Genomic DNA, 56,931 nt, shown 5'->3' with positions numbered 1-56,931 from the left:
GAGTTAGTTTACGAGGTAACCAGATAGCAAGAAATGCTGCCGGTAAAAGAAGGGCGAAGAATATAGAAATTCTAATTATTCCGTCAATTGATAAGCCATACATTTGGATGAAATCATCGAAGGCTAGTGAATGAAGCAAAGTCTCATCAAAGGGTTTTGATTCGTGAGGCCCATAAAACGAGGGTTATTTGATATTTAAAATAATCGGTTGAGACTTTTGTAGCTTTTTCTATAGAAATATTTGACAATCAACCCAAATGCACAATGGATTTTTGAATCGCGATATTGTTGGGGACGTAGATGTCATTTCCGTCATCCTTCTTTAGCCTTATTGAAAAAAGCGACAAGTCAATCACCTCTCCTTCAGCAGAATTATCGCCATCTAGAATTCTAACTTTTGACCCAATTTTAAAAGGAAAGAAAAAGAACAAAATTACCGAGGCGGTGATATTGCTCACGATCGACCAGTTTGCAAACAGTCCTACTCCAACAATGGTTAGGAAAGAAGCGATATATACAGACAAGCCTTTAAGAGAAATTTCCCAAACCATTCCAATAAAAATGATGAATAAAAAGGCAACTCCAAGGCTCACCGCTTTCCGAATGTAGACCGCTCTCGCTTCCTCAAAATTGTGCTTCATCGCGCGTCTCAGGACTACTCCAAAAATAATCTTTCTAACAATGAGATATGCAAGCAGGACACCAAAGGTGACACTAATTTGGAAAAGTGGAAGTGTTTCTAATAGGCTCTCCAGAGTTTTCATAGTTGGAATTATATTGATAGCAAGTTACTTTTCGAATGTGACTTATTCTCTAATTGGGAGTCTATTAAATAATAATTGAACTACGATCTACAAGGAGTTATCTTAGTTGGATTGAATTCAAATAGTTATAAATGAGATCATTTTTTAAGTGTTTTCTGCCTTTGGCCATTTTTTTTATGTCTATGGGCTGTAGTCCGCTGAGAAAATCTCAGGTAAGACTAATTGGAAACTACTACAACACCCTAACGATCTATCCCGGAAGTGTGAGAAAATTGAATGAGCGTGCTGCTAAACTCTCGCTCGAATCAGATAATCTTAGAAGTGCACTCTATCCGTCAGACTCACTTAGAGTACAAGCCTTACTTGAAGCAATTAATCAGTACGAAACTAATTTGATACTTCCAGATACAATCCTGTCCCAGGTTGATTTTTTGGACAACTATATCAGAGGATACTATGTATTGGTTCCAAATGGATTTAATATCTACAAAGCCTTCAAGGGAACCACAGAATCAATTGTGGGAATTTTTGGCTTTGGATCTGTAGCATCATCAGTTTTGCCAGATAAAACTGTGGAGATAACTAATGCCAAGGAGCGCAAAATACTGACTCATTTCCAGAGTCAAAGTGAAGAGTTTCGCAAGTGTCTATCCTCAATAAAGTCGTACATTGATCATTATGCAGTTCCTAAAATAGATAGTACAAATCGGGAAATCCAGGATGGTGTTCAAAAACTATTTGCCGATAAGAAGGAAGCTGTTTCATCTCGAGAACATTACTTCACCTACAATCGACATTTCATCGATTTTTTTCAAAAGACGATACAAACAAGAAAGCTTTATCTTAATATTTCAAAATCGCTCGCTAACATTTTAGCAACAGAAAGAGAAATACAAAGGATGACTGCAGAAAGGATGAAAATCGATCGAGATTCTTACCAACTCCATGTTTTGGCTAACGATGTTTTGAAAATGAAATCCCTGTTCAAAGAATCTGAATTCTAATCTAAAAATGAAGACAGACGGAAAAGTTTTTTTTGCTATCAAAAGTTCGTATGCTGCTCACTATTTAAAGCCAATTGTCGAACAAATAGTGCATGAAGCAGACCAAATGCAAACGTTGGTTAGAATAATTGAAGAGTTTTCTGAATTTGCACAGAGCAAAAAGAAGGATAATTCAACCATTGCTAAGCATAAATCTAAGATCCATCAGTTAATTGATCAGATTTGGATTCTCCCTGAGAAAAAAGAGTTCTTTCTACTCTACGAGAAACTCTCAGATAGTCTACAGGAAATTTTTGATCAGCTCGACGATACGCATATCCTTGAGCAAACACGAGATCGTTTTTATGCTAATCCAGAGGACCCAATTACAACGAAGGTATTGAAGTCACTTAAATGGCTAGTCTTTAGAGTCAGATATATACCTGCATCTTTTTTGAATCTCTTCAAAGGAGAGAAAAAGAAAATTGCTTATTGGAAGCATTCAATACCGTTTAAAAACCTAGTAATAAGACATTTTCAGGCAGAGACTATTCTTAAGTTACGTTTGATCACGGATCGATTTTTCAAGGAACTTTGTGCGCAATATGTAAAGATTAAAAACTGGGAAAAAGCGATATCGAACTCAGAAACTAGCGACATAGACATCCACCTCGAGATTGAAGTTTTTCTGGCCCAATTGCCAAAAGAAATCGAGACATCTCTAGAGAATATATTATCTACTTGCTTTGAGGAGTTCACAGATAGTTATAAAAAAGCAGGGACCATTGAGCTTCCAGGGCGTATGCTATCAGGTTCTCATATTTCAAAGTTCTTGTCCCTGTCTGAAACCAGATGGGTGGAAAACAACATTAATTGGAAGAATACTCTTTTTTCGCTGTTTGAAGAATGGCGTTCAGAACTTGATATTTATACATTAAGAAGTTTGACACTTGCAGAATTAGAAAAATTCACTTCTGAACAAACCAGCAAGTTTAGTGATCAAATTGATCCTGAAATTGATGAAATAGAAGTCTTTATTCAAGATGCAATTTCTTATATAAAAAAAAGCAAAAAAGGAGTCGGTAAAGAATTGAGTCGACTGCATGCCTTGGCTGGAGTAAAACTTGATAAGGAGCTGGTGCCAAGGCTTTGCAACAAGCTTTCAAGCCAAAAAATCACCAGTTTAATTGCTAAGTTGGAAAACAGCATCAGGCAAAACATTGAAGGCCTGTCTGATGAACACGTAATCGTTAAAAACAACACGTACGATTCTCCAATTGAAACTAGTGAGTTAAAGAGAGTATCGCCGTACGAACTGATCACATTCGAAACCCTCGGTGTGTTCGAGACTCAACTTGAGGCGATTAAGAAAGAACTATTTACTACCCTTCGAGAAACTACTGAGTTCGCAAGCAATCTTGATCAAATTGTTATTTTCAGTCTTTCCTCTGCACTGACAGCTTTGGGAAGTGAAGGTAAAACTGAGGTAGAAGCAACTGCAGTAGCCCTCGAAGGTTTGACTCGTGCGGCTAACAGGCTTAAAGACACAAGAAACGCATTAAAATCATCACTTGTCAAAAACAGTGATGATCTGGAAAAAGCAATTCAAGAGTTCTGTGCACAAATAGTTGAATTGGCAGTCAATGAAAATGTGGGAGAACTCAGAATACGAATCACCAAAGCCAAAGCAGCTAAACAGGCGGAAGAGCTGAAAAAGGAGCTTAGGGAGAAGCTAAGAGTACGAAAGCGTATGATTTTCTCGCTATTCAGGAGGAGTTATAATCAGTTAAAAGCGCGAATAGAAAAATTTGAGAACAGGTATATTAATACCACCGAAACTCAATCAATTGATCGAGAAATCTCTGATTTCTTACTGGAATCACAATCTGCAATTCAGAATCTGCCTTTGATTTATAGGCGACTTTATGAATTAGAACCTATAGAGGATCCTGAGTTGTTTGTTGGACGTGCATCTGAATATAACATGTTGACCACAGCATTTACTAACTGGGAGCAAGGGAAATACGCATCTACTGTCGTAGTTGGGGAGAAATGGGGAGGGATCACTTCGTTCATCAATTTTACAGTAAACAAAGGCAACTATAAATATCCGTTGGTTCGATTTTCGCCGCTCCATTCAATATCGTCAAAAAAAGATTTGATTGGTCTTATGCGAATCATCTTCAAAAATGACTCGTTCACCGGAGTTGATCATATTGTCGATCATCTCAAGAACGGAATTAGACAAATTGTTATTCTCGAAAACCTTCAAAATATCTACCTGAGAAAAATCCATGGATTCGATGCTCTGAATGCCTTTTTCGAAATAATTAGCAGGACACACAAAGACATTTTCTGGGTTTCCACCTCCACCATATATGCGTGGGACTATTTATGTAAATCGATCAATATTGCTGAGTTTTTCAGTTATACCATCAAGATGGAGAATCTGACGGAAGATCAAATAGTCAACATCATCTGGAAACGAAATAGGATTAGTGGATTCAATATTCTTTTTGAACAAGACCAAACTATTTCTGACGGAAAGTTTGACAAGATGAGCCTTGATGAACAGCAAGTTTTTTTGAAGAAAAATTTCTTTTCTGAACTCAATGATTTTGCGAAGAGTAATATTAGTCTTGCTCTTATCTTCTGGTTACTGTCAACTAAAAAAGTTGACAAAAGTGCGATTACAATTGGCACATTCCAGCATCCAAATCCAGATTTTCTTTCATTCCTTTCTATGGAGAAATTGCACGTGCTTCACGCATTGATTATCCATGACGGGCTTACAGGAGAGCACCTTGCAATGGTTTTGAATAGCTCTAATGTTACAGTGAGACTGACCTTGTTTGCACTTCTGGAAGATGGTATCATCGTCGAGCGAAATCAAATCCATATGGTTAATCCTATTGTATTTAGAAATATCGTTACTCTTCTCAAAGCCAAAAATTTGATTCATTGACATGAAGAAGTTTACAATCATATTGCTCTCACTTCTAATCACTGCAAGTCTCTCAGCGCAAACAGATTCTGTACAGAATAAAGGAAATAAGAACAATGTAACGGTTACAGCTGCCAAGCAGGCTATTGACTCTACAGCCAAGGATCAAAATAAGATTATTGATAAGATCTCGTCTACAAGCGGACCACCAGATATCTCAGAGCTAATTTCGTTTTCAAAGATATTCTGGTCAATTATTTTCCTCATTGTAGGTTACTTATTTATCAGATTCTTTGCCAGAGTTCTTGGGATTTTTGCGGAGAGAAGCACTAATTATAGAATTAGAATCAAGAGTTTCATTCCGGTAGTGAAAATTCTTGGTTGGGCCTCACTGACCTTTTTAATTGTGGCAGGCATCTTTCAACCCCCAGCCTCAACTATTTTGGCCTTTTCTGCATCCATTGGAGTAGCAGTTGGATTTGCAGCTCAAGATATAATAAAGAATATTTTTGGAGGTGTTATGATACTATTTGATCGACCTTTCAAGGTTGGTGACAAAATCGAGATTGGCGATCATTATGGTGAAGTCGTTGAAATTGGGTTAAGGTCCACACGTATAGTTACTCCAGATGATAGCCTTGTTACTATTCCAAATGGAGAGGTTGTGAGCCATTCTGTCTCAAACGCCAATGCTGGAGAACCAAATTGTCAGGTGACAACAGAGATTTATCTACCAATAAATGCTGACATCGCTTTGTCCAGATCGATTGCATTACAAGCGGCTAAAGTTTCTCGTTATGCTTATTTGAATAAGCCTATCATTGTGATTTTTAATAATGAGTACCAAATGCAAAACTCTTTGCTCAAAATGAAGATCAAAGCGTACGTACTTGATATTCGAGATGAATTCAAATTCAAAAGTGAGGTGACAGAACTTGTAGTTAAAAAACTACTTGAAGCAAAGATTATATTACCGGATAACAGATAAGATATGGTATTACTCAATGCGCTCGGTACTCAGTTAAACGTACTACTCGCCGTATGCGGAGTGATTCTACTACTGGGATTGTTGTTGAAAAAAGTAAATCAACCTTATATCATCGCATACATTCTTACTGGCGTTATTCTAGGTCCATCAGGATTCGGGCTGGTAACCGAATATGAAACAGCTGAGGTCATCGGCGAGCTTGGGCTCATTATTCTGATGTTCTTCATTGGTATGGAAATTTCCCTGAAAGATTTCATTGCCAAGTGGAGAATTGCCTTATTTGGTACAGGCCTGCAAGTTTTGATAAGCATACTTCTTATCCTGGTTGTCGGATATTATCTCGGCTGGTCGTTGAATAGAATATTACTTCTAGGATTCATCATCTCTCTAAGTAGTTCGGCAGTTGTTATTAAGCTTATTGAGGATAATTCGATTGGCAAAACCCGAATTGGGCAAAATGTCATTAGTATCCTGCTTACGCAGGATATCTTGATCGTTCCAATGATCATAATCATGTCGTTTCTTACAGGTGGATCAGTTGAACTAAGTCAGGTGGGATTACAATTAACTGGAGGAGTTTTAATCGTCGGTTTTTTGATTTACCTACTAAAGAAGCAGACCATCACCTTGCCTTTCAGCAAACAGTTAAAGAACGATCACGAGCTTCAAGTATTTGCTAGTCTGATCGTATGCTTTGGGTTAGCACTCCTTACCTCCATATTTGAACTGTCTGCTGGATTGGGCGCATTTGTAGCAGGGTTATTCATCCATTCTTCCAAGGCAACCAAATGGCTTAATAAGAGTCTGCATGCTTTTCGAGTGGTTTTGATTTCCGTGTTCTTTCTGTCAATAGGAATGTTGATTGATATTGAATTTCTAATAAAGAACTGGATGATCATTTCATTATTGGTTCTGGGAGTTTATTTGAGTAATCATGGTATCAATGCGATATCTCTAAGAATGCTTGGAAATTCATGGAGGCATAGCATCTATGGTGGATCTTTTCTTGCTCAAATTGGGGAGTTCAGTTTTGTGTTGGCCTCTCTTGGATACCATTCAGACATCATGTCTACCTTCAGCTACCAACTGACGATTATTATCATCTCCATTACTATTCTTATCAGCCCATTCTGGACCTTATTCACTAAAAAAATTCTGAAAATCAAAGAGGATACTCTTCTTTAACATCATCCCCAGAAAAAATCCTTTGAGAAATATCTTAACCACTAAGGATAAAAAAAGCATTTTGGAAGGTTGAGAATTATTTGATTGTACAGGTGGGATAGTAGTTGGTAAGTTCCAATTAATCTGTTTTACGGTCTAAAGAAATGTACTTTCTTGTTGAGAGTGATTGTTGATCAAACGTACTCAGGGATATTTATTGCAGTACTTTTATCAATGTTGGGTAACACCCATAGGAATCAAACAACCCCTTCGTACCATGAGTTTTAAATCATTTATTAGAAAATTAGGATCAAGTGACCAGAATTCAAAGCCTCATAAATTAGGAATTGCCCTAGGGGGGGGTGGGGCTCGAGGGTTCGCTCATCTTGGAGCCATACAGGGGTTAAGCGAGCAAGGGATCAGACCAGACATGATAGCAGGAACGAGTGCCGGTGCGATGGTTGCCGCATTTATTGCATCAGGGAAAGAACCAAAAGAAATTCACGATTTATTGAAGGAAAAAGATCTTTTTGGATACTCCAAAATTCAGTGGCCCAAAGAAGGGCTGTTTAGTTTGGACGGACTTGGGAAAGTTCTTGCAAAAGAGATTTCAATAGATCGAATTGAAAACATGAGAACGCCACTAATAATAACGGTTTCAAATCTTAATAAGGGAATCGTTCAGTATCTAACTAAGGGCAATCTTGTCGATGCAGTTCTTGCATCAGGTAGCATTCCTTTTATTTTTAAGCCAGTAGAGATAGATGGATGTAAGTGTGCCGATGGTGGGATCATGGATAATCTTCCACTGAAGCCGTTGTTGGAAAAGTGCACCAAAGTAATTGCGATCAGCATTAGCCCTATTGAAGAGACGGATGATCTGGACAATTTGGTAAAAATATCTGCACGTACATTTCAATTGAGTGTGAATGCTCAAAACAATGAGCTTCAAAAAGACTGTACCCTTTTTATCGAGCCGAATGGAATTAGAGAATACGATCTTTTTGATATAAAGAAGGCAGACGAACTGTTTGAAATCGGGTATGAATCTATTCAAAATGCTGATCTTAGCAGGGTTCTAGATTGACAGACATTAGAAGAGCTCAAGTTTTTTTTCTTTGTAACGAAAAAAGTGACCAATACCAACCTTTCTGGTCTCAACAATACAACTTTCTTATCTTCTAACAAAAAAACCAATACCATGAATAAGATCACAGATCTAACACAAGTGGGCTTTCAATCCCTGGTGGCGCTGGGAGAGTCCTTTATGACCGCATTGCCAAATATTTTGGGTGCCCTTTTTCTGATTCTACTAGGATGGGTGATAGCGAAAATCACCTCATATATAGTTCGCAGAACCTTAAAAGCTATAGGCTTCAACAAGCTTTCAAAAAAATTAAATCTTGATGAGATGATGCGCGAAAGCAAGATCGAAATTTCCCCATCTCAAGTTGTAGGAAAATTTGTTTACTGGGTAATTATCTTGTTGTTTTTTGTCACCGCATCAGATACGTTAGGATGGGCAGTAGTATCGAAATCGATAAGTGACTTGTTGGGCTACCTTCCTCAATTATTTAGTGCTATTGTTGTCTTCGTCATTGGCTATTATATTGCTACTTTCGTCAAAAAGGGTCTTCGAGGTATTCTGGATACATTGGCTGTCGCATCCTCCAGAATCATCAGTAGTTTTGCCTTCTACCTCATTATTGTAATTATCTCATTAGCATCTCTCAATCAGGCTGGTATCGATACAGGTGTTTTGACCTCTAATGTGACAGTAATCGTTGGAGGTGTTGTACTTGCTTTTGCGGTTTCTTTCGGAATTGGATCCAGGGATATTTTAACAAATATCCTGTCTTCTTTTTACTCAAAAAGCAACTTTCATGCTGGTCAGGAGATTGAGATTGGTGATTTGAAAGGAGTCATTCAAAAAATTGATATTACCAGTTGTGTTCTGACAACTAAGAATGGAACGGTAGTGATTCCTGTAAAAACTTTGCTTACAGATAGGGTGAATTTGTCAAAATTATAGTAAGCGAGGCAAAGAATTATTGATGTTAGTATTAAGCTAATTAGATATGTCAACACAAGAGATTCTGAATTATGAACTGTTAGGGTTTGGAGAATATTCCGTTAAAGTTTCTAGTATTCTCTTTGTACTCCTGGCGTATCTACTGACCCGATTGGCGCTAGTGCTCATCAGGAAATCGTTATATAAAGGGAGGTTGTTTAGGAGAGTTCAGGAAGGCCAGGCTATTGCTTATTATCAAATTTGCAAGTACGTCCTGATTGTTATAGCCATCTCTTTAGTTCTTGAAAGTTTTGGGATAAAAATCACCTTTCTGCTTGCAGGATCTGCTGCGCTATTGGTTGGGGTTGGGTTAGGTCTGCAACAACTGTTTAATGATCTTGTTAGTGGCTTTATCATACTTACTGAGCATACTATAAAAGTTGGTGATATAATAGAGATAGAAGGCCTTGTAGCAAAAGTTAGGGAAATTGGACTGAGGACCTCAAAAATTGAGACACGGGGTGATATCATCATGATCATACCCAACTCCAAGATTGTTAATGAAAGTGTCACCAACTGGTCTCATAATAAAAAAGAAGCCAGGTTTTCTTTGAATGTCGGCGTGGCTTATGGATCTAACGTAGACCTTGTAGCAGAGCTCTTAAGGGAAGCTGCAAACGAGCACAAGGACGTTGATTCAACTAGAAACACCACGGCCAGATTTAGTGATTTTGGAGAGTCAGCGTTACTCTTTGAGGTACTCTTTTGGAGTGAAAATCTGTTTAGAATAGAAGATGTCAAAAGTGACATACGAATGCAGATAAACAGGAAATTCTTAGACAATAAAATACAGATTCCATTTCCGCAAAGAGATCTGCACTTGCGAACTACAGTTGAGGTTCCTGTTTCAGATCGAAGGACATGAACTTCTAACACGCAAAAGCGAGACTTTTATGCGATTGTCAATTTTAAAACTGAACTAGGGTACAGTCAATGGTTTTGATAAGATCACGAACATTTCTAAGAGGCATCTTTAGCATTTTTTGGACTAATTTGTGGATACTTACCAAGCAGACTTCTCTTATCGAATCCTCACAGATTTACACAAAAAAGCAAACTAAAAGTCTTACAGACTGGGAGATTATAGATTTGATCCTTGAATCTGAAAGGCCTGAGTTTTTTGAGGAAATCTATGATCGATATGCACTCAAGATTTTTAGAAAGTGTCTAAGTTTTACTAAAGATGAATCTGAAGCGAAGGATCTTGCACATGATGTAATCGTTAAGATTTATTTGAATCTTTCCAAGTACAACAAAAAATCGAAATTTTCGACTTGGATATATGCGATCACTTTTAATTATTGCGTTGATCATCAGGCAAAAAGGAAAAAGCAGCAAAATTTATCAGAAGCACTCAAGTATGAGGAACAACAGCCTGAGTCTGAAGACGACCTTTCAGATCAGGAGATTATGGAGATCAACATTGAAACATTGAAATTGTTGCTTGATGAGTTGAGTGTTGCAGAGAAAAGCATCTTGTTAATGAAGTATCAGGATGACCTTTCTATCAAGGAAATAGCCGGTTTGTTGAATGCCGGAGAAAGTGCTGTAAAGATGAAATTGAAAAGGACGAAAGCAAAACTGATTAAGCTTTATGAAGAACGAAAATAAAGACATCAACCCTTTCAAGCTCATCAATAAGGTAGATGAGCTGCCTCCTGAATTGAAGAGGGAGGTAATGGCGACAATTAGTTATGCGCACCTGATGACAGATGTCGGAAAGCTGTTCTCTATAGATATGGCAAAGACAGCAAATAAGCTGATTGATCCATCTTCAGATTCCGAAGATGGATAGTATTATTTTGTGACCTTTCAAGAAAATCCTGTCTAAAATCAAATACTAATAAATGAAAATTATAGTTCCTACTGATTTTTCGACTGTCTCATATAACGCACTTTTCATTGCTAAAAATTTTGCAAAGGCATCAGGAGGGGAAATTATTTTACTGCATGTCATCGAACCTCCTTCAGCATCGTTTTCCTCAATAGGGGAAAATCTAGAAAACGGAATGGAAGATGTGTTTGTCGCTCAACTTGTTAGAAAAATAGACAATGAACTACATTCTTTAAAAAGTGCTCATGATGATGTAAAAATTAAAATAGTAAGAAAAATAGGTGATCCCTACAAAGAGATACGCGACACAGCAATTTGGGAAAAAGCAGAACTAATTGTAATGGGCGAAAAAGGACAGGGGGATGATAATGATTTGTTTATAGGGTCTCTGACTGATAAAATTGTAAGAACATCTAAATCTCCTGTAATTACAGTAAATCAGGCCATAGAGGAGAATCCAATTCAACATATTGTTTATGCTACGGATCTGAAAGAAGAACATCCCAGATTGATCCATTTATTGAAGCAAATTCAAAGATTGTTCAATGCCAAGCTGCATATAGTGAAAATTAACACCAGAGATAAGTATGCTAATGATTTGGATACTATGGTAGATCTAAGAACGCTGATTGACAAATACGAAATTGAAAATTATACAATTGAAACGTACAATCACGAGGATGAAGAGTATGGTATCATTTACTATGCCGACCAGGTGAAAGCGGATCTTATTGCAATAGGAGTTCACAAGAAGACAGGCATACGACGACTCATCAATGGTGGTGATCTGGCAGAGATTGTAGCTGAACATGTTGATCGCCCTGTTCTGACATACCACTTTGGGTGAGCATTTTTGCTTACGGATCTTAAGAAAATCAAGTCTTTGGAATAAAACTGTGACTTATTCCCTTTTCACAGTCTTAACATCAAACAAAAAAAAATTAAATCATCAACTGCAGGATCATCACTTTGGTAGGACGCCGTTGGAACGAAAACAACAAAAATTATGGGAAATATTCTTTCTTCATTAGTAAATGGCGTTAAGGGGGGTGTAAAAGGTGCACTTTCAGGAACTGCCGACTTAGGTGGTAGCATTGTAGGTTCTGTGAAGGATCTCGCGGTTAATACCATCAAAGGAACCTCTGATCTGGTTGTGAAAGGCATTCAGATCCCTGCTTCAATTGTTCAAGGTGCATTCGAAGGAGTTGGGTCAATTGGAACCAGTGTTGTGAAATTGGTCAAGGGAATTGTTGATGGAGCTGTTCAAGGAGCAATGGACGCGGGAGTTGAGCAAAAGGATGCAGTTCAAGGCTCTGTGAGCCAGGCACTGCATGCTGGTAAGGAACTGGGAATTGACATTGGGGAAGTAGCTGTAGAAGCGGTGAAAGGATCAATTAGTGCCGTAAAACAGGTTGGCGGTGATACTGTATCAGCTACTAAAAACTCCATTATTGCGGCTCTTGAAGCGGCAAAAGATATCGGGGATGAAGCTGCTAACTCAGTAAAACGAGCGCTGAAAGAAGGAGTAGAAGGAGCAACAGAAATATTGGACGAGATCAAGAAATAATCCCTCTTAAGATTTCTGGAAGATTTAAATCTTCCCACTAGAAATGCCTGTGATATTCATCACAGGCATATTTTTTTGGTTTCCTAATTCACAACTTGCAGGAATATGAGTTAATTACTCTTCACCTATATGCATCAGTGCGTCTCCTCGATTTACAACCGGATTATTGTTTACAGCTATGACATGGCCTTTAACTGTGCTTTTAATTGGTCTTTCAAATTCGCCAAATGGACCTGCAATTAGCCCCAGCTTTTGTCCTATTTCAACTTGTTCACCTGACCTTACATAGGAATAATAAAGACCAGCTGCTCGGGCGCGAATCCATTTCGATTTTGAGATCATTATTGGCTCACCTATGGTGTTCGGGGCCTCAGACCTCATTCCTAAATGCTTCATGACTCTCAAAGCTCCATTTACTCCTTCATCAATGGCATGCTTTCTTAGTCGAAGAGACTCTCCTGCTTCGTACACTAAAATGCTTTTATTGAGCTTACCAGCTTCTTTTCGCAGTGATTTTTCCCTTAAGGGCGAGTTAATGATGTATTTAGCTCCAAATGCCTTTGCCATTGCTAGGTTTTTAGGATTATCCATGAGTCCGCGAATTTGGGGGTAGTTGTTTATTCTCGCCCCACCAGTATGAAAATCCAATCCGAGATCAATAACAGGAAGTATTTCTTTTCGGAAATGAAAAGCTAGTTGACTCGCAAGAGAGCCGCTCCTGGTACCCGGAAAGGATCGGTTCACATCTTTACCATCGGGAACCTGTCTGGAGAAATTGAGAAACCCGTAGACATTGAAAATCGGAATGCAAATAACCGTTCCAATCTCCGGTCTGTTATACCTATTGGCAATCAATCGTCTTACTATCTCCACTCCATTTATTTCATCTCCGTGCATCCCGCCCATGAGTAGCAGTGTCGGGCCCGGCTTCTTTGAGCGACTAACGATAATGGGAATTTCAATCTCTGTTCTTGTCGGAAGTTTTGATATAACAGCTAGAATCTGCTTTTCCTTGCCCGGATCGATCGTTTCACCGGCAATAGTTATTGGTTCCATATTCAAATTATCCGTCTGTTTTTCTTTTTTTGGTCGCTGATTTTTCAATGTATTCAATAATTTTTCCAGCAATATCAACGCCGGTTGCCTTTTCGATTCCTTCAAGGCCTGGAGAAGAATTTACCTCTAAAACCAAGGGTCCCCTTTTTGATTGCAGCATGTCAACACCTGCAATTGCAAGTCGCATGCTTTTTGCCGCTTTCAGAGCTGTAGACTTTTCCTCGCGGCTCAATTTGATAATATTGGCATTACCACCGCGGTGAAGGTTTGATCTGAATTCACCTTCCTTCCCCTGCCTTTTCATAGCGCCAACTACCTCGCCATCTACGATGAACGCTCGTATATCAGCACCTCCAGCTTCTTTAATGAATTCTTGTAAAATCACTCGTGTTTTAAGACTTTCAAATGCTTCAACTACTGAAGTAGCCGCCTTATCTGTCTCAGCCAAAACGACTCCAAGACCCTGAGTTCCTTCGAGAAGTTTGATTACCACGGGAGCCTGCCCAATGTGCTTCAATACTTTATTGTCTCCTTTACTGGAATTGGTGAATGCCGTTTTTGGAAGCCGAACGCCTGCTCTGGATAGTATTTGCAAGCTTCGCAGTTTATCTCTTGATCTGGTAATTGCTAAAGATTCCACTGCACTAAAAACATTCATCATTTCGAATTGTCTTACTACAGCAGTACCATAAAAGGTCACAGAGGCACCAATCCTGGGTATAATGGCATCTATGTCGGTGAGTTTCTCCCCATCGGTGTAAATGGAGGGGCCAGAGTCTTCCATTATAATGTCACATTTCAGGTGGTCGATGATGCGTCCTTCATGTCCCTTCTGCTCTATGGCCTCTAACAACCTTCGGGTGGAGTAGAGTTTTGGATTTCTTGATAATACTGCGATTTTCATTTTTTCTCATTTTTTTGTGTGAAGGACAAGTCTTTCAGTTGAACATTTACCAGATACTGCTCTGCAAGAAATTTTCGACCAAGCAAAACGGGATATCTCATCTCACTTCGATCTGTTAATGAAAATTCCAACGTTCTCCTCTTTCCGAAAGCAATAACGACGGTCTCGATTGTATAACGGTTCTCACTTTCTCCGGAAGAGTTTTTCACTGACTTAGAACTATAGTTGGCAGTATGGAAATCTTTCTCTGCAAATTCTGGATGCTCCGGATCCAATACTTTGAATGAAAGAACTCTTTTCCCATCACGGAGAACTTCCTCGGTTTCGTGGCAATGTAGGGCGCATCCGTATGCACCAGTATCTATTTTTGCTTCAATATTGAAGAGTTCCAGTTCCGGCAAATCTATTTTATCTTTTCTTCCAATAACATTCATTCTATTTGCTCTTTAGACCCAAAAGGAAAGATTGGTCACATTCTACCTGACATTCACTGAAAAGTGACCAAATCGAATTCAGGAGTCTCAATCCAAATACTTCCTTAGGAGGTAACTTAACACCAAAAATAATAATAATGGAAGCCGAAGCGAGCTACGCAATGGATGGCATTAATATCGGGCTAACGATAATGTTCATAATATTGAATGGATTTTTTGTAGCCGCAGAGTTTGCGCTTGTCAAGATAAGTAAGAGTAAAATCAAAATGTTGATAAGAGAAAAAAGACCCTTTGCGATAACTGCCATGTGGTTATTCAAAAGACAGAACCTAGCTTTATCAGCATGTCAACTAGGTATCACAATGGCATCATTGGCGCTGGGATGGATTGGTGAGCCAGCCATTGCTCATTTGATCACGCCCTTGATTCAGGATTTAGGCGTTACTTCGGACAAGCTCATTCATGGAATTGCATTTACCATTGCCTTTACAACCATTACTGCATTTCACATTGTGATCGGTGAGCAGGTGCCAAAAATCTATGCGATCAGAAAACCAGGGCCGGTCTTTCTTGGATCAGCGTTGGTACTCAAAGGATTTTATATGGTTCTCTATCCATTCATGTATGTGCTAAACAGTATCACCAATGTTTTCCTGAAATGGTTAGGGATTACGGATGCAGATGATCACGATTCGCCGCTGACAGAAGAAGAAATTCAGGCCTCCCTGGGGATTGCGTACGCCAAGGGAGAGTTAAGTAAGAATGAGCACAAATTGTTGAAGGCGGTATTTCGTTTTGATGATGAAGTTGCAAGACAAATCATGAAACCCAGAATTGAAGTTGAATTTTTGGATGCTGGAAAATCATTTACTGAAAACCTCGAGTATGCTCGGACTTCAAGGCATACCCGCTTTCCGCTTTGTGAGGGATCGCTTGATAAAGTTATCGGTGTGGTACACATCAAAGACATGATCGGCTATGACAAGGAAGATAAACTGGAATTGAAATCCATACTTCGACCGGCAATGCAGGTCCCAGAGAACATTCTGTTGGGTAAGCTGCTTCAGGAGTTCAGACAAGCAAAGCAACATCTCGCATTTGTGATGGATGAGCACGGAACAATCCTTGGGATTGTGACTTTGGAAGATGTTCTGGAAGAATTAGTAGGAAGCGTTCATGACGAATTTGATATTGAAGATGCGGACATTGTCGAGCAAAAAGATGGAACCTATTTGGTTAATGGGGATGTACAGATAGATGATTTAAATACTAGGTTTGATATTGACCTGGATTCCGATGATGCTGACACCCTTTCAGGATTAATCGTGGAAAAAGCTGGCCATAAATTGGAAAAGGGAAAGAAAATAAAACTTAGCAAGGACAAAAATATTGATGCCGAAATAATAGAAGTGGATGGAATACGAGCTACCAAAGTAGTTTTAACGATTCTTGTGGATGAATCCTCCATCTAACATTTGGAAATAATGTGCCTTTAGAATAAGCTGAAGAAATGAAACAATTCGATATCAGACCAGACAAAATAATCCTTTCAGGACTAAAATCATTGACCGATTTTTCATTGAATTTGCTGGAGATTAAAACAGAAGCTAAGGGTAAGGGAGAAATCGCGTTTATAGGAGAACAAAAGATTGATGAAGTTCAAACGCAATTGTACATCTACGATCTAGAGGAAGTTGAATCTAAAGACAACCTTCAAAGTTTTGATTTCTTTAACAAACTGAGCGATAAAAAAAACCATTGGCTCAATTTTCATGGCTTACATGAAGTTGAGATCATTGAGCAATTGGCCAAAAGCATTTCCCTTGACCGAATCACGGTTCGTCAGACGCTGGATACTACACTCAGACCAAAGGTAGAAGAGTACGATCATTATCTTTTCTTCAGCATTAAATCAATACTTAAGAGTGAAAACGGCCAGCTTGATGTTGAGCATTTGTCGTTTGTTTTAGGGAAAAATTATGTGATTTCCTTTCAGGAAAAGGTTGGAGATCATTTTAACCACATTCGAAATAAGATCGTCGAGAAACTTGGGCTTCTTAGAAAGAAGGGGTCGGACTTCCTGCTTTATCAATTGCTGGATGCTATTCTCGATAATTATTTTGAAACCATTGATTCCATTAATGATGAAATACATGAAATTGAAAAAATTGTACTCACAAATCCAACACAAGATTCATTAGTAAAATTGGAGCAGCTCAAGCAAATGGCTGAACTGGTCAAAAAATCACTCAACCCATTTAAGGAAGCGTTAAGAGCACTTCAAAATAGAAAGACCGTATTTATTGATGAGAATAATATCAAATACTTTCTGGATCTTACAAATAGTTGCTTGAGCGCAATCGAGGAGATTGAGTCAACTACAAAATCCCTCGAGGGGCTGACTAATATTTATTTCTCATCTCTGAGTCAAAAGATGAATGAGACAATGAAAGTCTTGACAACCGTCGCCACTATTTTTATTCCTCTTACTTTCATTGCCGGAGTATACGGGATGAATTTTGAGAACATGCCAGAACTAGGCTACAAGTACGGCTACTTCGTAACGTGGGGGGTGATGGGAATGGTTTTCATCGGAATGGCGATCTATTTTAAAAGGAAAAAGTGGCTTTAGAGCCCGTTATTGTCTTTTATCTGAGTGTGACTTTGCCTGACATTTAAAACTAAACCAACTACTAATGCTGGAATTTGGACCCTATACCATGATAATCGCAGCTTCTGTGATTATTCTTGTCTCTTTCTTATTTGTAGCAATTGCGAAGAAAACAAATATTCCATCAGTACTCTTACTGATTGGACTTGGTGTTGGAATCCAGTATGGATTGGCTTACCTGGAAATAGAAAGCCCTGACTTCTTTCCGGTACTGGAGGTCCTTGGGATACTTGGTTTGATAATGATCGTACTAGAGGCCGCCCTTGATCTCAAACTTCACCGAAGTAAAATTGGTATCATTTTAAAATCCCTTTTGATTGCTATTCTAGGTTTGGGTGCATCTACTTATGCTGCGGCAATGATTCTTTCCTACATGGTTCCCGAGCTGACCCTGGCACAATCGTTCCTCTATGCGACACCTCTTTCTATTCTTTCAAGCGCCATCATAATCCCAAGTGTAGAAAACCTCTCGGAAGAGAAACGTGAGTTCCATATATATGAAAGCACCTTTTCAGATATCATCGGCATCATGCTTTTCTACTTTCTCATTTCATATTTTGAGAATGAAATCGCTGTTGCTGAGGGACTTCCTGCCGGGAATCCGGTTGGCGCATTTGCAATGAACCTAATAATTACTATTGCAATAGCAATTATAGTAAGCTATCTGCTTCTCATCATATTTCAGAAAATCAGGGAAGACGCCAAACTCTTTGTGCTGATCTCGGTACTCATGCTTCTTTATGCGATTGCCAAAACATTCCACCTTTCTCCGCTCATAATCATCCTCGTTTTCGGGCTGGTGGTGAGCAATTCAAAGCTTTTTTTCAGGGGTCCTTTTAAACGGATACTTCAACCGCAGAAATTCAAGGAAATGGAGCATGGCTTGCACATACTTACAGGAGAAACGGCCTTCATTGTACGGACTTTTTTCTTTGTGATTTTTGGTGTCAGTATACTGGTTTCTAGTTTGTACAATCTGGAAGTTCTAAAAGTGAGCCTTGCCCTTGTTGGATCCATTTTTGTCATTCGTTTTATCCTCCTGAGGATTTTCGTAGGTCGGGATCTTTCGCCACAGATTTGGATTGCTCCAAGAGGATTGATCACAGTCTTGCTGTTCTATGCTATTCCTGTCACCTTTCAAACCGAACTATTTGACCCTGGAATTTTATTGTTTATCATTTTAGCAACAGGGATATTGATGACCTTCGGATTGATCCTAAATAGTATCACAGAAGATGATGAAGAGGAGGAGTATGTACCAAAGTGGAGAGGAACGGAATTCACCCCATCCATCGATCCATCTACAAGCCGAATAAGAAGATGGATGATCAGACTTGATTATTTCTATAAAGTACGGATTTTGTATCCGCTTATTCGGATTACTGGCTATCGAAAGCTGGTCAAAGTTTTAAAAGCGCTCTTTATCAGGTGGACCCGAACGGTGGGAGTAAAGCCAATTTTGACTAAGGAGAGTCAATTTTTCCGGCAAAGATTGGGAACTGTTATCCGGCTGATAAAGAATCCCGAGAAAGTTCCGTTGCGAGATAATAGGGACTACCTAGCACTGAAGAAATATGTGTACAAAGTCATTTTCGAAACCAAAACACTCGAAGGAATTCTTTTTGATATTTTCATTTTAGTGCTTATTGTTTTGTCCGTAGGGATTGTGATGATTCAAAGCGTTGGTGGGCTGTCAGCCTTTTGGTCAGGGACATTGATCACTTTCGAATTGATCATCACCATCATTTTTACGACAGAGTACGCGTTACGAATCTGGACAACATCAAATTCTAAAAATTATGTTTTTAGTGGAATGGGTATTATTGACCTGCTTGCTATCCTTCCCTTTTTCCTGGAATTAATCTTTGTCAATATTTCTTCATTGGGTGTAATTCGCTTACTAAGGTTGCTTAGAGTTTTCAGGGTGCTGAAACTGGTGAGGTTTCTTGGTGAAGCAAATTCGCTTGCACAAGGCGTTAAGACCAATGCCAACAAGATTTTTGTCTTTCTATTCTTTGTTCTTATTGTTTGCACCATCATGGGATCTGTTATGTACATAATTGAGGGTCCTGAAAATGGTTTCACAAGCATTCCTAGGGGAGTATATTGGGCGGTGGTAACACTTACTACTGTGGGATATGGAGACATTTCACCTCAAACTCCCATTGGTCAATTCATATCGATGATTATTATGATTCTGGGATATGGGGTCATTGCTGTTCCCACCGGACTGGTGGCTGCAGGGGTTGTTCAGGCTGTAAAAGAGAAAAATACCGAAAAGCAAGGCTGCCCGAGATGTAAATCAAAAGACAATCCTGAGGGCTCCAATTATTGTCGAATTTGTGGGGAGGAGTTGACTGCAAGTGATAATTGAGCTTTGCTGAATGAGAGAGATTAGCCAATAAAACGGTGGTTTTCTAATCTAGAAAAAATCAATCTAGAGGTGGAGTAGGAGAGTCTCTCAAAACGCATGGGATTCATGAGTCTCACAAATCGAGGGTTTAGCTAAACCCTGCGTTCTACTCTATTACTATGTTCACCTTATTCGTTTTGCCCTTAGAAATGGGCCCAGTTTTCACACCTTCTCCATAGTTATTCTTATCTGCTTTTCTAGCATCAATAAAGTAAATGGTTGGTTTTAAGTCCTTGAATTTCACTCTTCCCTTTTCATCAGTTTTACCAGTCATTACTGCCTTTTCATTGGCTCGATAGTCATCGATGGATGAGTATAAGGTTACTGTTGCATTTTCTGTGAAATTGCCCAACCCATCTATTACAGTTACTTTGAGTTTGGTTGGAAATAATTGAGAGTAACCCTCTGTTGAGATTAGCAGAAGAGTTGCTGAGATTAATATTGATACAATGATCTTATTTTTCATACTATTGTAGTTTAATTTTTACTAATTTATTCTTTTCCATTACTATGGTGGGAGATTCCCATTTCTGAAAGTTTCTCACCTCCTTTTATTCCAAAATCGAGTGTGCGAATAGGAAATGGAATCGTGATGTCATTCTCATCAAAAAGTTTCTTTATTGCAATGATCGCTTCACTTCGGGCCTTTAGAAATCTTGGTTGATCAGGATATTCAATCCAAAACATCACCTTAAAATTTATAGAGCTGCTGCCAAATTCATCGTAGTACAAGTTGACTTCTCTACCTTTTAGAAGAAAAGGCAAACTGCAGATGGTCTTCTCAACTAGCTCTTTTACTTTTTCCAAGTCGTCTCCATACGAAACTCCAAGTTCAAGGTCTATCCGTCGATCATTGGTCTTGGTATAATTGGTAAGCGGTTTTTGGAAAACATCTCTATTGGGAATAGTCACGTTCAATCCTTGGAATGTTCTCAAACCCGTCACTCGTAGGTCAATTTTTTCAACCTTTCCCATGTAATCGTTCGTTTCGATAATATCACCGACCTTGATGGGTTGTCGAAAAGCCATCAGTATTCCTGATATAAAATTTGCGGCAATATCCTGAAAGGCGAACCCCATAGCTAGACCAAGAATACCCGCTCCTGCTAAGAGTGATGTGATTGTCCGCTCTAGCTGCAATACGTTTAGAGCTATGACTATTCCAATTCCGATCGTTAGGATATGTACAATCGTAGTAAAGAGATTGTTGACCGCAACTCTGTCGGAAAACCTGTTCAAGACATTGCCTGTTAGTTTTCGCGTCAATCGCGCGACGTAAAAGAATGCAATCACGATTAATATCGCTACGACCAGGTTGGGAGACATGCTGGCTAGTGACTCTAGCCAGCTTTCAATTTTCCCTAACGCGATATTAATACCTTCATTAATATCAAATTTCATTTTAAGATTTTTTGACTTCAATTAAATCACTGAGTTCCGTTAGTATCTCAGCTTTGGTTTTGTTAAGCTTCTTTTGAAGGTTTCCTATTAAAATATCTTCTTTTCCTTCAGCTAGAGTCAGATCATCATCTGTAAGATTTCCATACTTTGCCTTCAATTTCCCTTTCAGGATATTCCAATTTCCACTTAGTTCGAGGTTCATAATTTGTTGTTTTAAGTTTAAAAACTGAGATTTCATCTTTGAGATTTCATCTTTGCGATGAAATTCTCGTCTATTATCGTAGGATATTATTAATTACCACTTATCTCCTCAAGAGAGTTTTTGATGTCATTCTTGAGGCTATTAAAACCCTCTTCAACATCTTTCATTACTGCGTCAACGTCAGACCTAACTTCTTCCCACGTATCTTGTGTAGAGTTCTTAGCTTTTTCAAGTGACTTTTTAATGTCCTTTCTTTTGTCTTCCAATCCTGATTTAGCTTTTTCAAGATTCCGCTCTATTGGACCTTCATTGATATTGAGCTTATCTTCCACATCTTCAATAGCTTCATTGATCTCGGATTCCATTTGCTCAAGTTTCTGAACTGTTTCTTTCTTTTGCTGGTCAAATTCCAAAGCTAGCTTTTCATTTTTTGTGTTTGAGCAAGCCGCCAGGACCAACAAGATGACAACCAGGGTAAGACTTTTCACCAACATTAGAGAATGTTTAAATAATGTACTTTTCATATGCAGTTCTTTTTTGATTCATCACTAACAGTAGAAAAAGTGTGCCATTACAATAAAGGGGATTAAAGGGGTAAATTCTTCACATTAGGCGTAGCATAGCATCAACACCTGTAGAATTGTCTCTACACAATCACTGATCATAGTGCCCTGAAATTTCAGATTCCATATTGGAATGATTTTTCTACCTAAGGAAGTAAAACACTTGCTATGATCAACCCAAAAACAATTCGTGACCGCACAATTAAAATACAGCGTAAACTGAAGCTTTATCACGAGAAGCTTAAGGACGGGTATCCTCTTCAGGATTTCTACGAGGAAGGAAATGGTATAAAAACCATTTTACATAAAATAGGAAGGCTTACAGATATAAAGGGAGTTTTTGTGATTGTAAACAGAAAGAACCAGCCTGTTATTTTAGGCGAGTCTGAAACAATTCTTGCCGAAGTTCAGAAACTCGTGAGAGGAGTTCGTGTAAAAGATCAGGTTGTGCTTGAAAAGTTAGCAGATATCCATGGTTTTACCACCGCACTGGCAGGTCAGGAGTATATCCGGTCGATGAAGATCAATTGGCTGGAAATAACCAATAAGGTTGAGCGAATCGCACTGAAACGAGCATTAGAATCAACTTCACTTTTAACTATATAAATTATACAACTATGCTTTCTTACACTATTATCTTTATCATCGTTGCAGTTATCGCCGGCGTATTGGGCTTTACCAAGATCGCAAGAGGCGCTGCTAGTATCGCAAGGGTTTTCTTTTTCATTTTTGTGATACTTTTAATTGTCTCCCTTGTATCTGATGTATTTGGATAAATAAACAGACTTTTGAAATAACTCCGGTAGCTTTAAGCTATCGGCTTTTTTATGTCCATACACTAAGGACCATGCTTGTTACAATCTTAACTGTTCTTTCAATCATTGCTTTGCTTTCCATTCTGGTTCCATTATTGAGAATTGGTCACTGGGTTATAAGAGGTTTTGATTTCCCATATGTTCAGTTTACCGTATTTACACTGCTCACTTTAGTAGCATGGATACCTGTACTGACCTTTACAACCTCCCAGCTAATTCTTATTGGCCTCTTGGTTATTGCGGTCATTTTTCGCTTATGGGTCATTTTTCCATATCTAAATCTGGCCGCTAAAAAAGTTCTTGATGCAGTTGAAGGTGATCGCATAAAAATCATTTCAGCAAACGTGCTGATGTACAATGAAAACTACGAAGGATTTTTGAAGATTGTAGCTGAGAAGGATCCTGATATCTTGCTAATTGTAGAGGCAGATCAAAAGTGGCTTGATGGTATCAGCGAGTCTCTGGGGCAGTTTAGATATAATCTACTTCATCCTTTGGATAATACATATGGGATGCTGATGTTCTCAAAGCTAAAGTTGAAGAATTCGGAGGTACGTTTTTTGGTGGAGGAGCATGTGCCATCATTCAAGACCGTCTTTACACTAAACAGTGGTCAGGATATTCAGTTTTTTGGAATGCATCCCAAACCTCCCTCTCCGTCAGAAAATGAAACGTCTACTCCACGCGATGCTGAACTTATTTTAGTCGGTAGGGAGTCAAAGTTGGGAGACCTACCTGTGATCGTTGCAGGCGATATGAATGACGTAGCATGGTCTCATACATCTCGGCTCTTTATCCGAATAAGTGGACTACTCGATCCGCGGATGGGAAGAGGTTTTTTCAATACATATCACGCAAAGTATCCCCTTTTAAGATGGCCTTTGGATCATATATTTCTTAGCCACCATTTTAAGATTTTGAAAATGGAGCTTCTTGATAACTTCAATTCAGATCACTTCCCCATTTACGTCGAGCTTACCTATGCCCCCTCACTAGAAGCCAAATCCAACATCGAAAAGCCTGACGTGGATGATAGAAATGAAGCTGCAGATAAGCTGAATCAAGTCAGGTAGTACTTAGATGGCGACAATCCTATTTAGAGAAAGCCGTCAGCATCCAGTGATTCTTCTCTGTCTGCTTCGCAAAACCTTTAATGAGATCTTCAGTACCACTGTCTCTTTTGTCCAGAGCCTCTTCGATAGCGTGGAACATAAACTCAAGCAAAATCTCATAATCCTTAAGGATCTCCTTTACCATCTCCATTGCCGTTAGGTCTGTGCCGGATTCCTTGATTTCACTAGTTTCCAAGTAGTCTCTAATGGTACTCAGCGGAGTTTGTCCAAAGACTCGAATCCGTTCGGCAATGTCATCAATTGCTTTTTTAGCAAAGTTGTATTGATCTTCAAATTTTTCATGAATTTCAAAAAAGTCTCCGCCTCTCACGTTCCAATGGAAGTTTCTCAGCTTCTGATAGTGTACGCTATAGTTGGCCAAAAGCTTATTCAAGGCTTCTACAATTTCGGCAGTTTCTAATTTCGTATTCCCAAGTTTGGTATACGTTCTTCTAGATGATTTCTTAATTTCATGTATTTCATTGCTCATAATTATATTAAACTTTTTTAGTTCTCATTCTGATAGTATCTATAGAGAAAAAAGAATACCAAAAGCTATATAAGACGCAGTAGCTGATAATGAGCCATCGGATGGGGCTCTTACTCAACAGATGTAGAACAGTTTCTACAGCAAGAATGGATTTGGAGTCAATTATGATGTATCTAAGTGAGGAATGTGATGATAAAGGATGTTCCTTTTCTTACTTCACTTTCTGCCTTAATTTTCCCATTGTGACTATGGATGATATTCTGAACGGTGGTCAAACCCAATCCTGTTCCTTCCTTTTTCCCAGTGAAGAAGGGTTCGAATAGGTTATTCATGTTTTCTTTGGAAATTCCCTTTCCATTGTCTTGAATCTTGATGGTGAGCAACTCATTTTCAAGGGAACTACTAACTGATAGTTTGCCAACTTCTGGTTTCATTGCTTCAATTGCATTAATGAAAAGATTCAGCAGAGCAATTTTCACTTGGTCACCATCCAGCATGATAGATGGTAGCTCCTCACTTAGGGACTTTCCAAGTTTCATGCTTTGCAAGTTGAGTCTGTCTTTCACCAAATCCAGCGCTTCCTCTATTAGCTGATTCAACGAGTGTCTTTTGAGTTGCAGTTCTTTTGGCTTTGAGGAATTCAGCAGATCGGTAATCAGTTTTCCGATTCTGTCTGCATTGCGGCTTATAATGTTGAAGTAAAGTTCTGCATCCTCAAGCTCTTCGGGTACTTCATCCTTTAGCTGCTCCAGTGCAAGCGTAAGATTGGTTAGCGGATTACGTACTTCGTGTGCAATCGTACGGGCAATTTTACCGGTCATCGAAAGCTTTTCTGCCTGAATCATTTCTTGATTTGCTTGCTTTCTTTTGGTCATATCTCGTATCACCCCTATGAATGTTTGTTCGCCATCTTCATTACGTATAGAGGCGCAGTTCACAATGCACGATTTTTTTTCTCCCACCCGATGAACCAGCTCTACTTCGAGTTCGTCAGTTGCTCCTTTATCAAGCAATATTTTCCGAAGTACTTTGTAATCAGCACGATCAGAAAAGAGTTGCCGAAAATTCATACAAACTAATTCGTCATCAGCATAGTTGAACAGCCGTTGGAATGATGGGTTTGTATCTAGAATCTGAAAATTTTCATCTACGTGAAAAATAGGGTCTATAGACTCTTCGAATAACCGCCGATACTTTTGTTCATTGGCAACTGTCTCTTGTAATGCTCCTTTATGGTCTGATATATCTTGAAAATTAACTGTAAAGCCATCTCCTAATTTTACCACGGATATTCTAAACCACTTGTCTACTTTCTCACTTTGATAGAATTGCTCAAACGTGTCAAACTCTCCAGTCTCAACTACTTTCACATAACGATCAAAAAGTCCGGTTTCTTTATTTGCTGGCATTATGTCAAGTAGTTTGGAGCAGAGCAATTCATCTGATTTTTTCCCAGTGATTTCTTCGGCAACATCATTGACGAAGAGCCATTCGAAATCAATGATTTCATTATTTTCATTACGAACAGACTTAAAGGTCATGATGCCGTTGAATGCACTATCCAATATGCTTTTTAGAAGTGCTTCTGTTGAACTTGTTCCCTTGTCTTTAAATTCTTCTAGCATCAAATGTCAATGTTGTAGGCTTTTAACTTATTGTAAAGTGTCTTTCTATCTACTTCAAGCATCTGAGCCGTTTTGGATTTGTTGTTATTGGTTCTTTCCAATACTTCTAGGATAGCTCGCTTCTCGGCTTCTTCGGCAACTTCTTTGAGGCTACCCGGAATCGTTCCATTGAAAAAAACTTCCATGGATCCTTCCTTGAGAACCGAGCCATCGGTAATCTCTGCTGGGAGGCACGAGGTATCAATATGAGACGACTGACACAGCAACACTGAGCGCTTAACTACATTGCGAAGCTCGCGTAAATTCCCATGCCAATGATGGCTTTTAAGTGCATTAATGCAGTTCTCATCGAACCCTTCCACCTGCTTGTTTAATTGTTGGTTGGATGATTGCAAAAAGTGGCCAGCAAAATGCAAAATATCTTCGGCTCTTTCTCTTATTGGTGATAATTCAATTCTGAACTCATTCAGGCGATGATAAATATCTTCTCTGAATTCGCCAGAAGCAATGGTATCTTTCAGGTTCTCATTGGTAGCGACAAGAATCCTTATGTCAACGGGAATGTTTTTTGTTCCACCCACTTTCTTAATCACACGCTCCTGCAGAACTCTTAGAAGTTTGATCTGATTTTCATACGTCAGGTTTCCAATTTCATCTAGGAAAAGTGTGCCACCATTTGCCAATTCAAAACTCCCTTTTTTGTCATTATGGGCTCCAGTAAAAGCTCCTTTTACATGACCAAACAATTCACTGCCTGCCAGCTCTTTCGGCAATGCTCCACAGTCTACTGCAATGAATGGCTGATTCGCTCTTTTACTTTTTTTATGAATGGACTTGGCAATATATTCCTTTCCGGTACCTGTTTCTCCTAAAATGATCACGGACATTTCTGTAGGTGCAATCAGGCTAACATGCTTTTGCACCGTCTGCGATTGCTGACTTGGACCGACGATGAACTCCGTTTTGGACACCTGAGCTGGCTTATTTGATTTTTCATAGTGTTCACCCGGGTCTTGTTTCAAGGCATCTTGAACAGTCATCAGGATTTCGTCCGGATACAAAGGTTTTGTCACATAGTCATAGGCTCCTTTCTTCAGTGCGTCTACTGCCACCTTTACATCGGAGTATCCTGTAATAATAATCACTTGTGTTTTCGGATTGATGATCTTGACTTTTTGCAAAATCTCAAGGCCCGTGTAGTCAGGTAATTTGAAATCGCAGATAACTAAATCTGTCTCATACGATTTCAGGTGACTTATCGCCACTTCACCATTGGAAACAGTAACAGCTTCAAACCCTTTCTTTGTAAAGAATTTCTTCAGCAAAAGGCAGATATCAGCTTCATCGTCTACGATTAGAATTTTTTTCATCTCAAGATCTCATTTGGCGTACTGATTCTATTACCTGACGTTTTGTAAATGGTTTTTTTATGAAAAGGTCTACTTTCATTTCTTTGGCTCTCTTCATTTCCACAACTCCATCGTGGGCGCTAATCACAATAATTTTCGCCTCTTTGTTTTTTTGCCTAATCTCCGGTATCAAGTCAAATCCTGTACCATCTGGAAGATTAAGGTCTAAAAAATAGAGTCCAAAGTGATCCGAAGCGATTCTGTTTCTGGCAGCTTTAATTCTAGCCTCATATATCACTTGCAGGCCTTCATTGAGTAGAAATTTCGAAACCATCATTCCAATATCTTCTTCGTCATCTACAATCAGCACTTTCATAAGCAGGAGAGAGGGTGTGTAGTTTTTCTACAAGTTACCTGATTCAAAGTTCCCTAACAATCAAATAAACGGATTAGGTGCTTCTTTCAATTCTGGCACTATTGTTTGATAGTCAGGACATCAGACTGATATTAATACTAACTTGACGTTAACTATGGGGATTTCAAAAAACAAAACAGGTTTCGGTACAGCACCCGTATTCCTAACGGCTATATCCACAATTTTGGGAGCCATCCTTTTTCTCCGATTTGGGTTCGTTGTTGGTAGTGTTGGTTTTTTGGGAGCTTTGGCCATCATTGGTATAAGTCATTTGGTAACGATCCCCACTGCGATGGCTATCGCAGAAATAGCTACGAATGAAAAAGTTGAAGGTGGTGGGGAGTATTACATAATATCACGATCGTTTGGACTAAACATCGGAGCTGCGATTGGTGTTGCACTTTTCTTGTCGCAGGCGATAAGTGTCGCCTTTTATGTTATTGCTTTTTCGGAGGCTTTCAAACCTGTACTTGGATTCTTGAATAACACGTACGATTTAGGGCTGCACGATATACGCATCGTTAGCATTCCGGCATTGATACTTCTTGGCGTTTTGATGCTCACCAAAGGAGCTGATATAGGAGTAAAGGCACTGTACGTTGTAGCAGGAATCTTGATTGTGTCGATTATCATGTTTTTCCTTGGCTCCCCAATAGACGATCCCGCCAATAAAAGCAATGGTCTGTTTGATAAAATTGAAGGGGGAGATGGTTTCTTTTTTGTCTTTGCTATTTGTTTTCCAGCATTTACGGGGATGACAGCAGGTGTCGGCCTTTCGGGAGATCTTAGGAATCCTAGAAAATCCATTCCCTTGGGAACACTTGCCGCGACCGTAATTGGTATGGTGATTTACGTGTTTCTAGCTTACAAATTTTCAGTTTCTGCAAACCCTGAAGATTTGGTCAATGATCAGCTGATCATGTCGAGGATTGCGATTTGGGGACCGATGATTCCAATCGGTCTTGCATGTGCCACAGTTTCATCGGCCCTGGGTTCGATTCTTGTAGCTCCAAGAACTTTACAAGCACTCGCGACGGACAAGATTTTCCCGAAGGCTTCTGTCAATAAATTTTTATCTGCTGGGAAAGGGCCAAAAAAAGAACCAATGAATGCCACTTTAGCAAGTCTTGGTATCGCTTTCATCTTTGTCGCGTTGGGAAATGTAGACATGGTAGCTCGGGTTATTTCCATGTTCTTCATGGTGACATATGGTGCGCTGTGTCTCATTTCATTTCTGCAACATTTTGCTGGAGATCCCTCGTACCGACCATCTTTTAGATCAAGGTGGTATATTTCTCTGCTCGGAGCTGTCCTTTGTATTTTTCTCATGTTTAAAATGCAGCCGCTTTATGCTATCCTGTCTATATTATTTATGGTGTTGTTGTACCTGGGAATTTCTAAGCATTTAGGAGGTAAACAAGGAGTGGCCAAAATCTTTCAAGGAGTCATTTTTCAGTTAAGTCGAGAACTACAGATCTTTTTGCAAAAGGCGGATAAAGAAGTGATTGAAAGCTGGAGACCTTCGGTGATGTGTGTTTCTGAGAGTTCCTTTGAAAGGACGTCCGCGTTTGAGCTGATGAACTGGATATCCCACCGATATGGTTTTGGCACCTACCTTCACTTTGTTAATGGTTACGTTTCCAAGGAATCATTAGCGGAAGCCGATGAGGTTCGTGAGGATCTTATAAAACGAGCAGGAATAACCCACAGCAACGTCTACATTGACACATTGATCTCGCCTTCGCAAACAACTGCAATAGCGCAATCAATCCAGCTTCCGAGTGTTTCAGGTAAAGATTTTAACACCTTTTTGTTTGAGTTTTTCAGAGATGGTGAAGGGTGTGGAACCGATATTCTTGATAATCTCCCAATAGTGAAAGCAGGTGGATTTGATATATGTATTTTATCAAGTTCAGAAAGAGGTTTTGGTTTTAATGCCCAAATTCATATCTGGATCACACAAAATGACATTGATAATGCTTCGCTCATGATCTTACTTTCCTATGTAATCGCAGGCCATCCAGACTGGAAGAAGTCACAAATAAAAATATTCGCAATCTTCCCCGAAGATGAAATTGAAGGAGAAAATGCACGAATTCTTCAGTTGATAGAAGAGGGGAGATTGCCAATCACCAAGAGAAATGTGGAGCTTATTCCAAGTAAGAAGGGAGTTAGTTATAAAGGAATTATAAAGGAAAAATCCAAAGAGGCAGATCTGTCCATCGTAGGATTTAGGATGGAAAGTATTAAACAACACGGAAAAGAGGTATTTGAAGACTATAATGGACTGGGAAATATTCTCTTTGTCAATTCTATGAAAGAGAAAGAAATTACATAAAAACTACACTAAAAATTACAGTATGAAATTGAGAAACTTCACATTGATACTTCCAATCTTCCTTTTCGCTTGCAATGGCCTTCAGGATCGTACGGATAGCGAAGATGGATTAAACTCGGAAGTGGAGAAGGAATCAATAATCAAAGACATTGATAGTGGTACGGTTGAGACCATCGAAATCGAAGGGTGTGAGTATATTATATTGAAAGCAAGCCCAAGGGCTAATCAGGGATTTGGTTTGATGTCCCACAAGGGTAATTGTAAAAATCTTATTCACTACCACAACAGGGATTCTGTTCAATAACCCTTAAATCTGTTAGGAGTAGGTTTTATTGTAAAGTCTCGTAGCTTCCTCGATCTTTTTTTGCTCTTCTAAGAGATGACTCTTTCTTGGTTTCCGAGTCATGATATCTTCGAGCAGAGGCTTTGCCTCTTCCTCTTCACCGATTTTTATTAATGCTTCAGCATAAAGCAGTACATTACCAACATTCAATGGCGCTTGTCTATAAGCCGAACGCAAAAGCAGCAGCGCTTTCTCCTCTGACGGCCAATCAATTATGAAAGGAACTCGAGGAATTTTTAAATGCATGGCTCCCAGTATTCGCAACGCACCTGCTTCATCAAATGTTGAGTCAATTTCAATCAACTCTGTGTTGATAGTCCTGATTTCATCCACAACTCCTTTTCTCGTCGCTTTGACAATACTAACTTCCTGTCCCCACCTGCCCAGGTTAGCCATATAGTAATACTTAATGGCAATGTTCTCTGGATATTGACGCATTCCTTTTTTACCTAGATCAACTGCCTTTTTATAAATCTTTTTTTTGATAATCTTGGATTGCTTTGTGTAACTCGCCTTAAACTCATACGCCCTGAGAAGAGCAGCAATCGTCTCTGGCGTTTTTTCAGATTTTTTGTAGTCTCTTACTGCTTTGTTCACATAAAATTTATTGGCATATGTACCATCAAAATTTTTATATCGTTTGGCAAAACTATTCTCTGCTTTTTGAAAAAAGGATTGAGCACTTGATGATGTGCCTACTGAGAGCAGAAATGTAAAAAGCACAATGTATAGCAACAGTTTGTGTGTGTGTTTTCGCTTCTCCATCACGTATTTAATATTTTATGTGAAATCAATCTGGATTCTATTTTCCGAAATTCAAAAGACGACTCATTAGAGGTTTTTTTTCTTTACCCTCATCATCGCTCAAATGGCCGAGCAGTATAGATATTGGCTTAAGATTATCGAAGTAACTGCAAACCACTTTCAGCATAGCTATTCCTGGGAGGAATAGAATCATACCTGCTATACCCCAAAGAAAGCCTCCTGCTATCAATGATAAGATTGAAAAGAGTGCATTAATTTTCAGACTTCCGCCAACAATTTTTGGACTAAGGAAGTTGCCTTCCAGAAATTGAACCAACCCAAAAATTGCTATTACTCCAAGAGGATACCAATAACTGTCGTACGTGACAAACGCATATAAAGTAGGAATAAGCCCACCAATAGCAGACCCTACATAAGGAATTACCGCAAGGAGGGCTGCTAGAAAGCCAAATAGAAAACTGTATTCGATACCCAGTAGAAATAAACCAATGCTGTTCAAAAGTCCAAGTATTATAATAAGAAGACACATGCCGGTTAAATACTTCTGTCCGACCTTTTGGACTTCTTTCAGCATTTTCCTAACAGTCTTTCTGTTTTTCTTTGGGCCGAGATGGCTTACAGCTTTCGCCAAATGGGTGCTGTAGAGTAAGATTAGAAAGGTGTAAATAAAGGAAAGTACGAGATATGATAAGAAAGAGCTAGTAACCCCAACGGTATCAGATATCATAAGAAAACCATTGTCGGAAAAAAAATTCGATAGACCCTCAATAAGCTGTTTTGATCTTATATCAGGAATAATTTGAACCTTGTTATTTAAGAAGGATATAGACGCATCCAAAGCCTCCTTCAATTTGCTGGTCAGGTTTGAATACTGGCCTGTCACCTCGATGATCTGAGTGGAGAAAAGGAAAATAATTGCAGCTTGAATCAGGATGACTCCACTCATTGCCAATATGATCGAAATAATTTTGCTGATTCCCTTTCGTGTAAGCCACGTAATGACGGGATAAAGTATAAATGCGAATAGTAGGGCAAAGCATAATGGAATTAGTAGATCCTTTGCATAATTTAAAACAATCACTCCAGCAATTGCTGATGCCAATACGTAGAATAAATTCTTAAATGAAAGGTTCATTTTTTTATTTAGAAGATAGTATTTACTAGTTGAAAAACGCCTCCAGCTCCTTCATGAAATTTCCTTATTGTTCTTTTGTCCATGTTTTCGGCCTGCTTTCGCAAGAGATTTCTCATTCTTTGATGTTCCGAATAGATTCACTTCATTCTTAATTTGTAGATCGACGAGTAGATCGGGTTTTCGATTATTTATTTTTTGGTAACATTTTCAATCATCACCGGTGCATCTGATTCTCTTGCAATTTTTTCAGCTAGGCTACCTTCGATAAATGTGGATAGTCTGGATTTTTCATAGGTCTTCATTAGGATCAGGTCGGCACTGATTTCCTTAGCCACTTGCTGAATACCCTCACTTGCATTTGAGTTATGACTGATGTGAGAGCGGTAGTTATTTATGTTATTATTTTTTGCAACAGCACTAATCTTCTTTTCCACCTCTTCTACTGTAATCAACTCTGTGGTGATAATATTGACAAAGTGAAGGATAGCTCCCTGTTTTTGTAAAAACCTACACAACTCAAAGATTCGCTCAGGGATGACCCTACTCAAGTCTGTAGCAATCAATATATTATCAAGCTTCACCTCTTTGATATCTGACACTGCAATTACCGGAACATCCGCGTTTCTTATGATCCCGTCTGTATCATTACCCATAAAAAACTCCAGAAAACTTCTTGAACCATCTGTTCCCGTCACCACCATATCTACATTCACTTTTTTTGATATTTCATCCAGCAGTATTGTAAATGTGCCTGAAGTTGAATGGACAATTCCCTTCATGGCTTTAGGAACAGATTCATCCAAAACGTTTCCTAGATCTACAGCAGCTTGATTCACCAGCTTTTCCAATTGTAAATGATGTAAAGTGTCTTTATTTTCTAGAATTGCATCTTTCGGATGGAGCAGCGTATGAGCTTCTTCTGGTTTGATGTTGTGACCAAGATGGATTCTGCTTTTGAATCTTTGAGCAAGGTCACAAGCTGATTTAAGACCTATTTGGGCTTCTTGGCTAAAATCGTATGGTACTAGTATGTTTTGGATTGATTTCATGTAAGCAGGTTTGATTTGAGTGATGGATTGTTACAACTAATTGATCCGTTTACTTTTGCTTTAGAAGGCTTTTTACCATGAGGTAGGGAGAGTCCTGAGGGACAATAACGATCTCAGTTCTGCGATTTAGAAGCTTGGCCAAACCTGATTTATTTGGAGCTCTAGGATCATATTTACTTTTTGCAGAGGAGGTAATTATAGCAGGTTCAATACCATTTATGATCAATTCTCTCACCACTACCAATGATCTCTCCGAGCTAAGGTCCCAGTTGTCTTTTTCTTTAGACGCGTATGATTGATTATCTGTATGACCGACCACCCAAAGTCCGAATTGGCTATCAGTGCTTTGGAGTGAGTTTGCGATACTTTTGATCACCTCTTTTCCATTAGAACTTAGTGTGCTATTGCCTTCTTTAAAAACTAGATCCTCTTTTAACTCGATCACCAGTTCTCCTTCTCTTTCTTGTACCTCCCAGTCTGAGTTTCGAAGCTTATTAATTAAATCCTTACGCTGGACTAATTCTTCATTCTGTTTATTCACAAGCTTTTCCAGAGAATCCAACTTTTGAGATTTGACAATCAGTTCATTCTTCTGATCGAAAATAACTCCGTCTTTTTCAAATTTTGCTTCAGACAACTCATACTCTTGAAATGTACTGTCTACACTAAGTCGAGCAATTTCCTGTAGAGCAGTATCATATTTCTTCTGACTTACGCATCCTGATGTAAGTACTACTAAAAGGATTACCACAAGAAGGATAAAAAATGATGGTCTGTATAATCTTTTGTGTCTGTTTCTCATAACTCAATTGTTTGATGTTTATAATGAAAAAAGCAAGCCAGAATCAAATTAAAGGTTAGACCACGAAGAACAGCACTTCTGGTCGGGGAATTGATGAGCCACTTGCCCAAGTGTAGAAATTTATCTACAATCAAATCTGCAGGTAGAAATACCAGTTTTAAAAACGGTGGTTTAGTGAAACACTTTTAATTCCTACCAAATCCTATTAAATTCTGTCTCATAAACTCGTCTCACGAATGAGTTTCACAAATAGACGTTTAATAAAACTTAAATGAAGATAGGTTATGCAAGAGTTTCAACCAAAGATCAAAGTTTGGATCTACAAGTTGATGAGCTCAAGAAGGTGGGATGTGAAGAAATTTTCTCTGAGAAGCTGTCAGGGCGAAGCGAGAATAAACCGAAGCTGAATGAGCTACTAAGTAAGCTTCGAAAAGGAGATGTTGTAATGGTCTACAGTCTAGATCGTCTGGGGAGAACTTCTAAGGAGCTGATTTCACTTCTATCAGATTTCAAGGAAAAAGGAATTCAATTCAAGAGCATTCAAGAGGGAGTCTTTGATACCACATCTCCTATGGGAGAGGCGATCTTTCAAATCATTGCAATCTTAAAAGCAATGGAAGTCCAAGTTCTTAGTGAACGGACAAAGCATGGGTTGGAAGCAGCCAGGGCTCGTGGAAGAAAAGGAGGGAGGCCAAAAGGATCGTATGACAAGAACAAAGCTGCTGCTGCTGTAACTTTGTACAAAAGGGAATTACCTATTACTGAAATAACTAATTCTCTCAAGACAAGTAGATCAACACTTTATCAGTATTTGCGGAATGAGGGGCTAAAGCAATGAATTAATATGGGAGATTTGAAAGTATCTGTTACAATTCCTACTGATGAAAAAGGAATGATGGGACGGGAGTGTTTAGAATGTGAACAATATTTTAAACTAAAGCCGGGCACGGGACTTCCGACAGACCATTGCCATTGCCCGTATTGTGACTATGAAGGAAAATCAGACACTTTCTGGACAAAATCTCAGATTGAATATGCAAGGAGTATTGCTTTGAAGCAAGGTTATGAGCAAATAGTTAGACCTATGCTCGACAATTTCTATGACTCATTTAAAAGTCTTGAGAGGGAAACACGGAATAGCTTTATTCAGATTAAGGTCAAGAGGGGAAAAAACGATATAGATTTTCCTGTTGAGTATTACACGGAAGAGGAATTGGAAACTCAGCTAGTTTGCGATAGTTGTGGACTTGAATTTGCTGTTTATGGTATTTTTTCTAAGTGTCCTGATTGTAAAGAGTTAAATGCTTTTTTGGTTTTTAATAAATCTCTTGAAATTGTAAAAAATCAGCTAGGGATTTTCTCCAAACCGGACATTCCCAATGAAATCAGAGAGCTTTCTCTTAACAATATTCTAAGATCAGCAATTGCAATTTTCGATGCACTTGGAAAGGAATTGAGAAAGAGGAAACCAAACTTGTATCCTGCCAGACCTAGAAATTTGTTTCAAAACTTAAGTGTTTTAGATGAGAAGCTTAACAATAGAATTTCTGACCAACACTCCAATTTTCCTGATTTATTAAAGTACTTTCAATTGCGACATGTTTTCGAGCATAATCTCGGTGTTATTGATGATGACTTTGTAAAGAAAGTTCCTCAGTACAAACATTTCTTAGGAAGGAAGTTTAAACTAGAGACTGATGAACTTCATAGTTTCCTAAACATGATGGATGAACTTGGAGAAATTGTCAAACGCGATTTTGAAAAATAGGTGTCTCACAAAACGAATGAAATGAATGAAGGCTTAATAGTATTATTAATTTGGTTGTTGTTTGCGGGAACGTTAATGTATTATACCTACAGGCGTGGTCAAAAAGCCCTGAGCATTTTTCCTCCAATTGATACAGTTAAGGTTTTATATCGTGATCGAAAGGCATCGGTTAAGTCAAATAAGTCATTGTGGACCAAATTGGGAGCTATTAGTAATAGCGTAGATCTGGTGGTAACAGATACAGAGCTGTGGGTAAAAGGAAATAAATTCATAGCCAGCTTCATGACTAAATACGATATTTTACACAAAATCCCTTTGAGTAAGGTTACAAGCGTCCATAGAAAAGGTGACAGAATTAAACTGAGATTCAAGCCTGAGAATTATTTGGAAAAGGAGCTAGTAATTCAAACCACCCAAACCTCTAAATTTATTGAGCTAGTGAAAGACCAAATTAAATAACTGTCTCACAAAACGAATGAAATGGATGCTCACACTTTGAAAATAATAAGTGACAAAAACCTTAATTCTTGTATGAATAATACAAAGTGGAATGAGCTAGTATCAGCGATTACATCTGATCCCAATTATAATCCTAATGTTATCATTAAGTACATTCAAGAAGATAAGATTACTTCTAGCTTTACACCAGTATGGTGGGAAGATGTCAAACGTGATGGGTTTGAGATTATTGAATGGGTTAAAATAGATCCTATTGGTAAAGAATATGTCGGACGTTTGGTTGAACCAAGTGAAACAGACTATTCTGATTTCATAGAACAAGGATTAAAATCTTGCAACATACCATTTGAACTTGATAATGGTATATACACTATCTACGGATATAAGCCAGGTAATTAAGTCATATAAAACGAATGAAACTTATCATAACCCATATCCTACTTGTTGCTTCAATAAGTCTTCAAGGCCAATCAGCAGAAGTGGTCTCAGGGAAGAAATACCGGGGAGCAATATTTAATTCAGAATATGCAATGCCTCCATGGACTTTTACGATTGAGGAAAAGAGGTTTACTCCTACATCTGAGGAGATAGATAAGATAGAAGTAAAACTGAAGCTAGAAATAAATGATTTGAACTCTGATGGTCTTAATCAGGGGAAGGGATATGGTCCTGCTATTCATAAAAACTTAAGAAAGTATGTGCGCCAGTACCTAGGATTTATCAATGAAAAAGGGGAGAGGGTAATACTAATCAATTGCTTATGGCTTAAATCTTCATTTGCAGATGGTTGGAAAGAAGAATGGATTACCGTTTCAGATGGGGGAAGTCAATATTGGCAAGTCAAATACAATTTAGATCAAGAACAATTTTATGACTTTGGTGTCAATGGCGTAGCATAGTCTCACAAAAACGAACAGATGTCAACAAAAAGGAAAGGTCAGCTTAGTAAGTCACCAGAACGCCACAAGCATTTGAGGAAATATTTGCAAAGAGTGTTTTGGAAGAAGGAGAGGGTTGCTGAGAAAACGGAAATTGATAAGCAAAAGGATTAGTCTCACAAAACGAAGCGCGGACTTGTGAAATGGTAATTGGATTTTTTGAAGAACTTTCAATTTGGACGGTCATGAGCCTTCTGCAGAAACTGTAAATTCAAAATCACAGAGAATTTCAAAATTTCGCAGAAAACATCAGAAATCTGCATCTAGATGCGACTTGTATTAGATGAATTGTACATTAAGAAGAAAGTGCGACATATGGATAAATCCAGAAGAATATGGATTGCATTTTTCGTATCTTCACATAAAAAAAGGAACGTAACACGCTCCTTAAAATATACTCTCATGCAGGCTGACAATGGATTGTCGCTGTCTGAACTAAGGACAGAGATTGCAGGTTCGAATCCTGTCCCGCATAATGACCCCTGTTCGTAGCAGGGGTTTTATTATTTCAAAGATACTAGGTTTGTTTATTCTTATGATGTCTCATAAAACGAAGCTATTTTTTTAGATAAATGCTCGAAAATTAGAATAACCATTACAAGCGTTATGCCTATAGTGTACGATTTTACAAGGTATGATCTCATACATTTCATACAGTACATCCAATAAACCCCATTAATCCGTGTACTTATTTCACATGACCTATTTCACATGATATGACATGTTTTAGGTTTATGAAAATAGGCTTAATCACAGTTACCATACTTGATAGATCCGCAATGGAGATGGTCAGAATTATATCGTTTTACCAATTGGATTTGAGTCTCATGGGCTATAGCAAGTACTTGAACTAAAAAGTTGTTATATAAGATTACCACTATTTGGCAATTTGATTATATAAGCGCTGCAGTGTTTAATCCACATACGCTGTGTCTAACAATGTCATGATCTCAGTGTATTGATGATCTGATTCAAAATCTACCAAGATCATTTTAATTCCCATATCAATTGATGTTGACATGAAATTCATTTTACCTTGAGCAATGATTATATTCCCATCTTTATCGGGATAGTACGTTTCGGATACTCCTGACTGTACTACAGTTAAAGAATGTCTAGATTGGCTGCAACTCAAAGTCCTTTTACCCGAGATGTTTGAGTAGGCTCTGATTTCACTTCCATCAATTACCCAGGCATAACCTACACCAAAAATCTTTTTATCTGAGAGATATGTACCATTAAACTGATGGGATTCAAATGGTCTTTTAAAGAACATTGGATCTTTAAGTATGATTGTGGTTGCTATGTAGGCGACTACTGCCAATAGCAAATAGGCAGGCAGTTTTTCTTTTAATGACTTCATTATAGTGTATTGTGACTTAAATATATTCAATACACTATATAATATATTTAATTAGCTATTATTATTATCTTTTCTGTGAGTCACTTTTGAAAATGTGACTAGTGAAGAGAAAAAGAAGATTTTAGTTGATTTTGGAAACCGATTTAGAAAGATCAGGCGTACCCAAGACATTACACTTGAAGACTTATCCAATATGAGCGGTATTGCCTACAGTACAATAGTAAAAATTGAAAAAGGTGATATCAATACTGGTATTGCCAACTTGATAAAACTAGCTGAAAAACTAAAGGTTCATCCATCAGAATTCTTCGAGAGTAGCTAGTTACCATTTTTTATCTGACTATTGCTTCTTGTATTATACCCTCTAATATATTCCCATTCTATTCCCATTTATCCTTTCTACTCATTAGTGTTATTGTCGGGTACTCTACTACTTATGCTCTAATATATATACTATATACTAATACCCTTATGTAACCTTTCTTAGGCTGGGGAGGATAGTCCTCCCCTTAGGAACGTAGCTTCAGTAAACTACCCTCTGAGGGGACTATCCATCAAACTCATTCTTGAGTATGGGTCGGCCGTTTATCTCAACTTACCGGCTTAGAAGATTTTCCATCTGTTGATAGATGACCTTAGCGAGTTTCTCCCTTTCGTCCAACTCTTCCTGCTTTGCTCATGTTACCCTGGTAGCAGGATTTGACAACAACACCCCAAGCGTACTGCTAGGCCGCCGATGTTGTGGTTCGTTAAAATGATGACTTTGAATTTTGAGATCTTATGCTCTATGCTAGTCTTTACCGAACATTTTAAAGATACCAAAAAATATCATTGGTTTTCACGAGTTGATTTTTGTAGTATTTTATTCTCAATTTCTTCAATATTGGCACCAGCATAGTGCTTCTGAATTGTACCTTGACTTGTGCCACTTATCAAAGAGACTTCTGCAACACTCAAGCCTAGATTGTTCAATGCATAAGAAATAAACGTCTTTCTCGCCGTGTGCGAAGTACACACTTCATGAAGTGGGCGATAATTCTTGCTTTCCACTTTGCGATCAAACCCAAGTTCCTTCATGAATTTATGAATGGCTTCATTGTACTTCTGCTCAGATTCTACTGGAATGTTATAGTTGTATTTCTCAGCAATTTCTATTGCCTTATCTACCAAAGGAATTTTTATCAGAGTACCGGTCTTTTCAGAACGAGTATTTAATCTATACTTATCATCAACTAAATCTTTGTTGAATTTTTTCAGGTCGCTTACTCTTATTCCAGTTAAGCACTGAAAAACAAAGGCATCCTTTTTTCTATCTAAGGTGTCAGAGCTTGTGATTCGAGAATCGATTAGTCTCTTCAATTCAACTGCAGTTAGAAACACCATATCGTAAGTGAGGGATATTCTACTAAAAGACTGCACTTGTTCATTACAAGGGATTCCAAGATCAATCAGCTTTCGACAAAGACTTTTAAGGTATTTAATTTGATTATCTACCGATCCATCACTCAAAGGTTGATCTTTATTGTAAAGGTACTTTTTGTACTCATACTCGAAATTTTTGTCCAAATCATTAAGTTGATGATCACGACTCTTATATTCATTGAACCCGTCAATGTGCTTTCTTAGATTTTTGTCATAATTAATCAATGTCCTTTCACTAATTCCAGATCCTTCTATCTTACTGACTATATAGTCTATTCCATGAATGATGGTTTTTACTTCGACTTGATCCTTACTCTTTTTGAATAGTTCCTTGACCTTATGAACAGATGGGTCGCCTAGATCTCGAGCATCAAATACAAGATCTTGTACTTCTTTATAGTTGCTGATTAACTCCTTATTTGCTCGCAAATGGCCAATGAATCTTTTATTGAGAGGCTCACTTGTTTTAATTTTTTTTCTTGCACCATCCATTAACCAATTAATTTGATCTGTCGATGCTTTGAAGTTTGTTGAGAAAAGCACCTTCTTACTCGCGTGATCATACCTGATATAAATAGGGTATGTTGTTTTGTTAAGATGCTGCTCTATGAAGAAATTCAGTGTAGACATTACTGTCGCTATTACTGTCGTAAAATAGCATAATATATTGTATTATACCAATAGGTGAATTTGATAAATTGCTTTTTAAAGTAAATAAGAGCATATTTTATAAAATAGAGTTGTACTAAACAAGTCCCCTACGGACTACTTAAATTGAGCCTGTAAGTCATTGATTTACAGGCTTTTATTTTCCATTGGTTATTTTGTTTTTCAAAGTTTCAGAGCATATACTTTTTGGTTTAATTACCATGAACTATGATTGGTAGTCATTGAGAATCTTTCGTGGTAGGCTCTTTCTAAACTTTCTTGATGGTTTGGATGAGCAATTTTGATGAGTTCTTTCGCTCTTTCTTTAAGGCTCTTGCCGTAAAGATTTACTATTCCATATTCCGTTGCTACATACTGAATGTGAGCACGGGTTGTAACGACTCCTGCACCTGGTTTCAAATTAGATACTACTTTAGATTCACCATTTTTAGTCTGAGAAGACAACGCAATAATCGGCTTGCCACCTGGTGAGAGGGAAGCACCTCTGATAAAATCCATCTGACCTCCAACTCCACTATACATTCGCTCCCCGATAGAATCAGCACACACTTGCCCAGTTAGGTCAATTTCAATCGCACTGTTAATACTCGTCATTTTGGGTTGTTTTCTTATGATGGAAATATCATTCACGTACTCTATGTCCAGCAGTCTAACCAGAGGATTGTCATCCACAAAATCATATAGTTTACGAGTACCAAGCAAAAAACCCGAAACTATAACATGAGGATGTTTCTTCTTCAGCTTGTTATTGATAACTCCACTGTTTACCAAGGGCAAGATTCCATCTGAAAACATCTCTGTATGAATTCCCAGATCTTTATGGTTGTTTAGGCATGCTAAAGTAGCATTAGGTATAGCACCTATTCCCATTTGCAGTGTTGCCCCATCTTCGATGATACCAGCTACATATTCACCAATCTTTTTTTCTACGGAAGAAAGCTTTCGTGGGGTGATTTCTGGCAAAGGTTGATCACACTCAAAAATGCAGTGGAAGTTGTTGACATGAATTAATCCATCGCCATGGGTTCGTGGCATCTGTGGATTAATCTGAGCAATAACTCTCTTTGCTTGATCTACTGCTGCTAATGTAGTTTCAACAGAAATGCCCAATGAACAAAAACCGTGTTTGTCAGGAGGGGAGACTTGTACAAGTGCCACATCAATTGGAATAATCCCATCTCTCATCATGATAGGAACTTCACTGAAAAAGCATGGTAGAAAATCACCTGTTCCTTGATTGATGCATTGTCTGGTGTTTTTACCAACAAACATGGCCACCACTTCAAAACTCTCATGATACTGAGGCTCTGCATAAGGAGCATCCCCTTCAGTATGCATTTGGTAGATTCGTACTTTCTTTAACTCATCAGATCTTTCTACGAGCGCATTGACCAGCGCCTGGGGAGCGGCTCCTCCGGTGTGAATAAAAACATTCTCATAAGACTGGATAGATGAGACCGCCTCAACGGCAGAAGTTACTTTTTTCATTTTAGGATTGATTTAGATCAAAGTTCCATCGATTGAACCAGTGTTTTGATGATAAGCATCAGCTCAACGCTTGATGTCTGGCAGCTCATTCAATAACTGTCATTCCCACATGATGCAAATCATGTTCTAATCATTCCCACATCATGCTATTCTATCTCATTCAAAGGCATTTTTGACTTAAAGATTTGTGAAATGAAAAAGATATTAGTGCCTACAGATTTTTCAGAAGTCAGTTTTCATGCTGCTGAATTTGCTATGCAGATAGCTAAAGCTTCAAATGCAAGCTTGATCATGTTACACAGTGCTTACTTTCATTACTTTAATGAATTTTCATATGGAGTTACAATCAATCCACAACCATTCATTGATGAGCTTGAAAAAGCGATAGAGGGCAAACTACAAACATTTCAAAAACGATTGGGTAACAAAGTAGAGGTTGAAACCAAGATATCTGGCCTCAATCTAATAGATGCTGTGAAGGATATGGTAGATTCTGAAGGTATTGACCTCATCGTGGTTGGAACGCATGGAGCTTCAGGACTTAAAGAGACTTTTATAGGGTCCAATACTGAAAGAGTAGTTCGTAGGACAAATTGTCCTGTGATAGCCGTGCCATCTCATGTAGAAATGAATGCAATTAGCAAAATTCTTGTACCACTTGACATTCTTGAAATACAAGATGGTTTCATGAAAAATTTGGCTCGCTTGCAAAAATTTTTTGAAGCTGACATGGAATTCGTATGGGTTCGAACCAATCACTGTAGAGAAAATGAGGGCGAGGTACGAAAGAAGTTCAACTCATTGATGAAAACATATGGAATTAACAATGGCCTGCTAAGTATCATCTGCAGTACGGTTCCTCTAGAGGGGATTCTGGCTCATGCCACACTGTCAAGAGCCAATATGATTGCCATGGCTACTCATGCGCGAAGAGGAATCGCACACCTTCTTTCTGGGAGTATTACAGAAGATACAATCAATCGCATAAGCATTCCGGTATGGACCTACAAGTTGGATAAAGAAGCAAAGAATATTGACCTTTTTAAGAGTAATGAAGAAGAAGTTCAAGTCAAATAAGTATATAGCTTCACTGCTCTATTCTGTGGTATTTGTCAATTAATCTGACAATATCTTTCTCATCAAAAATACCATATGAGATCTCCAGGATTTGCAGGGGAAACTCTTGCGTCATGATGCGATGTTTGGTTTTTGCTGGCACTGAAAATTCATCTCCAGGGTTAGCTTCAAGTTTTTTTCTTCCAATGATTACCTGACCTTTTCCCTGCACCACTCTCCAGAATTCATTCCTGCTTCGGTGGTATTGAAGACTTAGTTCTTCGTTTGGATTGACATTTATAAGCTTCACTGTACAAAGCTTGTTTTCACAAAACTGAACAAAGCCTCCCCATGGTCGCTCCTCGGTATACTTTTGAGGAATTTTCATGTCGCTATGTTCGCGATTGTAACTGCTTATGATATCCGTAGTTGTAATGATGCCTACCAACTCATCATTTGCTACCACGGGTAATGCATGGTACTCTTCTTCAATGAATATTTCTGAAGCCACGCTTATAGGGTCAGAGGATGCCACCGTTCTTAGTTGGCTAACCATAACATCTTCTATCGTCAGAGCATTGAACAAAGCCGCATCTGTCTGGGTCTCTATTTCATCATACACATCACCAAAACTTAATCTCATTACATCTGTTCGACTTAGTATTCCAACCAACTTTCCATCATTCATGACTGGTAAATGACGAACGTGATATTTCAACAACATATCTCGCGCTTCAATAAGAGAATTTGAGAGCCCAATCGAATGGACTTTGCGTGTCATAAGATCCTTCACAAGAGTTTCCATAGTTTTTTCTTATGAAAAAAAGAAGAATGGATAAGGTTAGGTATGATTTGGCTTACGTTATTATCTGATGTTGATTAAGCAATTAAAGAAGTACCCTCAGCAATTCTATTTGAGTATTCGCTACTAAGGGATTTTCAGTATTGCCATTTAATAGTACGAGTGCATATCCAAGCCTGGAGAGTTTCCAGTCTCTAATGATTTCGTGAGTTTCTGCATCAACTATGTAAACACGTTTGAAGTGTTCATTTACCGGGATTTTTTGAGCCAGGCACACTTTTATGGCCCGATTTACTGTTTCTGATATTTGATCAAGGCTTGTTTGCATCAATGAGCTCGCACTGTATGCAAGTTCTTTGTTTCTGAGTGCTTCTGCTAAGTTTGATAAAACTTCATTTGGAAAGCCCAATTCTGATTTAATGATAGCGTATTTCATAGCTTATGCATATGCTGTTTGAAAACTCTCCTTTAGCCTCAAGGCCATTTCTTTTTGCTCTTCAGTGAGACTCGTTGGTAGCTTAACTGCCAGTTTTACAAACAGGTCACCAAATGTCTTCTTATTATAAACAGGCATGCCTTTCCCTTTTAACCTTACGGTTTTTCCATTTTGTATGCCAGCGGGAATTGAAATGCTTACTTTTCCTGCCATCGTATTCACTTCTTCTTTTCCGCCCAAAAGAGCTGTGAAAAGATCTACTGAAACATCCATATATAGATCATCTCCTTTTCTATGATAAGCTTGATCCCCTAGTACTCTCACAGTTAAAAAGAGATTTCCAGATTTGCCTCCACTTACCCGTTGACCTTTCCCTTTGACCTTCAACTTTAAGCCATCGTATGTGCCTGGTTTGATTTTTAGTCTGATTTTTTCAGAACCTAAGTCGGCGATTCTTTCGGTCCCTGAATATGCTTCTTGAAGGGAAATGGTGATTTCTCCTGCAAGATCAGCACCTGTAAAGCCTTGCGTGAAACCATGCCCTCTCTTATGTTGACCAAAGAGCGTTTCAAAGAAATCAGAAAAACCACTTGCACCAAATATTTCGGAAGGATCTCCTTCAAAATCATCGTATTGTCCACTTCCAGGCCATCGGTCTGTGTATCCTCGTGAAGAGTCAAAGCCGGTTTCCTCATAATGTTTCCAATTGGCCCCTAGTTCATCATATTTCTTACGTTTCACCGGATCTCCAATCACTTCGTTTGCTTCACTCACTTCTTTGAATAGCTCTTCAGCTTTCGTATCGTCAGGGTTTTTATCCGGATGGTATTTGATGGCAAGTTTTCTATAGGCTTTCTTAATTTCATCTTGGGTGGCTTTTTTATCCACTCCTAGTATTTTATAGTAATCCTTGTATTCCATTTTGAACCTCGCTATTCTCACGAAAAAGGCCAGATAAGTCAGAAAGACTTTCTTAGAGAAAGCCTTTCCATTTAGTCTTGCTTACTTGACAGTTTCCTTTTTATCTTTTTTAGAGATCATTTTCTCAACCAGATCGGGAATTTTCTCAAAGGCTGCTGCTATTCCCTTGCTGGATTTGCTTACACCTATGAATGAGATTTCTTCCCCTTTAGTTACTAAAAAACCGATTGGTTCAATCCCCATTCCGGCACCAGCACCTCCGCCTTCTCCTTGAGAGTTCTTTGGTGAGTTGCCCCCTCCTGCACCACTTCCGAAACCAATTCCTACCCGGATAACAGGGACGCATTCAAACTGACCCAACTTGAATGACTCTCCCATTATGGTATCAGTGGTGGCCTCTGATTTGATAAATGCGGTGATCTTCTCTAGAAGTTCTTCGATGTGTATTTCCATGATTTTATAAGTTTATGTGAAACATAGATTTAATATTTTCTGAGATTTGAGTAAGCCAAAAAGATTCGCCAAAGTGTATTTCGAATTTCCAGGATCAGGTATGACTTTCCTTGAAAATTGATATAAATAGGGAATCCTCTATTTGTAAGAAGTATTCCGATAGGTAGCAATTGAGCGTTAAGCATGTAATTATCTGTATCCAGCGAAGCTGCAAAAGTTTCTATGTGAAACGACTTCAAGATGTTTTTGAATCGACATGCCTTCTTGAAAGAAAATGATTGTGGTTTAGTTTCCTTGTCTTTTTTTTGAGCACTGGACTGAATGCCGAGTAGTTGCTTACGATAATGATAGATCGGCAACTTCAAATGAAACGTAAGTTCATGCTCCTCTGTATCGATCCATGTTTGGGCTAGTCCGCCAAACCTTACCTCATAAATATGACTTTCCGAATCTATGGATAAAATGATCGGAGTGAATAAAATCCATGCAATGATGGCGAAGAGAGATGTAGCAATGATCAGACCTACCATGAGTCATCTTCTGTTTTTTAGATCATCAGATTACGCCTCTTTACGATTACCTGGTATGAGCAGGATCATCAAATTATGTGAAGCTCATCAGTGAACAAAGAGGATGCTGGCCATTGCTTTATGGAAAAAGAGCTATGAAAAATATTACTGACTTTATGGGACTCTTCGTCGAACAGCTCAAGGAGCAAAAAGATGGAGAGAGGCAGCAGCTGGAAGCACTTAAGAAGCTAAGAGAAAAGACCACTTCAACTACTCTTCGAGGAGTTATTGATGCTCACATAGGAAAAACCAAAGGGCAGATAGAACGACTAGAAGATGTTTTTTCACTTCTTGGAAGGAATATTCGAGGCGAAAATAACATGGGAGTAGGAGGACTTATAGAGGAGGCTTTTGAACTAGAAAAAAGATGCACGGATGATGATGTAAGAGATGCAGGTATTATTACTTCTATTCAACACCTTAATCATCATAACATAGCTAGTTATGGTACATTGAGCATCTATGCGGACGAATTGGAAGAGTATAATGTAGCAGTATTACTCAAGGAATCTTTGGAAGAAGAAAAGCAAACAGATGCGAGGCTTTCTGAGCTTGCAGAGGAAGAAATTAACCTAAGAGCTATTCAATAACAACATGAAACATCATATATCTCTCTTTGCTAAGGCATCACTAAAGCCATTAATTGTATCCTCATTTTTTGTGTTATGCGCAGGATGCGATTCGACTATACGTGAAGAGAACAAGGCATTGCAGATGAAAGTAGATTCCTTAGAGGCAGCATTTGAAACTGGAGAGTATGCCATTGGGCTACTGGAGGTTGTTGGTCAGTATCTTGACTCTATTGATCTAAGGAGGGAGTCAGTACTTGTAGACCTTGAAGTAGGAGTAGAAGACAGGGATTACTTACAAAAGATTAAGCATCTCAATCAATACTTTCAAAAAACTGAATGGGCAATTAGAGAATTGGAAAATATAAGTGGAACTTATTCCATTCAAGTAGACCGGCTGAAGACAACCGTAGAGCAGAAGAATGACGAAATCAACCGCTTGCAAATTAGTGTTAATCAATATCGAAATGTAGAAGACTCTCTCAAAGGGAGGTTGGAAATCACTGAATCAGCGTTGCAAAAAACACAAAAATCCCTAGACTTTTCACGTATGGATGTTGCTCTTGCAGAGATGGAGGTCATGGGGCTGATGGGATTGGTCCAATTGACCGAGGCTGAGATTTATTTTGCAGAAGGGGAAGGATTAGAAGAATTGGCTGGGAAAATAAAACTAGCTCCTAAGAAAAAAAGAAAGAACCTGGAAGAGGCTTTGAACGCTTTTACAACATCTTTTGAGATGGGCTACCTACCGGCCAAACAACGAATGGAAAGATTGAAAGAAAGACTAGAAAGTCAATAGCTCACCAAAGCACATATTTTAGAAATACATATACGAGATAGAGAATAGACAGCCCTAAACCCTCTTTTTTTTGCAATCCTTTCTTTTTACTTAAAAAGTAGATGACCACAATGGAGATGAATAATAGGAAAGGCATATCGAATAGTAGAATAGATGGTTCAATATAGATGTTGGATATGAGCGAGCTGATGCCAATTGGGATCAAAATGTCGAAGATGTTGCTGCCAATGATGTTCCCAATGGAGAGACCAGGTTTGTTCTTCAAAATGGCACTTATTGAAATAGCTAATTCAGGAAGACTGGTGCCAAGCCCAATAATTACCGCACCAATGAATGACTGATCTACGTCCCAGGTATTTGCAAGTTTGAGCGCTCTATTGATCGTGAGTTCAGAAGATAAGATCACTATTCCCAATCCAAGAATTAAGATGAGGATATGTGATGTGGTATTAAGTAATATTGATTTTTCTTCTACTTTCTCAATCTTATTTGTTCGTTCACGATTCAGATGAGTGATGAAATAGATAAGGAATGCAATAATGAGAATAGCTCCATCATTCCAGGTTATCACGTAATCAAAAGCTACTAAAGCCAGGAGAATTATAGCGCCTATTAACTCAACTGCCAACTGACGAATCTGGATTTTGCCGGCAGCTAAAAAATGAATAATAGCTGTCAGCCCTATGATGATGCTAATTTGACTGATGGAACTTCCTATTGCATTTCCAACGATCACCCCAGAGCTTTCGATCCCTTGATAATTATGAATGGCACCATTAATGGCCACTATCAATTCGGGTAGGTCTGTTCCAAATGCAAGTATGGACAGCCCGATGAAAACGGATGAAACATTGAATCGTTGAGTGAGAATGATAGCTTTTCTCACGACTAATTCAGTCCCTAGCCATAAACCAATTATCCCCAATAATAGAAACCCTAGGTCATACATCTTAAGCCATCATTTGTTCTAAGGTTAACCATAACTCCAAAACAAAACTTGTTGAATGATGTGGGTCATTCTAATGTTTGAAAATGGTCAGTAAGTCTGATGTGAATCAAGTTCTAGCTTGAGCATTATCACCTCTTTTCTCCATTATAATTCCGTTATTGACACTTGGATGTTACAGCTATGAACAATCAAAACCTTGATGACTTAAGAGATAAGCCAGATCTTAATAAAACAGACAAATCCTTTGGCATTTGGTCATACCTTTTTCTGATCATTATTTTTCTGGCATTGTATTATTGGGTCACTGAGACCGCCAAACCAACAGAAATAACCTGGAATCGATTCAAAAGAGAAATACTTTCTTCTGGAGACGTTGATCATTTGATAGTGGTGAATAAGGAGAATGTAGAAGTCTTTATGAAGCCAGGAACGCTACATAACCACAATGATATTCAAGATTTACCGTCCAGTGGACCACATTACTTTTTTCAAATAGGCTCTATTGAAACATTTGAAAATAATCTATCCCAGTTGCAGCAAGAGGATGATTATATCGAGGTAAAGTTTGAGACAAGGACGAATTGGTATGATGGACTCACCTTTTTGATACCTTTTGGTTTGTTATTGCTTTTTTGGTTTTTCATGATTGGCCGGATGGGGAAAGGAGGTCCTGGAGGAAAGTCAATATTTAATTTTGGTAAGACAACTGCACGGTTTCGTGATGCAAACAGTAAACAATTGGTAACATTTGGTGATGTAGCTGGTCTGGATGAGGCTAAGGCAGAGATGAAGGAGATTGTAGATTTCCTTAAGAATCCAACCAGATACACTGAATTGGGAGCGAAAATACCCAAGGGTGTTATTTTGGTAGGCCCACCTGGAACAGGGAAGACGCTCATGGTGAAGGCTTTGGCTGGAGAATCTCTTGTTCCTTTCTTTTCCATTTCAGGATCGGAATTTGTGGAAATGTTTGTTGGAGTAGGGGCTTCCAGGGTAAGAGATTTGTTCAACAAAGCCAAAGCCAAGGCACCTTGTATCATTTTTATTGATGAAATTGATGCCATAGGCAGGAGCCGCGGAAATGCCAAAGCCTTCCAATCCAATGACGAAAGAGAAAGTACACTTAATCAACTTTTGACAGAGATGGATGGGTTTGGTTCTAATTCAGGTGTTATCGTGATTGCGGCAACCAACAGGGCAGATATGTTGGATAGGGCATTGATTAGGCCCGGTAGGTTTGATCGGCATATTTACCTTGAGCTACCAAATAAAACTGAAAGAAGGGCGATTTTCAAAGTACATCTGCGCCCCTTGAAGCTTGCTGAAGACCTGGATGTAGATTTTCTAGCTTCTCAGACTCCGGGCTTCTCAGGTGCTGATATTGCCAACGTTTGTAATGAAGCCGCATTGATTGCAGCCAGAAATAACAAAAAAGCGGTAGAGAAATCGGATTTCCATCACGCCATGGATCGAATCATCGGAGGTATGGAGAAGAAGAGCAAAGTAATATCGTCCAAGGAACGAAAAATAGTGGCTTTGCACGAGGCAGGGCATGCGTTAGTTGGCTGGATGCTGAAAGACGCAGACCCATTGATTAAGGTGTCCATAATTCCACGAGGAAAATCTTTGGGAGCAGCCTGGTATTTACCCGAAGAACATCAGATATATACCAGATCACAGTTTCTTGACCAAATGTGCATTGCTCTAGGGGGAAGAATGGCCGAGCTTTTGATCTTCGGTGAAGCATCGTCCGGAGCATTAGATGACCTTGAAAAGGTAACGAAACTTGCCTATACGCTTGTTGCCTATTATGGATTAGGTGAGTCCATGGGAAACCTTAGTTACTTTGATTCCACTGGAGAGAGCGATCGACTTTTAGGTAAGCCTTACAGTGAAGACACAGCTCAATTAATTGATAAAGAGGTGAGAAAACTTGTTAACGAGATGTCCGAAAAAACAGTGACTATTTTGAAGAAAAACCGCGATAAATTAGAGGCTTTGGCACAAGAGCTACTTGAGAAAGAAAAGCTTTTTATCCATGATCTGGAACAAGTGCTGGGAAAAAGAGTGGGTTCTGATGATCCAGATCCGGTATTAGTCGAGAAGTAAATTAAATGACTGTCAATGCTAGTCCTACTAGGCCATTGAGCGCATTATTTCGAAAGAAATCATTGGAGGAGGAAAGTTTGCGCAAAGTACTGATCAGCTCTACCTCTTCAAATGGGAGGACGATTTTTGCATCAGCTTGATCAGTTAAAATATTGTTAGCGTCAGTGCATAGTACTATTAGGCTATCGACCTTCTCTCCAAGTAAGTGAATAAATTCATCTACAGGTCTTAGTACTGTAGAGGTATTGAATATGGCGATAGCGTCTTTCTCTAGCACTGAGGTATTGACCAGACTATCCGATGAAAATGTTTCAACTGAATAACCATTGATTTCAATGAGTTCGGCGATGTTTTCCTTCAAGTCCAGGTCATCCTCAAATAGAAGGACCTTTTTTTTCATATAGTCATGTTATTGGGGTTTCGTAGACATTTCCATGACTTATATCGGCTTCTTTTATGACAATAATTCATCCATCAAGCCTCTGCGAGTTTTTGGATTTTCTTTCTCACGGCATGGTAAGAAAGTTTCTTAAGTGCTTTTTCTTTGATTTGTCGTATCCTTTCCCTTGAAATGCCCATCAGATGACTAATTTCTTCAAGCGAGTGCGCGCTTTGATAGTCAATCCCAAATACCATTTTGATAATTTCTTTTTCGCGTTCGCCGAGCCTGGACAATATCTTGCTGACATCCTTTCTCAACTGCTCAAAGTAGCGTGTTTGTTGATTAGCATCATCCGTTTCCTGATCAGGAATGAACTCCATCAATAATTGTTCTCCATCCGTTCCATAGATGGAATCTAATGAGGACGTTTTATTAAATGACTTGTCTATCTCTTCAATTTCATCCTCATCCATATCCATAAGTTCAGCCAATTCTTCAATGGTAGGGAATCTTCCGTTTTTCTTAGCCCACTCATCCTTGATCTTTCTGATTCGTGACATATTAGAAATCTTGTTGGAAGGCACTCGAATGGTTCTTGACTGTTCATCTAACGCACTTAGAATCGCTTGACGAATCCACCAAACAGCGTAGGAAATAAACTTGAATCCTCTTGTTTCATCAAAACGTTCAGCAGCCTTAATGAGCCCAATATTCCCCTCATTGATTAAATCGCTGAGTGGAACAGACCCATTTTGATATTGCTTGGCAATTGAAACGACAAATCGCAGATTGGCTTTGACCAGCTTATTTTTGGCAGCTTGATCTCCTTGTTTAGTCCGTCTAACTAGCTCAACTTCTTCTTCAGCGGTGAGCAAGTGCTCCCTTGAGATTTCCTTGAAATACTTATTCAGTGAGTCGCAATCGACTTTGGTGATATTATCTGTAATGGTGAGTTGTTTCATGATTCCTTAGCTTGGTTTTAGTCTTTGTATTAGATATCCCTTATAACTCGAGATAGCCGTTCTTTTACTTCTTGAGCAATATCCTTTAGCTCTAAATTCTCTATGGCTTGCATAGATGCCAGCGGATCTACAGCAGCTACTTCTACTGTGGTCTTTCCATCCTCTCGGATGATTACATTACAAGGCAACATTGTTCCAACCTTATTCTCTTTTTCAAGAGCGGTGTATGCAAAAGTTGGATTACATGCTCCCAAAATTTTATATCTAGGAAAGCTCACATCCAGCTTTTTCTTTAAAACCTCTTCAACATTGATTTCTGTTAAGACTCCAAACCCCTCTCTTTGTAAAAGATCGATGGCTCGTTGCACCGTTTCTTCAAAATCTTTGGAAACTGATTTGTTGATATAATAGCTCATTCTTCCTAGCTTAATGCACGAGCTAATTTGATTACTTCCATTCAGTAATGGAATGACCTAGCTCAATGAATGAGTTGATCTTTTTCATGTCTGTCTTTTTAATGATAGCGTGCGGTTCTGCCACGAGAAATCCCCTGATGATTATACCCCTGATTGGCTGTCTTAATTAGCCTCATTTATTCAACGGCGGCAAAGGTTCTTTTAACAACACGTGTGATCAAGATGGCTAGTATGTAACCCAGGATTACCCCTCCTATAAGTATGACCCATTCAAACCATCCTAACGGCGTTAGATAAAAGAAGTGATTCCAGGGAGAATATATGAGCCCTACCTGAAGAATCAGCGAAACAATGAGCCCCATGACCAACCATTTGTTGTCAAACCACCCTAGCTTCTCACCATATCGGATTGCCCCAATTCGTACAAACTCGAACAATACGATTCCAGTAAGCAGGGTTGATCGAGCAATGTCCAAACCAAATGGCAATACCAAAAAGAATGTGATAACCAACACAATCGCTTTTTTAAGTCCAATTAAACCAATCAGCCAAGCAAGTTGCTTATCAATGAGTGGCTCTCCATTTTTCCTAGGAGGTCTTTGCATAATGTCCTTAGCCGGTGGATCGGCACCTAAAGCCAATGCTACCAAACCGTCAGTTAAAAGATTGATCCATAACAATTGCACGGGGTAGAGGATGGGTTCATCAAAAGAGAAGAAAAGTGTAATGAAGAAAATTAGGGCAACTTCTGCCAGGTTGCAGGTGAGTAGGTAGTCAATGAATTTTCTTGTATTATCGAAGATGGTACGCCCTTCCTTGATCGCATCTCTGATGGAACTAAAATTATCATCGAGCAACACTATATCACTCGCTTGCTTGGCAACTTCGGTTCCTTTTTTACCCATAGCAATACCTACAACAGATCTTTTGATGGCCAAAGCATCATTTACACCATCACCAGTCATGGCAACCGTATGATCTTTTTCCAACAATTCCAGGATTCTAAGTTTATGAAAGGGATCCGTCCGAGCAAAAATATTGGTTCCTTTATCCAAGTGATTCAGGAGTTCCAGATCTCCTAGTGAGTCCAACTCTAAACCGGTTAAGACACCATTGGTACTCATACCAACCGCCTCAGCAATTGCTGAGGCGGTCGAGGGATTATCGCCAGTGATCATAATCACTCGGATTCCAGCATTTTTACAATCCTCCAAGGCTTGCCTGGCCTCCTTTCGAGGAGGATCTATCATGGCTTGTAAGCCAATCCAAGTAAGTTTATCTTCCAGGATATCACCCGTTTCAAGGTTTTCGTTGTAAGCAAACCCAAGCACACGAAGTGCTCTGGACGCAAAGTGTTGGGTTTGATCAAGAAGTTCATCCTTTAGTTTCTTAGTTAAAAGCACTCTCTTGCCTCTGTCCAATATGTGGGTGCATTTCGACAATACTACCTCCGGAGCTCCCTTTGTGAATGCAGTAAGATGGTTCTTCTGATCTTTCACTACTACGGTCATCCGTTTCCGTTCAGAGTTGAATGATAGCTCATTTACTTTTTCGTACGTGGGTAAAACTTTGCCTCCAAACTGGAGACAGGCGGCCTTCTTTAGTGCAATTTCTGTCTGATCTCCAAGATAGAATTGAGAGCCGTCCTCCTTAAAGACTACTGAAGCATTATTACAAGTATTTGCACAGAGAAAAAGCATTTTAGGGGTACCTCGCAGGTCGGAGGTTTGTAATGAAGATGTGGTATGTTCTTGTCCGTCAAAAAAAGTGGTAGTGACAGTCATTTCATTCAGTGTCAACGTTCCTGTCTTATCTGTGCAAATGATATCAACAGCGCCTACACTTTCTACAATTGGCAGCTTTCTGATCAACGCGTTTTTCCGAAACATTTTCCGGGCGCCTATTGCCAGCGCAAGAACGACAACTGCAGGAAGTCCCTCTGGTATGGCAGCTACTGCAAGGGAGATGGCAGTAAGAATTGAAGTATAAAAACCAAACTTAAATACCCCCACGACACCAATAATAATGGTGATGAAAAAGGTGATGAGTGATAGTTTTTTACTCAGGCCTGCAAGTTCAATTTGGAAGTTGGATTGCTCTTCTGTTACTTTTTGAAGCTCAGAAGCAACCTGACCTATTTTGGTTTTCATCCCGGTCGAGGTGATCAATACTTTACCGATACCCCCATTTACAACTGTATTTTTAAATACCAGATCTTCTATATTCTTATGTACGGCCTGAGCTTCTCCTGTTAGAATGGACTCATCTACATCTAGATGAAAAGATTCAATAACGTCACCATCTGCTGTGATCATATCGCCTGCTTCCACAAGTAGCAAATCGCCTGGTACAATCTCATTCGATGGGATTATCTGCTCTGTATGGTCCCGAACTACCCTTGATCTGGGATAAGACATTTGCTGCAATGCCTTGATGGTTTTTTCAGCCTTATAATCCTGTATGAAACCCAATATGCCCGAGAGTAGAACAATGGCCAGAATGAGGATCGTATCTACCAGGTGAGGCTCTTGATCTGGTAGATAACCAATAGCAAAGGAAATGAATGCTGCTGCAATCAAAATGAGTATGAGCGGAGAACTGAACTGCCTGCCAAGTATTAGCCAGAAACTTCTCTTATGGGAATCAACTATCTCATTTCTTCCATATTGTTCCAGTCTTTCATGGGCTTCTTTAGATGTTAATCCTTGATTCTTCAATTATTTGATCATTTTTAAAACTCTTTGAAAGCTTGCCAGAATCCGAAGTTTTCATTCTTTTTTTTCACAATGAGAAGGGCTGCCTCATCATTTTTTACGATCAAGCGTTCAGCAATACTTCCGAGCAACACCCACGATGCGAAGGTTTGCCCTTTAGATCCGATGATAATCATATCTGATTTCAATTCATGGCTTGCCTGAATGACCTTATCCGCTATGTCAGCAAACTTTGCATGCTCAATACAAGGCTTAATTTTTTGTGAACTGACCTTACACTTTTTTAGAAAATCAGTGAAGTGGGTTTCAGCATTCTGGGCCATAATCACCTTCATTTCTTCGTATGTTTTTCCTGTTTTTGTATATCCACTCGGAATTTGAAATAGATGATATCCGGTCAAATCTGGATTAGTTGTACATCCAGCTATTTGCAAAGCTTTTTTTAAGGCTAATTCAGCGTGTTCCGAAAAATCGAGTGAGACCAGAATCTTGTTTATTTCGATATCTCTAGGTGGTATCACCAGCACAGATGTCCTGATTTTACGAGCAAGTCTCTGCATAAGAATGCCACTTCCATTTTCAGGTTTTTTGCGGCCAACCATCAATAGGTCTACTTTCTTTATCTCTGACCAATGCAGAAGCTTTTTCAAGGGGTCTCCTTCGATGATTTGGAAGTTTGCTTTAGATCTTAACCATGTATCGTCCAGCGAAAAAACCTCATCCTTCACTTTTTGCATAAGCATTTCGTCGAGCGGCTCATCGCTTTCTTCTGAATTGAGTGTACGTTCTACATGTGTGAAATAAACCTGTTCCAGATCTGTAAAGAGATTTTGATTCCTTACAAGAAAATTGATGAGATGTTGATCCATCTCCGTAAAATCTAACGCGACAAGTATTCGGTGCACCTTTCTCATATAAATTCTTTTTTTATAAATCTATTTGAACGTTTGAACCTAACCCATGAGCAAAATCAGTGACATTACTGATTAAGATTTAGAATTGACCTGGATTTCAAAACAGTTAAGCGATAGCTGAATCAGCATATTTTTCAGAGACTATGAGATGAGCATTATGGTGAAAGAAACATTGATCCAGATCAGAAAAGTACTTGAGTCGGATCATTGATCACTGCCTTAAGTACAATTACCTTGGATCAAAAAAGTTAGTTGTATCACAATAAAAAAGGAGGTTTAAAGATGTCACTTTTAGTAAGAACACCCAGATTATTTTCAAGTATGCCAACGGTGTTTTCTGATTTTTTTGATGAAGACCGATGGCCAGTCACTAGTGGAAACGGATGGAGTTCCAGTGTTCCTGCAGCCAATATTCAGGAAAGGGAAAAGGAATATGTAATTGAACTGGCAGCACCTGGAATGGAAAAGAATGATTTTCATGTAGACATTGAGAACGGGATGCTTTGCATTAGTTCTGAAAAGGAAGAGGAGACCGAGGACAAAGACAATGGCTACTCCAGAAAAGAGTTTAGCTAC

60 protein-coding genes (1 of these 60 only partly in view) are annotated in these 56,931 nt (G+C 38.8%); 30 read left to right on the top strand and 30 right to left on the bottom strand.

The window, feature by feature from the left end:
• Positions 1-248 precede the first annotated feature (248 nt).
• On the bottom strand, positions 249-764 hold the full coding sequence (locus ABJF57_RS09520) for a mechanosensitive ion channel domain-containing protein (protein ID WP_462234626.1): 516 nt from the start codon (positions 762-764) through the stop codon (positions 249-251).
• 131 nt (positions 765-895) lie between these two features.
• Between ABJF57_RS09520 and ABJF57_RS09515 the strand changes: the two genes are divergently transcribed.
• The 11 genes from ABJF57_RS09515 (at position 896) to ABJF57_RS09465 (ending at position 12,315) form a co-directional block, all read left to right on the top strand.
• Positions 896-1,768 carry a hypothetical protein gene (locus ABJF57_RS09515; protein WP_462234624.1) on the top strand — a complete coding sequence of 291 codons (873 nt, stop codon included), beginning with the start codon at positions 896-898 and terminating at the stop codon, positions 1,766-1,768.
• Between the two features lie 7 nt (positions 1,769-1,775).
• Positions 1,776-4,712, top strand: coding sequence for a hypothetical protein (locus tag ABJF57_RS09510; protein ID WP_462234622.1), 2,937 nt, complete (start codon positions 1,776-1,778; stop codon positions 4,710-4,712).
• Position 4,713: 1 nt separating this feature from the next.
• A complete protein-coding gene (locus tag ABJF57_RS09505; protein ID WP_462234620.1) occupies positions 4,714-5,679 on the top strand; it encodes a mechanosensitive ion channel family protein in 966 nt (321 codons plus the stop codon).
• 3 nt (positions 5,680-5,682) lie between these two features.
• Positions 5,683-6,864, top strand: coding sequence for a cation:proton antiporter domain-containing protein (locus tag ABJF57_RS09500; RefSeq protein WP_462234618.1), 1,182 nt, complete (start codon positions 5,683-5,685; stop codon positions 6,862-6,864).
• 256 nt (positions 6,865-7,120) lie between these two features.
• Entirely contained in the window at positions 7,121-7,930 is an 810-nt protein-coding gene (locus tag ABJF57_RS09495; RefSeq protein WP_462234616.1) for a patatin-like phospholipase family protein, read from the top strand.
• 114 nt (positions 7,931-8,044) lie between these two features.
• On the top strand, positions 8,045-8,875 hold the full coding sequence (locus ABJF57_RS09490) for a mechanosensitive ion channel family protein (RefSeq protein ID WP_462234615.1): 831 nt from the start codon (positions 8,045-8,047) through the stop codon (positions 8,873-8,875).
• A gap of 46 nt (positions 8,876-8,921) precedes the next feature.
• Entirely contained in the window at positions 8,922-9,779 is an 858-nt protein-coding gene (locus tag ABJF57_RS09485) for a mechanosensitive ion channel family protein (RefSeq protein WP_462234613.1), read from the top strand.
• Between the two features lie 68 nt (positions 9,780-9,847).
• Positions 9,848-10,525: an RNA polymerase sigma factor gene (locus tag ABJF57_RS09480; protein ID WP_462234611.1), complete on the top strand. Its 678-nt coding sequence runs from the start codon at positions 9,848-9,850 to the stop codon at positions 10,523-10,525.
• The gene (locus tag ABJF57_RS09475; RefSeq protein ID WP_462234609.1) at positions 10,509-10,709 is read left to right on the top strand and encodes a hypothetical protein; all 201 of its coding nucleotides are present in this window, start codon (positions 10,509-10,511) and stop codon (positions 10,707-10,709) included. Before ABJF57_RS09480 ends, ABJF57_RS09475 begins: the two co-directional genes overlap by 17 nt.
• Before the next feature lie 52 nt (positions 10,710-10,761).
• Positions 10,762-11,595 (top strand): universal stress protein, encoded by an 834-nt coding sequence (locus tag ABJF57_RS09470; RefSeq protein WP_462234607.1) that lies wholly within the window; start codon positions 10,762-10,764, stop codon positions 11,593-11,595.
• Positions 11,596-11,754: 159 nt separating this feature from the next.
• Positions 11,755-12,315 (top strand): hypothetical protein, encoded by a 561-nt coding sequence (locus ABJF57_RS09465; protein ID WP_462234605.1) that lies wholly within the window; start codon positions 11,755-11,757, stop codon positions 12,313-12,315.
• A gap of 114 nt (positions 12,316-12,429) precedes the next feature.
• Here the strand turns inward: ABJF57_RS09465 and ABJF57_RS09460 are convergent, their stop codons facing one another.
• The 3 genes from ABJF57_RS09460 to ABJF57_RS09450 are packed head-to-tail and all read right to left on the bottom strand — an operon-like array spanning position 12,430 to position 14,709.
• On the bottom strand, positions 12,430-13,371 hold the full coding sequence (locus ABJF57_RS09460; RefSeq protein ID WP_462234603.1) for a succinylglutamate desuccinylase/aspartoacylase family protein: 942 nt from the start codon (positions 13,369-13,371) through the stop codon (positions 12,430-12,432).
• Between the two features lie 7 nt (positions 13,372-13,378).
• Positions 13,379-14,275: a 30S ribosomal protein S6--L-glutamate ligase gene (gene rimK / locus ABJF57_RS09455; RefSeq protein WP_462234601.1), complete on the bottom strand. Its 897-nt coding sequence runs from the start codon at positions 14,273-14,275 to the stop codon at positions 13,379-13,381.
• Positions 14,272-14,709: an ATP-dependent zinc protease family protein gene (locus ABJF57_RS09450; RefSeq protein WP_462234599.1), complete on the bottom strand. Its 438-nt coding sequence runs from the start codon at positions 14,707-14,709 to the stop codon at positions 14,272-14,274. The genes rimK and ABJF57_RS09450 overlap by 4 nt, the downstream gene beginning before the upstream one ends.
• A 137-nt stretch (positions 14,710-14,846) precedes the next feature.
• On the opposite strand from ABJF57_RS09450, the gene ABJF57_RS09445 reads away from it, so the two are divergent.
• From ABJF57_RS09445 to ABJF57_RS09435, 3 genes are all read left to right on the top strand, one after another.
• The gene (locus ABJF57_RS09445; protein ID WP_462234597.1) at positions 14,847-16,181 is read left to right on the top strand and encodes a hemolysin family protein; all 1,335 of its coding nucleotides are present in this window, start codon (positions 14,847-14,849) and stop codon (positions 16,179-16,181) included.
• A 38-nt stretch (positions 16,182-16,219) separates the two neighbouring features.
• Positions 16,220-17,341: a magnesium/cobalt transporter CorA gene (gene corA, locus ABJF57_RS09440; RefSeq protein WP_462234595.1), complete on the top strand. Its 1,122-nt coding sequence runs from the start codon at positions 16,220-16,222 to the stop codon at positions 17,339-17,341.
• Positions 17,342-17,405: 64 nt separating this feature from the next.
• The gene (locus tag ABJF57_RS09435; protein ID WP_462234593.1) at positions 17,406-19,754 is read left to right on the top strand and encodes an ion transporter; all 2,349 of its coding nucleotides are present in this window, start codon (positions 17,406-17,408) and stop codon (positions 19,752-19,754) included.
• Positions 19,755-19,899: 145 nt separating this feature from the next.
• Here the strand turns inward: ABJF57_RS09435 and ABJF57_RS09430 are convergent, their stop codons facing one another.
• The 4 genes from ABJF57_RS09430 to ABJF57_RS09415 form a co-directional block, all read right to left on the bottom strand.
• Complete coding sequence (locus ABJF57_RS09430) at positions 19,900-20,259, bottom strand: hypothetical protein (RefSeq protein ID WP_462234591.1); 360 nt, start codon at positions 20,257-20,259, stop codon at positions 19,900-19,902.
• Positions 20,260-20,285: 26 nt separating this feature from the next.
• Complete coding sequence (locus tag ABJF57_RS09425) at positions 20,286-21,194, bottom strand: mechanosensitive ion channel family protein (protein ID WP_462234589.1); 909 nt, start codon at positions 21,192-21,194, stop codon at positions 20,286-20,288.
• Between the two features lies 1 nt (position 21,195).
• Positions 21,196-21,396 (bottom strand): CsbD family protein, encoded by a 201-nt coding sequence (locus ABJF57_RS09420; protein ID WP_462234587.1) that lies wholly within the window; start codon positions 21,394-21,396, stop codon positions 21,196-21,198.
• An 89-nt stretch (positions 21,397-21,485) separates the two neighbouring features.
• Positions 21,486-21,920, bottom strand: coding sequence for a YtxH domain-containing protein (locus ABJF57_RS09415; RefSeq protein ID WP_462234585.1), 435 nt, complete (start codon positions 21,918-21,920; stop codon positions 21,486-21,488).
• A 207-nt stretch (positions 21,921-22,127) separates the two neighbouring features.
• Between ABJF57_RS09415 and ABJF57_RS09410 the strand changes: the two genes are divergently transcribed.
• The 3 genes from ABJF57_RS09410 (at position 22,128) to ABJF57_RS09400 (ending at position 23,847) form a co-directional block, all read left to right on the top strand.
• Positions 22,128-22,565, top strand: coding sequence for a hypothetical protein (locus ABJF57_RS09410; protein WP_462234583.1), 438 nt, complete (start codon positions 22,128-22,130; stop codon positions 22,563-22,565).
• A gap of 11 nt (positions 22,566-22,576) precedes the next feature.
• Positions 22,577-22,735, top strand: coding sequence for a DUF1328 domain-containing protein (locus tag ABJF57_RS09405; RefSeq protein WP_462234581.1), 159 nt, complete (start codon positions 22,577-22,579; stop codon positions 22,733-22,735).
• 71 nt (positions 22,736-22,806) lie between these two features.
• Entirely contained in the window at positions 22,807-23,847 is a 1,041-nt protein-coding gene (locus ABJF57_RS09400) for an endonuclease/exonuclease/phosphatase family protein (protein ID WP_462234579.1), read from the top strand.
• Between the two features lie 19 nt (positions 23,848-23,866).
• Here the strand turns inward: ABJF57_RS09400 and ABJF57_RS09395 are convergent, their stop codons facing one another.
• From ABJF57_RS09395 to ABJF57_RS09380, 4 genes are all read right to left on the bottom strand, one after another.
• Positions 23,867-24,376, bottom strand: coding sequence for a Dps family protein (locus ABJF57_RS09395; protein ID WP_462234577.1), 510 nt, complete (start codon positions 24,374-24,376; stop codon positions 23,867-23,869).
• Between the two features lie 173 nt (positions 24,377-24,549).
• Positions 24,550-26,001, bottom strand: a complete 1,452-nt coding sequence (locus ABJF57_RS09390; protein WP_462234575.1) for a PAS domain-containing sensor histidine kinase — start codon at positions 25,999-26,001, stop codon at positions 24,550-24,552.
• Positions 26,001-27,371: a sigma-54-dependent transcriptional regulator gene (locus ABJF57_RS09385; RefSeq protein ID WP_462234573.1), complete on the bottom strand. Its 1,371-nt coding sequence runs from the start codon at positions 27,369-27,371 to the stop codon at positions 26,001-26,003. The genes ABJF57_RS09390 and ABJF57_RS09385 overlap by 1 nt, the downstream gene beginning before the upstream one ends.
• 1 nt (position 27,372) lies before the next feature.
• The gene (locus tag ABJF57_RS09380; RefSeq protein ID WP_462234571.1) at positions 27,373-27,726 is read right to left on the bottom strand and encodes a response regulator; all 354 of its coding nucleotides are present in this window, start codon (positions 27,724-27,726) and stop codon (positions 27,373-27,375) included.
• A gap of 154 nt (positions 27,727-27,880) precedes the next feature.
• Here ABJF57_RS09380 and ABJF57_RS09375 point away from each other — a divergent pair, with 154 nt between their 5' ends.
• Positions 27,881-30,103 (top strand): APC family permease, encoded by a 2,223-nt coding sequence (locus ABJF57_RS09375; protein ID WP_462234569.1) that lies wholly within the window; start codon positions 27,881-27,883, stop codon positions 30,101-30,103.
• 22 nt (positions 30,104-30,125) lie between these two features.
• Positions 30,126-30,407, top strand: a complete 282-nt coding sequence (locus tag ABJF57_RS09370) for a hypothetical protein (protein ID WP_462234567.1) — start codon at positions 30,126-30,128, stop codon at positions 30,405-30,407.
• 12 nt (positions 30,408-30,419) lie between these two features.
• On the opposite strand, the gene ABJF57_RS09365 is transcribed toward ABJF57_RS09370, so the two are convergent.
• The 4 genes from ABJF57_RS09365 to ABJF57_RS09350 all read right to left on the bottom strand — a co-directional run bounded on the left by ABJF57_RS09365 (position 30,420) and on the right by ABJF57_RS09350 (position 34,197).
• Positions 30,420-31,211: a tetratricopeptide repeat protein gene (locus ABJF57_RS09365; RefSeq protein WP_462234565.1), complete on the bottom strand. Its 792-nt coding sequence runs from the start codon at positions 31,209-31,211 to the stop codon at positions 30,420-30,422.
• 37 nt (positions 31,212-31,248) lie between these two features.
• A complete protein-coding gene (locus ABJF57_RS09360) occupies positions 31,249-32,346 on the bottom strand; it encodes an AI-2E family transporter (RefSeq protein ID WP_462234564.1) in 1,098 nt (365 codons plus the stop codon).
• A gap of 188 nt (positions 32,347-32,534) precedes the next feature.
• Positions 32,535-33,395 (bottom strand): universal stress protein, encoded by an 861-nt coding sequence (locus ABJF57_RS09355; RefSeq protein WP_462234562.1) that lies wholly within the window; start codon positions 33,393-33,395, stop codon positions 32,535-32,537.
• A gap of 49 nt (positions 33,396-33,444) precedes the next feature.
• Positions 33,445-34,197 (bottom strand): OmpA/MotB family protein, encoded by a 753-nt coding sequence (locus tag ABJF57_RS09350; protein WP_462234560.1) that lies wholly within the window; start codon positions 34,195-34,197, stop codon positions 33,445-33,447.
• A 271-nt stretch (positions 34,198-34,468) separates the two neighbouring features.
• Here ABJF57_RS09350 and ABJF57_RS09345 point away from each other — a divergent pair, with 271 nt between their 5' ends.
• Genes ABJF57_RS09345 through ABJF57_RS09325 form a run of 5 tightly spaced genes read left to right on the top strand, consistent with a single transcriptional unit; the run spans position 34,469 to position 37,323 of the window.
• Positions 34,469-35,035 (top strand): recombinase family protein, encoded by a 567-nt coding sequence (locus ABJF57_RS09345; protein WP_462234558.1) that lies wholly within the window; start codon positions 34,469-34,471, stop codon positions 35,033-35,035.
• 6 nt (positions 35,036-35,041) lie between these two features.
• Positions 35,042-35,965, top strand: a complete 924-nt coding sequence (locus tag ABJF57_RS09340; RefSeq protein WP_462234557.1) for a hypothetical protein — start codon at positions 35,042-35,044, stop codon at positions 35,963-35,965.
• Positions 35,966-35,986: 21 nt separating this feature from the next.
• A complete protein-coding gene (locus ABJF57_RS09335; protein WP_462234555.1) occupies positions 35,987-36,424 on the top strand; it encodes a hypothetical protein in 438 nt (145 codons plus the stop codon).
• Positions 36,425-36,445: 21 nt separating this feature from the next.
• On the top strand, positions 36,446-36,823 hold the full coding sequence (locus tag ABJF57_RS09330) for a DUF6678 family protein (protein ID WP_462234553.1): 378 nt from the start codon (positions 36,446-36,448) through the stop codon (positions 36,821-36,823).
• A 14-nt stretch (positions 36,824-36,837) separates the two neighbouring features.
• Positions 36,838-37,323: a hypothetical protein gene (locus ABJF57_RS09325; RefSeq protein ID WP_462234551.1), complete on the top strand. Its 486-nt coding sequence runs from the start codon at positions 36,838-36,840 to the stop codon at positions 37,321-37,323.
• A 952-nt stretch (positions 37,324-38,275) separates the two neighbouring features.
• Here the strand turns inward: ABJF57_RS09325 and ABJF57_RS09320 are convergent.
• The gene (locus tag ABJF57_RS09320) at positions 38,276-38,725 is read right to left on the bottom strand and encodes a hypothetical protein (RefSeq protein WP_462234550.1); all 450 of its coding nucleotides are present in this window, start codon (positions 38,723-38,725) and stop codon (positions 38,276-38,278) included.
• Positions 38,726-38,819: 94 nt separating this feature from the next.
• On the opposite strand from ABJF57_RS09320, the gene ABJF57_RS09315 reads away from it, so the two are divergent.
• Positions 38,820-39,047 (top strand): helix-turn-helix domain-containing protein, encoded by a 228-nt coding sequence (locus tag ABJF57_RS09315; RefSeq protein WP_462234548.1) that lies wholly within the window; start codon positions 38,820-38,822, stop codon positions 39,045-39,047.
• 506 nt (positions 39,048-39,553) lie between these two features.
• Here the strand turns inward: ABJF57_RS09315 and ABJF57_RS09310 are convergent.
• Both ABJF57_RS09310 and ABJF57_RS09305 read right to left on the bottom strand, forming a co-directional pair.
• Positions 39,554-40,777, bottom strand: a complete 1,224-nt coding sequence (locus tag ABJF57_RS09310) for a phage integrase SAM-like domain-containing protein (RefSeq protein WP_462234547.1) — start codon at positions 40,775-40,777, stop codon at positions 39,554-39,556.
• Positions 40,778-41,011: 234 nt separating this feature from the next.
• The gene (locus ABJF57_RS09305; protein WP_462234545.1) at positions 41,012-42,304 is read right to left on the bottom strand and encodes an acetyl-CoA hydrolase/transferase family protein; all 1,293 of its coding nucleotides are present in this window, start codon (positions 42,302-42,304) and stop codon (positions 41,012-41,014) included.
• 192 nt (positions 42,305-42,496) lie between these two features.
• On the opposite strand from ABJF57_RS09305, the gene ABJF57_RS09300 reads away from it, so the two are divergent.
• Complete coding sequence (locus ABJF57_RS09300) at positions 42,497-43,381, top strand: universal stress protein (protein WP_462234544.1); 885 nt, start codon at positions 42,497-42,499, stop codon at positions 43,379-43,381.
• Between the two features lie 10 nt (positions 43,382-43,391).
• Here ABJF57_RS09300 and ABJF57_RS09295 read toward each other — a convergent pair whose 3' ends face one another.
• From ABJF57_RS09295 to ABJF57_RS09275, 5 genes are all read right to left on the bottom strand, one after another.
• Entirely contained in the window at positions 43,392-44,141 is a 750-nt protein-coding gene (locus tag ABJF57_RS09295) for a CBS domain-containing protein (RefSeq protein WP_462259597.1), read from the bottom strand.
• Positions 44,142-44,247: 106 nt separating this feature from the next.
• Entirely contained in the window at positions 44,248-44,598 is a 351-nt protein-coding gene (locus ABJF57_RS09290; RefSeq protein WP_462234540.1) for a PH domain-containing protein, read from the bottom strand.
• Positions 44,599-44,601: 3 nt separating this feature from the next.
• Positions 44,602-45,519 (bottom strand): DnaJ C-terminal domain-containing protein, encoded by a 918-nt coding sequence (locus ABJF57_RS09285; RefSeq protein WP_462234539.1) that lies wholly within the window; start codon positions 45,517-45,519, stop codon positions 44,602-44,604.
• Positions 45,520-45,600: 81 nt separating this feature from the next.
• Entirely contained in the window at positions 45,601-45,972 is a 372-nt protein-coding gene (locus ABJF57_RS09280) for a GerW family sporulation protein (RefSeq protein ID WP_462234537.1), read from the bottom strand.
• A 29-nt stretch (positions 45,973-46,001) separates the two neighbouring features.
• The gene (locus tag ABJF57_RS09275; RefSeq protein ID WP_462234535.1) at positions 46,002-46,502 is read right to left on the bottom strand and encodes a hypothetical protein; all 501 of its coding nucleotides are present in this window, start codon (positions 46,500-46,502) and stop codon (positions 46,002-46,004) included.
• A gap of 134 nt (positions 46,503-46,636) precedes the next feature.
• Between ABJF57_RS09275 and ABJF57_RS09270 the strand changes: the two genes are divergently transcribed.
• Positions 46,637-47,131 (top strand): YciE/YciF ferroxidase family protein, encoded by a 495-nt coding sequence (locus tag ABJF57_RS09270; protein WP_462234533.1) that lies wholly within the window; start codon positions 46,637-46,639, stop codon positions 47,129-47,131.
• Positions 47,132-47,135: 4 nt separating this feature from the next.
• Positions 47,136-47,909: a hypothetical protein gene (locus ABJF57_RS09265; RefSeq protein ID WP_462234531.1), complete on the top strand. Its 774-nt coding sequence runs from the start codon at positions 47,136-47,138 to the stop codon at positions 47,907-47,909.
• Between the two features lies 1 nt (position 47,910).
• Here ABJF57_RS09265 and ABJF57_RS09260 read toward each other — a convergent pair whose 3' ends face one another.
• Positions 47,911-48,858, bottom strand: coding sequence for a calcium/sodium antiporter (locus ABJF57_RS09260; RefSeq protein ID WP_462234529.1), 948 nt, complete (start codon positions 48,856-48,858; stop codon positions 47,911-47,913).
• A gap of 180 nt (positions 48,859-49,038) precedes the next feature.
• Between ABJF57_RS09260 and ftsH the strand changes: the two genes are divergently transcribed.
• On the top strand, positions 49,039-50,967 hold the full coding sequence (gene ftsH, locus ABJF57_RS09255) for an ATP-dependent zinc metalloprotease FtsH (RefSeq protein ID WP_462234527.1): 1,929 nt from the start codon (positions 49,039-49,041) through the stop codon (positions 50,965-50,967).
• Between the two features lies 1 nt (position 50,968).
• Here ftsH and ABJF57_RS09250 read toward each other — a convergent pair whose 3' ends face one another.
• The 5 genes from ABJF57_RS09250 to ABJF57_RS09230 all read right to left on the bottom strand — a co-directional run bounded on the left by ABJF57_RS09250 (position 50,969) and on the right by ABJF57_RS09230 (position 56,355).
• Positions 50,969-51,367: a hypothetical protein gene (locus ABJF57_RS09250; protein WP_462234525.1), complete on the bottom strand. Its 399-nt coding sequence runs from the start codon at positions 51,365-51,367 to the stop codon at positions 50,969-50,971.
• A 74-nt stretch (positions 51,368-51,441) separates the two neighbouring features.
• On the bottom strand, positions 51,442-52,311 hold the full coding sequence (locus ABJF57_RS09245) for a sigma-70 family RNA polymerase sigma factor (protein ID WP_462234524.1): 870 nt from the start codon (positions 52,309-52,311) through the stop codon (positions 51,442-51,444).
• Between the two features lie 29 nt (positions 52,312-52,340).
• Positions 52,341-52,727: a DUF302 domain-containing protein gene (locus tag ABJF57_RS09240; protein WP_462234522.1), complete on the bottom strand. Its 387-nt coding sequence runs from the start codon at positions 52,725-52,727 to the stop codon at positions 52,341-52,343.
• Positions 52,728-52,903: 176 nt separating this feature from the next.
• Positions 52,904-55,444 carry a calcium-translocating P-type ATPase, PMCA-type gene (locus tag ABJF57_RS09235; protein WP_462234521.1) on the bottom strand — a complete coding sequence of 847 codons (2,541 nt, stop codon included), beginning with the start codon at positions 55,442-55,444 and terminating at the stop codon, positions 52,904-52,906.
• A 14-nt stretch (positions 55,445-55,458) separates the two neighbouring features.
• The gene (locus ABJF57_RS09230; RefSeq protein ID WP_462234519.1) at positions 55,459-56,355 is read right to left on the bottom strand and encodes a universal stress protein; all 897 of its coding nucleotides are present in this window, start codon (positions 56,353-56,355) and stop codon (positions 55,459-55,461) included.
• Between the two features lie 282 nt (positions 56,356-56,637).
• Between ABJF57_RS09230 and ABJF57_RS09225 the strand changes: the two genes are divergently transcribed.
• Positions 56,638-56,931: the 5' portion of an Hsp20/alpha crystallin family protein gene (locus ABJF57_RS09225; RefSeq protein WP_462234517.1), read on the top strand. 144 nt of this gene lie beyond the right edge of the window; the window shows 294 of its 438 coding nt (coding positions 1-294); it begins with the start codon at positions 56,638-56,640; its stop codon lies off the right edge, out of view.

The sequence above is a fragment of the Ekhidna sp. genome (genome assembly GCF_039940915.1).
Lineage (GTDB): Bacteria > Bacteroidota > Bacteroidia > Cytophagales > Cyclobacteriaceae > Ekhidna.
This window is presented reverse-complemented; position numbering and strand designations above follow the sequence as displayed.

What these genes read in the sequence shown, in the direction of transcription:
- ABJF57_RS09520 (WP_462234626.1), bottom strand. Translation starts at nt 764, where the DNA reads ATGAAAACTCTGGAGAGCCTATTAGAAACACTTCCACTTTTCCAAATT.
- ABJF57_RS09515 (WP_462234624.1), top strand. Translation starts at nt 896, where the DNA reads ATGAGATCATTTTTTAAGTGTTTTCTGCCTTTGGCCATTTTTTTTATG.
- ABJF57_RS09510 (WP_462234622.1), top strand. Translation starts at nt 1,776, where the DNA reads ATGAAGACAGACGGAAAAGTTTTTTTTGCTATCAAAAGTTCGTATGCT.
- ABJF57_RS09505 (WP_462234620.1), top strand. Translation starts at nt 4,714, where the DNA reads ATGAAGAAGTTTACAATCATATTGCTCTCACTTCTAATCACTGCAAGT.
- ABJF57_RS09500 (WP_462234618.1), top strand. Translation starts at nt 5,683, where the DNA reads ATGGTATTACTCAATGCGCTCGGTACTCAGTTAAACGTACTACTCGCC.
- ABJF57_RS09495 (WP_462234616.1), top strand. Translation starts at nt 7,121, where the DNA reads ATGAGTTTTAAATCATTTATTAGAAAATTAGGATCAAGTGACCAGAAT.
- ABJF57_RS09490 (WP_462234615.1), top strand. Translation starts at nt 8,045, where the DNA reads ATGAATAAGATCACAGATCTAACACAAGTGGGCTTTCAATCCCTGGTG.
- ABJF57_RS09485 (WP_462234613.1), top strand. Translation starts at nt 8,922, where the DNA reads ATGTCAACACAAGAGATTCTGAATTATGAACTGTTAGGGTTTGGAGAA.
- ABJF57_RS09480 (WP_462234611.1), top strand. Translation starts at nt 9,848, where the DNA reads ATGGTTTTGATAAGATCACGAACATTTCTAAGAGGCATCTTTAGCATT.
- ABJF57_RS09475 (WP_462234609.1), top strand. Translation starts at nt 10,509, where the DNA reads ATGAAGAACGAAAATAAAGACATCAACCCTTTCAAGCTCATCAATAAG.
- ABJF57_RS09470 (WP_462234607.1), top strand. Translation starts at nt 10,762, where the DNA reads ATGAAAATTATAGTTCCTACTGATTTTTCGACTGTCTCATATAACGCA.
- ABJF57_RS09465 (WP_462234605.1), top strand. Translation starts at nt 11,755, where the DNA reads ATGGGAAATATTCTTTCTTCATTAGTAAATGGCGTTAAGGGGGGTGTA.
- ABJF57_RS09460 (WP_462234603.1), bottom strand. Translation starts at nt 13,371, where the DNA reads ATGGAACCAATAACTATTGCCGGTGAAACGATCGATCCGGGCAAGGAA.
- rimK (WP_462234601.1), bottom strand. Translation starts at nt 14,275, where the DNA reads ATGAAAATCGCAGTATTATCAAGAAATCCAAAACTCTACTCCACCCGA.
- ABJF57_RS09450 (WP_462234599.1), bottom strand. Translation starts at nt 14,709, where the DNA reads ATGAATGTTATTGGAAGAAAAGATAAAATAGATTTGCCGGAACTGGAA.
- ABJF57_RS09445 (WP_462234597.1), top strand. Translation starts at nt 14,847, where the DNA reads ATGGAAGCCGAAGCGAGCTACGCAATGGATGGCATTAATATCGGGCTA.
- corA (WP_462234595.1), top strand. Translation starts at nt 16,220, where the DNA reads ATGAAACAATTCGATATCAGACCAGACAAAATAATCCTTTCAGGACTA.
- ABJF57_RS09435 (WP_462234593.1), top strand. Translation starts at nt 17,406, where the DNA reads ATGCTGGAATTTGGACCCTATACCATGATAATCGCAGCTTCTGTGATT.
- ABJF57_RS09430 (WP_462234591.1), bottom strand. Translation starts at nt 20,259, where the DNA reads ATGAAAAATAAGATCATTGTATCAATATTAATCTCAGCAACTCTTCTG.
- ABJF57_RS09425 (WP_462234589.1), bottom strand. Translation starts at nt 21,194, where the DNA reads ATGAAATTTGATATTAATGAAGGTATTAATATCGCGTTAGGGAAAATT.
- ABJF57_RS09420 (WP_462234587.1), bottom strand. Translation starts at nt 21,396, where the DNA reads ATGAACCTCGAACTAAGTGGAAATTGGAATATCCTGAAAGGGAAATTG.
- ABJF57_RS09415 (WP_462234585.1), bottom strand. Translation starts at nt 21,920, where the DNA reads ATGAAAAGTACATTATTTAAACATTCTCTAATGTTGGTGAAAAGTCTT.
- ABJF57_RS09410 (WP_462234583.1), top strand. Translation starts at nt 22,128, where the DNA reads ATGATCAACCCAAAAACAATTCGTGACCGCACAATTAAAATACAGCGT.
- ABJF57_RS09405 (WP_462234581.1), top strand. Translation starts at nt 22,577, where the DNA reads ATGCTTTCTTACACTATTATCTTTATCATCGTTGCAGTTATCGCCGGC.
- ABJF57_RS09400 (WP_462234579.1), top strand. Translation starts at nt 22,807, where the DNA reads ATGCTTGTTACAATCTTAACTGTTCTTTCAATCATTGCTTTGCTTTCC.
- ABJF57_RS09395 (WP_462234577.1), bottom strand. Translation starts at nt 24,376, where the DNA reads ATGAGCAATGAAATACATGAAATTAAGAAATCATCTAGAAGAACGTAT.
- ABJF57_RS09390 (WP_462234575.1), bottom strand. Translation starts at nt 26,001, where the DNA reads ATGCTAGAAGAATTTAAAGACAAGGGAACAAGTTCAACAGAAGCACTT.
- ABJF57_RS09385 (WP_462234573.1), bottom strand. Translation starts at nt 27,371, where the DNA reads ATGAAAAAAATTCTAATCGTAGACGATGAAGCTGATATCTGCCTTTTG.
- ABJF57_RS09380 (WP_462234571.1), bottom strand. Translation starts at nt 27,726, where the DNA reads ATGAAAGTGCTGATTGTAGATGACGAAGAAGATATTGGAATGATGGTT.
- ABJF57_RS09375 (WP_462234569.1), top strand. Translation starts at nt 27,881, where the DNA reads ATGGGGATTTCAAAAAACAAAACAGGTTTCGGTACAGCACCCGTATTC.
- ABJF57_RS09370 (WP_462234567.1), top strand. Translation starts at nt 30,126, where the DNA reads ATGAAATTGAGAAACTTCACATTGATACTTCCAATCTTCCTTTTCGCT.
- ABJF57_RS09365 (WP_462234565.1), bottom strand. Translation starts at nt 31,211, where the DNA reads ATGGAGAAGCGAAAACACACACACAAACTGTTGCTATACATTGTGCTT.
- ABJF57_RS09360 (WP_462234564.1), bottom strand. Translation starts at nt 32,346, where the DNA reads ATGAACCTTTCATTTAAGAATTTATTCTACGTATTGGCATCAGCAATT.
- ABJF57_RS09355 (WP_462234562.1), bottom strand. Translation starts at nt 33,395, where the DNA reads ATGAAATCAATCCAAAACATACTAGTACCATACGATTTTAGCCAAGAA.
- ABJF57_RS09350 (WP_462234560.1), bottom strand. Translation starts at nt 34,197, where the DNA reads ATGAGAAACAGACACAAAAGATTATACAGACCATCATTTTTTATCCTT.
- ABJF57_RS09345 (WP_462234558.1), top strand. Translation starts at nt 34,469, where the DNA reads ATGAAGATAGGTTATGCAAGAGTTTCAACCAAAGATCAAAGTTTGGAT.
- ABJF57_RS09340 (WP_462234557.1), top strand. Translation starts at nt 35,042, where the DNA reads ATGGGAGATTTGAAAGTATCTGTTACAATTCCTACTGATGAAAAAGGA.
- ABJF57_RS09335 (WP_462234555.1), top strand. Translation starts at nt 35,987, where the DNA reads ATGAATGAAGGCTTAATAGTATTATTAATTTGGTTGTTGTTTGCGGGA.
- ABJF57_RS09330 (WP_462234553.1), top strand. Translation starts at nt 36,446, where the DNA reads ATGGATGCTCACACTTTGAAAATAATAAGTGACAAAAACCTTAATTCT.
- ABJF57_RS09325 (WP_462234551.1), top strand. Translation starts at nt 36,838, where the DNA reads ATGAAACTTATCATAACCCATATCCTACTTGTTGCTTCAATAAGTCTT.
- ABJF57_RS09320 (WP_462234550.1), bottom strand. Translation starts at nt 38,725, where the DNA reads ATGAAGTCATTAAAAGAAAAACTGCCTGCCTATTTGCTATTGGCAGTA.
- ABJF57_RS09310 (WP_462234547.1), bottom strand. Translation starts at nt 40,777, where the DNA reads ATGTCTACACTGAATTTCTTCATAGAGCAGCATCTTAACAAAACAACA.
- ABJF57_RS09305 (WP_462234545.1), bottom strand. Translation starts at nt 42,304, where the DNA reads ATGAAAAAAGTAACTTCTGCCGTTGAGGCGGTCTCATCTATCCAGTCT.
- ABJF57_RS09300 (WP_462234544.1), top strand. Translation starts at nt 42,497, where the DNA reads ATGAAAAAGATATTAGTGCCTACAGATTTTTCAGAAGTCAGTTTTCAT.
- ABJF57_RS09295 (WP_462259597.1), bottom strand. Translation starts at nt 44,141, where the DNA reads ATGACACGCAAAGTCCATTCGATTGGGCTCTCAAATTCTCTTATTGAA.
- ABJF57_RS09290 (WP_462234540.1), bottom strand. Translation starts at nt 44,598, where the DNA reads ATGAAATACGCTATCATTAAATCAGAATTGGGCTTTCCAAATGAAGTT.
- ABJF57_RS09285 (WP_462234539.1), bottom strand. Translation starts at nt 45,519, where the DNA reads ATGGAATACAAGGATTACTATAAAATACTAGGAGTGGATAAAAAAGCC.
- ABJF57_RS09280 (WP_462234537.1), bottom strand. Translation starts at nt 45,972, where the DNA reads ATGGAAATACACATCGAAGAACTTCTAGAGAAGATCACCGCATTTATC.
- ABJF57_RS09275 (WP_462234535.1), bottom strand. Translation starts at nt 46,502, where the DNA reads ATGGTAGGTCTGATCATTGCTACATCTCTCTTCGCCATCATTGCATGG.
- ABJF57_RS09270 (WP_462234533.1), top strand. Translation starts at nt 46,637, where the DNA reads ATGAAAAATATTACTGACTTTATGGGACTCTTCGTCGAACAGCTCAAG.
- ABJF57_RS09265 (WP_462234531.1), top strand. Translation starts at nt 47,136, where the DNA reads ATGAAACATCATATATCTCTCTTTGCTAAGGCATCACTAAAGCCATTA.
- ABJF57_RS09260 (WP_462234529.1), bottom strand. Translation starts at nt 48,858, where the DNA reads ATGTATGACCTAGGGTTTCTATTATTGGGGATAATTGGTTTATGGCTA.
- ftsH (WP_462234527.1), top strand. Translation starts at nt 49,039, where the DNA reads ATGAACAATCAAAACCTTGATGACTTAAGAGATAAGCCAGATCTTAAT.
- ABJF57_RS09250 (WP_462234525.1), bottom strand. Translation starts at nt 51,367, where the DNA reads ATGAAAAAAAAGGTCCTTCTATTTGAGGATGACCTGGACTTGAAGGAA.
- ABJF57_RS09245 (WP_462234524.1), bottom strand. Translation starts at nt 52,311, where the DNA reads ATGAAACAACTCACCATTACAGATAATATCACCAAAGTCGATTGCGAC.
- ABJF57_RS09240 (WP_462234522.1), bottom strand. Translation starts at nt 52,727, where the DNA reads ATGAGCTATTATATCAACAAATCAGTTTCCAAAGATTTTGAAGAAACG.
- ABJF57_RS09230 (WP_462234519.1), bottom strand. Translation starts at nt 56,355, where the DNA reads ATGAGAAAGGTGCACCGAATACTTGTCGCGTTAGATTTTACGGAGATG.